We start from the raw sequence: 55,147 nt of genomic DNA on the forward strand, positions 1-55,147 counted from the left end.
TCCGTGTTCGCCGCGGCGGCGGTTGCGTGGCGCGGCTGCGCAGCCGGGCCACGAGCAGTTCGCCCTCGACGGCGCGCGCGGTCGCGTCGACGAGCAACTGGGCCTGTGGCGTCGCGGCATCCGCCCCGCCCGTCACGTCGATGACGCCCAGCAGGCGCCGCGTCTCGGGGTCGTGCACCGGGGCCGCCGTGCACGACCACGGCTGCACGAGCCGATTGAAATGCTCCGCACCGTGGATCTGCACCGACCGGTCGAGCGCGAGCGCCGTCCCGGGAGCCGACGTGCCGACGGCCGCCTCCGACCAGTTCGCGCCCGCGACGAAGCCCATGTCACCGGTGAGGGCGCGCACCTGCGAATCGCCCTCGACCCACAGCAACCGGCCCGCGGCATCGCCCACCGCGACGATGACCCCCGAATCCGGGTCGGGCAGCAGCAGGCCGCGCACCATGTCCATGACGCCCGACAGCGGGTGGGCCCGGCGGTATGCCTCGAGCTCGTCGTCGTCAAGATCGAGCGGCGGCAGGGCCTCTGCGCCCACGAGCCCCTCGAGCGAGCGGCGCCACGAATCGGCGACCAGCGGACGGATCTGCGCGATGCGAGGATCAGCCGCGTTGCCGCCGATCAGCTCTTCGTGGGCGCGCTCGATCAGCAGGCGCGAGTTCTCGGGTGAGACCTCACGCCGCGATGACCAGCGCCCCGCCATGCGACTCCGTTCAGCAGTGAGGAGTGCCGCCAGTCTAGGCGGCGGCATGCCGTCCCGCGAGGGCCGATCAGGCGCGGGCGGCCCACCACTCGCGCAGGCGAGCCTCCGCGGCCTCGGGACCGATGAGGCCCTCGTCGAGGCGGATGTCGAGCAGGTACCGGTATGCCTCGCCGACCTCGCGGCCGGGGCGGATGCCGAGGATCCGCTGAATCTGGTTGCCGTCGAGCTCGGGGCGCATCGCGTCGAGCTCTTCTTGTTCGGCGAGTTCGGCGATGCGCCGCTCGATGTCGTCGTAGGCACCGGCGAGCCGGTTCGCCTTGCGCTTGTTGCGCGTGGTCACATCGGCACGTGTGAGGATGTGCAGCCGCTCCAGTTCGGCGCCGGCGTCGCGCACGTACCGGCGGACCGCGGCATCCGTCCAGGCGCCCTCGGCGTACCCGAAGAAGCGCAGGTGCTGCTCGATGAGCTGCGTCACCGACGAGATCGTGTCGGAGTCGAACCGCAGCGCCTGCAGGCGCTTGCGCGCCAGACGCGCACCCTTCATGTCGTGGTGGTGAAAGCTGACCCCACCGCCCGGTTCGAGCTTTCGGGTCGCGGGCTTGCCGATGTCGTGCAGCAGGGCAGCCAGGCGCAGGGTCACGTCGGGCGCCGCACCGGGATGCCGGGAGTGCTCCAGGTCGATGGCTTGCCGCAACACGGTGAGGGAGTGCTCGTAGACGTCTTTGTGGTGGTGGTGCTCGTCGACTTCGAGGCGCAGCGCCGGCACTTCGGGCAGGAACTGCTCCATGAGCCCGGTGTCGACGAGGATGCGGATCCCGCGGGTCGGATCGTCGGTCTGCAGCAGTTTCACCAGCTCGCCCTGCACACGTTCGGGGCTGACGATCCGCAGGGTCTCACCAAGCCGTTCGATTGCCGCCACCGTCGCGGGCGCCGGGTCGAACCCGAGCTGCGAGGCGAAGCGGGCGGCGCGCAGCATGCGCAGCGGGTCGTCGCCGAAGCTCACCGCCGGGTCGCTCGGGGTGCGCAGCACGCCCGCGACGAGATCCTCGACACCGCCGGTCGGGTCGACGAGCGCGGGACCGGGAACCCGCAGCGCCATCGCGTTCACCGTGAAGTCGCGACGCGCCAGATCGCCCTCGAGCGTGTCACCGAACTCGACCGTGGGCTTGCGGGTGACCCCGTCATAGCTGTCTGCACGGTAGGTGGTGATCTCGACCTGTTCGCCGCGGATCTTCGCGCCGATCGTGCCGAACGCGCGACCGATGTCCCACGTGGCGGTCGCGATCGGCTCGACGATCCGCAGGATCTCGTCGGGGCGGGCGTCGGTCGTGAAGTCGAGGTCGTTCGTGCGGCGGCCGAGCAGCGCGTCACGCACGGGCCCGCCGACGATCGCCAGTTCGTGACCGGCCGCGGCGAACGCGTCGGCGAGGGTCGCGACCACAGGAGATGCGGCGAGCGCGCCGATCCGGGCCAGGCCCTCGGCCATATTGAGCATGGATTTCAGCCTACCGGCGGTGCGTCACCCTCCTTCGCGAGCTTGCCGGTCCGCTCGCGAGCTTGCCGGTCCGCTCGCGAGCTTGCCGGTTCGTTCGCGAACTCGCCGGCAAGCTCGGCAAGGAAGCGGCAAGCTCGCGGCGGAACTGGCAAGCTCGGCGCAAGTCGCGATGGGTCAGGGCAGTGCGAGGAACCCGGTGAAGATGAGTTCGCGCACGCGCGGCAGCAGATCGGCGCGCAGGGCCGCGGCATCCACGTCGAGCAGGTCGGCGATCGCATCGATGAGCACACCGACCGGCAGGTCGCCGTCGCACGCCCCGACGAGCGCCGCGAGCCCGGGGTCGACCTCGAGCGACCGCGCGAACCCGCCACCCTGCCGCAGCTCGATGACCCGGGGGTCCTCCTCGCCCGGTGCGTGGTGGCGCGCCTCGGTGACGTCGGGGGCGACCATCAGGGTCGATGCCGCCAGGGCCACGTCATCCATCGCGGTGAGCCGGTCCCACGCGGCGAGCGCTTCGGTCAGGTGCGGGCCGAGCGCGCCGGGCACGGGCTGCGCGATCCGCTCGTAGCGCGCGAGGGTGGGTGTGCCCGATGCCGGGCGGCGCAGCAGCAGGTACCCGAAGCCGATGCCGGTGACACCGCGGGCTGCGAAATCGTCGAGCCAGGCGTCGATGAGCCGGGCGTACTCGCCCGATCCGGGTGTGGTGCCGCCGTCGCGCACCCACAGTTCCGCGTAACTGAGCGGGTCGAGCAACTCGCGCTCGACGATCCAGGCTTCCAGCGGCACCGGTGCCCGCCCGACCCACTCGCGCACCCGTTCGAGGCCGTCGGCGTCGGCCCGGTACTCCCAGTTGCCGAGCAGTTGTGCGACCCCGCCGGGCGCGAGCACCGCTGCGACCCCGGTGACGAACGATTCGACGAGCGCGTCGCCCGCCATGCCGCCGTCACGGTACTCGTAGGCGGGCACGCCCGCGACACGCGGGGTGATGACGAACGGCGGGTTCGAGACGACGCGGTCGAACGTCTCGCCGACAACCGGTTCGAACAGGCTGCCGAATCGCGTCTGCACGCCGCCCTGCCCGTTCAGCAGCACGTTGAGTTCGGTGAACGCCAGCGCACGGCGCGAGATGTCGGTCGCCGTCACGTGCTCGGCGACACGGCGCGCGCGAAGGGCTTGGATGCCGCAGCCGCAGCCCACGTCGAGCACCCGATCGGCCGGAGCCGTCAGCTGCAATCCGGCGAGGGTCAGCGACGCCCCGCCGACACCCAGCACGTGGTCGACCGGCAGCGCACCGCCGCGGGCGGCTTCGTCGAGGTCGGACGCGATCCACCAGTGCCCGCTGCCTTGCTCGTCGTCGACGTCCTGCGGGCGCACGAGCGCCGTCGGCACGAGGTCGTCGCCGTCGATGCGCGCAAGCCCCAGATCGACCAGGCCGCGGGAGGTCAGCGTCGGCAAGGCGCGATCCGCGACCGTCACGGGCGTCGGCTGCCCGAGGAACAGCAGCCGCGCGAGCACGGCGAGCGCGTCGTCGCGCGCCGCCAGCGCCGTCAACGCCGGACCGATCAGCCCGCGCCCGATCGCGTCGTCGGGCACCGCACCCCACGCCGCCCGCACCGCCGCAGCCGTGTAGCCGGCCGCCGTGAGGTCGGCGCGCAACGCGGCGCACAGGGGCTCGGTGGGCGTCGGGTCGGCGTGCATGGTTCCATTCAACCCGCTCACCCCACGCGCGCGCGCAATCCGGCGTCGTGCGGCCGGTCACTCAGGTTCCGCAGTGCCCGTCGCCCTAGAATCGCGTTGTCGTGCGGTCCGGGATCGCACAGAAACCGCATCCCTATGACCTTGACTTCGCCGGTGACAGGCCCGCGCCCCGCGCCCCGCATGCGCAGACGCGTGTGGTCGGGTGTGCTTGCCGCGCTCCTCGTACTCGGCGCCGCCCCGGTCACCGCCGCCGCTGTGACCGGTCCGCCCGAAGCGCCGCCGATGACCTTCACGGCCGCGCCCGAAAGCGACGCGCTCTGGAACCCGGACGAGCCGCTGCAGGTCGCGGTGCAGGCGGCGAATCCGACCGATTCGACCGTCGCCGCCGGACAGGTGTCGGTGTCACTCGGCGACAGCGAGCTCAACGACGCGGATGCGGTTGCAGCGTGGATCGCCGAAGGCTCGGATGTCGGCGAGCTCTCCGAGGCGGCCCAGACGCTGCTGCCGTCGATCGCCGCGCACGGCGAACTCGATGTGACGGTCGACGTCGACGCCTCGACCACCGAGGACCGCGCACCCGGGGTATACCCGCTGCTGGTCACCTACGCATCGGCGCAGGGTGAACTCACCGCGCGCAGCGTCGTCGTCGTGCCCGATGCCGACGCGTCACCGCAGGTCGCGATCGTCGTGCCGATCACGGCCGGACCCCTCACGACCGGTCTCGCCACGGCCGAGGAGCTCGAAGCCCTCACGGCAGACGACGGGGCGCTGCGCGCGCGGCTCGACGCCGTCACCGGCACCGACGCGATCCTCGCCGTCGACCCCGCCGTCCCCGCCGCGATCCGCGCACTCGGTACCGCCGCGCCCGTATCGGTGACCGACTGGCTCGACGACCTGCTCGCCCTGCCGAACACGCGCTTCGCGCTGCAGTTCGGCGACGCCGACATCGCCACCCAGCTCTCGGCGAGCGCCGGAAGCCTGCTCACGGCGACGACCCTCAGCCCGTACCTCGACGCCGAGAACTTCACGGCGGCTGACGAAGAGACCCCGGCGACCGACGCGGCCGACGTCGACGACACCGAGACGGGCGCCCTCCCCGACGACGAAGCGCTGCTCGAGATCGGCCCGACCCGCGACGGTGTGTACTGGCCTGCAAGCGGCAGCGCCGGCAGCGAGACGATCACCGGCATCCGACGCGCCGACGACACCGCCGTGACGCTCGTGCCGTCCTCCGTCACAGGTGCCACGGGTGCGGTCTCGGGCCGCGGCGAAACCGACGACGGAGCCGCGCTCCTCGTGGCCGACAGTCGCACATCGACCGCGCTGTCGAACGCCGTCACGATCGCCGACAGCGTCGACCGCGCCGCCGCACTCGCCCAGGTCACCGCGTACACAACGCTCGCGACCGCGCAGCTCGACGACGCGCCACTGCTCGTCGTCGTCGACCGGGTGGCATCGGTTGACCGCAGTGCCCTGCAATCCGCGCTCTCGGCCGTCACCGGCGTGCCGGGCACCAGCACCGTCGATCTGAACGAGCTGCTGGCATCCACCCCCACCCGGGTGCAGCTCGACGAGATCGAACCCGACACCGGTCGAGCCGACGTGCTCAACCAGTTCCGCACCGACGAAAGCGAACTGACGAGCTTCGCGACCATCCTCGAAGACCCGCAGCTGATCACCGCCACCGAGCGCGCAGAGATCCTCCAGCTCATCGGCAACGGCTGGCGCGAGACCCCGGTGGCGTGGCGCGATGCCGTCACGGCCCACCGCACGCAGACGCGCACGACCCTCGACGCTGTCAGCATCGTGCCACCGGCCGGCATCACCCTGCTCGGATCCAGCGCGCCCCTGCAGTTCAGCATCCGCAACGACCTGGCGTGGCCGGTGTCGCTCATCCTCATCGCCTCGCCGAACGACCCGCGCCTGCGGGTGCAGAACATCACGACCGTCGAGGCGGGCCCGCTGCAGAACACCCGAGCCGACGTGCCCGTCGAAGCCCGCGTCGGCAGCGGTGAAGCCACGATCGACCTGCAGCTGCGCAGCCCCAGCATGGTCGCGATCGGCGACACCCTCACCGCCGACGTCTCGGTGCGCGCCGAATGGGAGACCGTCGGCATCGTCCTCATGGGCATCGTCGTAGGCGGCCTCATCGTGCTCGGCGCCGTACGCACCTGGCTGCGGCTGCGCGCCCGTGGCCGCCCCCGCGACGAAGACGTCGTCGCGCACGAGAAGGATGCCGACAATGGCTAGCATCGGCCGCGCCAGCGCAATCGTCGGAGCGGGCACGCTCGTCTCACGCGTCACCGGACTCATCCGCAACATCGTGCTCGCCGCGGCACTGCCGGTCATCGGCGGTGGGGCCGCCGATGCGTTCGCGATCGCCAATCAGTTGCCGAACAACATCTACGCGATCATCTCGTCGGGACTGCTGGCCGGCGTCATCGTTCCGCAGATCATCAAGGCGGCATCCCACCGGGACGGCGGCAGCGCGTTCGTCTCGAAGCTGCTCACCCTCGGGGTCACGGCGCTCACCGCCGTCACCCTCGTCGCCGTCGTCGCTGCGCCGGTACTCGTCTTGCTCTACGGCTCCCGGCTGTCGCCCGCCGCGATCCCCCTCACCATCGCCTTCGCGTACTGGTGTCTGCCGCAGCTGCTGTTCTACGGGCTCTACGCGCTCGTGGGTGAAGTGCTCAACGCGCGTCGCGTCTTCGGCCCGTTCGCGTGGTCGCCGATCGTCAACAACCTCGTCTCGATCGTCGGGTTCGCGGCCTTCATCTGGATCTTCGGTGTGCAACGGTCGGCGGTCGGCTGGACGCCGGAGATGATCGCCGTCCTCGCGGGCACCGCGACGGGCGGCATCGTCGCGCAAGCACTCGTGCTGCTGCTGTTCTGGCGCAAAGCCGGCCTGCACGTGCGACCCGACTTCCAGTGGCGCGGCATCGGCCTGCGTCACATCGCACGCTTGGCCGGCTGGACCTTCCTCATGGTCGTCGTCGGACAGCTCGCCGGCCTCGTGCAGACGAATCTTGTGGGCGCGGCATCCGAACAGGGCGCCTCCGTCGCCGCGCTGCAATACGCCTGGCTCGTGTTCATGCTGCCGTTCTCGGTCATCGTCCTCTCGATCGGCACCCCCTACTTCACCCAGCTCAGCGAACACGCGGCAGCAGGACGGACGGATGCCGTCCGCACCGACCTCGACACCTCCACCCGCACGATCGGTGTGCTCATGGTCGGCGCCCTCGCCGCCATCGTCGCCGCCATCGTGCCGATCTCGCGGTTCTTCACGCACACGCCTGAGCAATCGGTGCAGTTCTCGCTCGTGCTGGGCGCCTACCTCGTCGCACTGCTGCCCCTGTCGGTGCAGTTCGTGCTGCAACGCACCTTTTACGCGTACCACGACACCCGCACCCCGTTCGTGTTCACCGCGGTGCAGGCAGCGCTTGTGATTCTCGGCGCACTGGCCGCGTTCGCCCTGCTCGCGCCGGTGCACCTCGCCGCCGGCATCGCGCTCACGCAGTCGCTCGCCAACATCGTGCAACTCGTCCTGGCGGTCGTGCTGCTGCGTCGCAAGATCGGGCCCCTCGGCATGGGTGGCGCCACCGTCGCGTACCTGCGGTTCCTCGGCGCCGCCATCCCGGCGGGCGCTGCGGGCTGGGGCGTGTTCCTGCTGCTCGGCGGCGTCGGCGGCTGGGCGACATCCGGTCTCGCGCAGTCTTTCGTCGCGATCGTGGCGATCGGCATCGCCGCGCTCCTCGTCTACGCCCTCGCCCTCTGGGCCCTCCGGGCACCAGAACTGCGGGCCGCGGCATCCATCGCCCGCCGCTTCCTGCCCGGTCGCTGACGCATCGCCCGTGCCGCACCCCGCCGGTGGAATGCCGCGCGGTTACCATTGGTTGAGTTCTCCGGGGTGCGTGAGCGTCCCGCATCCCCCGTTCCAAGGAGGCGTCGCCGTGCGACAGGTCATCATCATCGGCTCCGGACCCGCGGGCTACACCGCAGCGATCTACGCAGCCCGTGCCAACCTCAACCCGCTCGTCATCGCGAGCTCGGTCGAGGCCGGCGGCGAACTGATGAACACCACCGAGGTCGAGAACTTCCCCGGCTTCCCCGAGGGCATCATGGGCCCCGACCTGATGGCCAAGATGCAGGAGCAGGCCGAGCGCTTCGGTGCCGAGGTCGTCTACGACGACGTCACCGAGCTCTCCGTCGACGGGCGCGTCAAGACCGTCACCCTCGGCTCCGGCAAGACGCACGAAGCGGATGCCGTGGTCTTCGCGACCGGCTCCGCGCCCCGCAAGATCGGCATCGACGGTGAGCAGCGCCTCTCAGGCCGCGGCGTCTCGTACTGCGCCACCTGCGACGGCTTCTTCTTCCGCGAGAAGGTCATCGCCGTCGTCGGCGGCGGCGACTCGGCCATGGAAGAGGCCACGTTCCTCACGAAGTTCGCATCCAAGGTCTACGTCATCCACCGCCGCGACGAACTGCGCGCCTCCAAGATCATGCAGGAGCGCGCCATCAAGAACGAGAAGATCGAGTTCATCTGGAACGCCGAGGTCGCCGACATCCTCGGCGACGACGCCGTGAGCGGCCTCGTCCTGCGCGACACGGTCGACGGGTCCACCCGCGAACTCCCCCTCGACGGCGTGTTCGTCGCGATCGGCAACGACCCGCGCACCCACCTCGTGCACGAGAAGCTCGAGCTGACCCCCGAAGGCACCGTGTGGGTCGACGGCCGCTCGTCGCGCACCTCGGTGCCCGGCATCTTCGCCGCCGGCGACGTCATCGACCCCACCTACCGCCAGGCCGTCACCGCGGCCGGCAGCGGCACGGTCGCAGCCCTCGACGTCGAGCACTACCTCGCCGCGCTCGGCGAAGCCGGCGAACCGGCCGTGGATGCCGCCGAGATCGACGGACTGCCCGAGGCCTCCATCGCCTGATCGCCTCGATCGGAGCGGTGGAACAATTCGCCGCATCCGCGCGTTCTCTTCACCGACACCGTCACGTCATCGCCACACAGAGGGAGACACCACATGACCGCCAAGGCCACGAGCGAAAGCAGCTGGCAGCAGGACGTCCTCGAGGCAGACGGCCCCGTCCTCGTGGACTTCTGGGCCGAATGGTGCGGACCGTGCCGCATGGTCGGACCGATCCTCGACGAGATCCAGTCGGAGCACGCCGAGAAGCTCACCGTGCTCAAGCTGAACGTCGACGAGAACCCCAACCTCGCGATGCAGTACCAGATCACGTCGATCCCGGCGATGAAGGTCTTCAACAAGGGTCAGGTCGAGACAACGATCATCGGCGCCAAGCCGAAGTTCGCACTCGAGCAGGACCTCGCCGCCTACATCGGCTGATCCCCCACACCTCGAAATCCCGGTCAGATTCTCGTTCTGACCGGGATTTTTCTTCGTCCGTTCACCGCGCCGTGCAGCTCAGCCCGGTGGTTGGGTGCCGCCGCGCAACCCTGTCCGGTGGTTGAGTGCCGCCGCGCAGCGGCGGTGTATCGAAACCCGAACCCGAACCCGTCAGGATGCCTGGGTGCGCACCGACGCGTCCCACACGCGGTGGGGTTCGCTGCCGAGAATGCGCCAGACCGCCTTGGTGAGCGCCGGGTGATCGAGTGCGATCTGCCGCAGTACGCGATAGTTGCGCGACGCGGTGGGTCGAACCCCGCCATCGCCGGCGATGTTCTCCGCGCGCAGCGTGAGCACGACCAGTTCATCGACGCTCGGCAGATCTTCCATGAAGTCCCACGGGTCTTCGCCGTGGCGAATCCGCTCTTCGATCAGCACCGAGAGTTCGTCAGCGGCCTCGGCGCGCAGCAGCTCGAGGCTCGCTCGCGGCGGGAGGTTGCGCTGATCTTCCACTCATCCAGGGTACGCGCCCCTGGCCGCACGGGGCTCAGGCGGCGCCGTACTCCGTCTCACCCATCTCACCGAGGATTCGGTTGAGATCCTGGATGGTTGCGAAATCGATGCTGATCTGGCCTTTCTTTGCCGAAAGCGAGATCTTCACCGAGGTGTTGAGGCGGTCGCCGAGGCGCTGCGCGACGTCGTCGAGGTGTGCACGACGAGCGCCGGCCTGCGGCGCGATGCGGCGGGTGCCGGCGGTTCCGATCTGCTTCGCCGCTGCTTCGGCGGCGCGAACCGAGAGGTCTTCGTTGACGATCTTGTCGGCCAGGCGGCCCATGGTCTCTTCATCGTCGAGCGACAGGATCGCTCGGGCGTGACCTGCACTCAGCACGCCGGCGGCGACCCGCTGCTGCACCGGGAGGGGGAGCTTGAGCAGGCGGATCGTATTGCTGATCTGCGGGCGCGAACGTCCGATGCGTCCAGCGAGTTGCTCCTGCGTGATGCCGAAGTCCTCGAGCAGCTGCTGATACGCCGAGGCCTCTTCGAGGGGGTTCAGCTGCGAGCGGTGCAGGTTCTCGAGCAGCGCGTCACGCAGCAGGTCCTCGTCCGCCGTGTCGCGCACGATCGCCGGGATCTTCTCGAGGCCCGCCTCGCGTGAAGCCCGCGTGCGACGCTCACCCATGATCAGTTCGTAGGTGCCCTCAGTTGTGGGGCGCACGACGACCGGCTGCAGCACGCCGAACTCGCGGATGCTGTGGACCAGTTCGGCGAGGTCATCGGGGTCGAACTCGGTGCGCGGCTGACGCGGGTTCGGCACGATCGCATGCGGGTCGATCTCGATGAGACGTGTTCCCGGGACGGCGACGAGTTCGGGTTCTGCGGCGGCACTGTCTGCCGAGCGAACCTCAGCGACATCCTCGGCCGTGATCGTTGCGGTGCCGCCAGGGAAGAAGACATCGACCGGGCGCGACTCGGCCGGCTCGCTCGTGGGGATGAGGGCGCCGATGCCGCGCCCCAGTCCGGTTCGCTTCGCCATCAGGATGCTCCTTCTTTCGTGCTGTGAGCCTGTGTCCGCTTGACCATCTCGACAGCCGCCTCGCGGTAGGCGACGGCGCCTGCGGATTGTCCGTCGTAGGCGATGACGGTCTGTCCGAAGCTCGGCGCCTCCGAGACGCGCACCGAACGCGGGATGACAGTGCGCAGGACTTCCTGCGGGAAGTGATTTCGCACCTCATCAGCCACTTGTTGGGCCAAACGGGTGCGTCCGTCGAACATCGTGAGCAGGATCGTCGAGAGGTGCAGCCGCGGATTCAGGTGCTTCTGGATCATCCGAACGCTGCCGAGCAGCTGACTGAGACCCTCGAGTGCGTAGTACTCGCACTGGATCGGGATCATGACCTCGCTGGCGGCGGTGAACGCGTTGATCGTGAGCAGACCGAGGGACGGCGGGCAGTCGATCAGCACGAAATCGACGGGCTCTTCGGATGCCTGGATGTACTCCTCGAGCGCCGTCCGCAGACGGTGTTCGCGAGCGACCTGCGAGACGAGTTCGATCTCGGCGCCGGCGAGGTGGATCGTGCTGGGCGCGCAAAACAGTCGAGGCGATTCGGGGCTCGTCTGCACGATGTCGGCCAGCGGGAACTCGTCGATGAGCACGTCGTAAACGCTGGGGATCTCGGCGGTGTGGGGCACGCCGAGCGCGGTCGATGCGTTCCCTTGCGGGTCGAGGTCGATGACAAGCACGCGGGCGCCCACCGACGCGAGTGCCGAAGCGATGTTGACGGTGGTGGTCGTCTTTCCGACGCCGCCCTTCTGGTTCGACACGGTGATGATCCGCGTCTTGCCATCGAACTCCAGCTCCACGTCGTCGAGCACCTTGCGGCGCGACGTCAGATCGGCGAGTTCACGGGCGATCGGGCTGTCATCGATGGAGAAGGGCGCGGATGTGGTCGCGTTCTCCGATTCCGGCACCTGATACTCCCGTCGTTGTCGAAAGGCCTCCTCTACTGTAATTGACCGCACCGACGTCCCCGGTGTCCCACCCCCGTTTCACGTGAAACACCCGCCGGTGATTGCCGGCGGGCGCGCCCCGACGTCCCCTTCCCCGGTGGTTGTGAGTGCCGCGTCGAAGACGCGCGTATCGAAACCACACCCCCAGACCCCGTTTCACGTGAAACATCTGCTCCGACGCACAACCGCACTCTCGGTGGTTGAGTGTCGCGTCGAAGACGCGGCGTATCGGAACCACCCCCACAACTCATGTGGGGGTGATGTTTCACGTGAAACATCTCGTTCTCGAGCGCGACCGCACCGGTTTAGATACATCGGGCTGAGCCCGGTCACTCAACCGCCGTCACCTTGACCGGTGATTGAGTGCCGACGCGCGGCGTCGGTGTATCGAAAGCAACCCCGCAGATCCCGTTTCACGTCAAACATGTGCTCCGCGTCGCAGACACGGTGTATCGAAACCGCGCCCGCAATGCATGTAGGGGTGGCGTTTCACGTGAAACATCCGCGCCACAGCCCGAACGAACAGCCTCCACGCATCCGCAGTGCGCTCCGCCATCCAATCACGGGGATCACACGCTCCCGGTGGCTGAGTGCCGCGTCGAAGACGCGGTGTATCGAAACCACTCCCAGAACGCTTACGGCGCAGTGCTTCACGTGAAACATCGCCTCCTGCACACCAGCGAATCGCGTCGCCTTATCCACAGATGCCTCAACGCCCGATCAGTCACCTGGATGCGTCCTGCAAGCTCAATTGATGGCACACATGTACATCCTGGAATGCTCGGATAGCTCGTTCTATGTCGGATCAACTCTCGACCTCGAACGGCGACTTGCTCAGCACAACGCCGGCGAGGGTGCGGCCTACACCCAGCGACGTCGCCCTGTCCGACTGGTCTACGCGGAGACGTTCGATCGCGTTGATGAAGCGCATCTGCGTGAGAAGCAAGTGCAGGGGTGGAGCCGGGCGAAACGGATCGCCTTGATCACAAGTCGTGCAGGCTCGCTGCCTCTGCTCAGTCGAAAGCGTTTCACGTGAAACGGCGGCGGACTGGTGAGAGCGTGGTTTCGATACACCGACGCTGCGCGTCGGCACTCAACCACCGGGAGCGCGGCGGCTGCGCGGATCCACGGCCCGATCGAGAGCTGTGGCACCATCCCGTGCTTGCCTGGCCTTGATGCGTCGCACCTTCAGTGCGTCACTCAACCACCGGGGCGCGCAGCCGTTGTCGGGTTCTCTCGTGCAGCGCTCGATGTTTCACGTGAAACGCCGCCTCAACGGCGCCTGTGGGTGTGGTTTCGATACACCGCGTCTGCGACGCGGCACTCAACCACCGGAAACCAGCGGGGGCGCGATGTTTCACGTGAAACGTCAGCGAACGGTCGCGCGGATCACTCTCGTGGGCTCAGAGATCACACCATCGCCGACCGGCTCGACGCGAACGTCGGACAGGCGATACTTACGAATCTGCTTCTCGGCGGCACCGATCTCATTTGCCGCATTGGCGCCCTTCAACAGGATCAGCTCGCCACCATCACGCACCAACGGTGCGGTCAGCGGAATGAGCGTGCGGAACGCGCTGACCGCACGAGCGGTGACGGCGTCGAGCACCGGTCCGCCGTCCCAGTCCTCGGCACGAGCACGAACGACCTCGACGTTGTCGAGTCCGAGCGCGGAGACCTGCTCGTGCAGCCAAGTGACGCGCCGGTCCATCGGTTCGATCAGTACCCACTGCACGTCTGGCCGCGCGATCGCGAGCACCAGGCCCGGAAGACCCGCACCCGATCCGACGTCACCGACTCGACCCGAGAACAACGGAGCGGCCACCGCACTGTTGAGGATATGACGGGTCCAGAGCCGGGGGAGTTCCAGTGGGCCGATCAGCCCGCGTTCCTCACCGTGCGCACCAAGCGCAGCCGTGAAGGCGCGTGCGAGTTCGACCCGATCACCGAAGATCTGCGCCGCGACTTCAGGTTCCGGTTCGATGACCGGTGTTTCACGTGAAACGTCAGCCACGACGGATGACCGTGTGACGGTCCGCGCCCTCGCCGTACGACTCGGAGATCAACCCGCGCTCGGCGACGATGTCGTGCACGAGCTTGCGCTCGTAGCTGGACATCGAGGGGAGCGATGCCTGCGAAGCACCGTCATCCAAACGGGCGGCAGCGCGGTCGACGAGCTTTTCGAGCTGCACGCGGCGGGCGTCGCGCGAGCCGGCGACATCCAGGATGAGGCGTGAGAAACGGCCGGTCTGCGTCTGCACCGCAATGCGGGTCAGCTCCTGCAGCGCCTGTACCGTCTCGGGTTCCGAAAGCAGCGCCAGCGAGCCCTCCTCATCGGCTTCGACCGACACGTACGCGCGGCCGTTGCGCACATCAAGGTCCAGGTCACCGCCGATATCTGCGATGTCGAGGAGCCCTTCGAGGTAGTCGGCAGCGATGTCGCCTTCTTGCTCGAGTTGCTCCACGGTGGCGTCAGCGCTCGAGGTGGGGCGCTCGGCGGCGACGGGATCGGGGGACTGCGTCATGATCGTCTCTGCACTCTCGGTGGAGGGGGTAGGGGATGCCGGGCGACGGTCAGTTGCCGTCGGTCCGTTCCGGGTTCTGCTTCTGCTGCTGTTGCTTCTTCGCGCGCTGCTTGCTCATCGGCTGCTGACGCTTGGGGGCTTCGGCCTTCGCCTTCTGCGCCTCTTCATACAGACGCTGCTGCTCGGCCTGGTACTTCTCCATCGGCACGACCTTGCCCTCGGCGTTCAGGGCCTTGCCCTTGCGTGCGAGACGCTCCTCACGCTCCTTCGCGGCCTCCGACCCGGGCGTGGGCAGATTGCGGATGACGATGAACTGCTGCGCCATGGTCCAGATGTTCGAGGTGAACCAGTAGATGACGACGCCGAGCGGGAAGAACACACCCGAGAAGATGAAGGCGAGCGGCAGCACATAGAGCATGACACGCTGCATCTGGTACGCCTGGCCGGTCTTGGCCTCGGGCGAGAGATTCTTCGAGATGATCTGCAGCTGGGTGATGAACTGCGAGACGATCATCAGCACGACGAGGATCACGAGGATGATGACGCTGACGGTCTGGCCGTTGTTGATGGCCTCGATCATGGTGACGTGCAGCGGTGCGACGTCGAAGAGCTGAGCGTCGTAGAACTGCTTGGTCAGCTCGGTGTTCAGCAGGCCGACGCCACCGACGCCCCATTCGGCGTGCTTCTTCACATCGCTGAGCGTGTAGAACATGCCGAGGAGGATCGGCATCTGCACGAGCAGGGGGAGACAGCTCGAAACCGGCGTCGTGCCGTGCTTCTTGTACAGCGCCATGGTTTCGCGGCTCATCGCCTCACGGGAGAGCTGATCGCGCTTCCCGCGGTACTTCTCCTGAACTTTTCGCAGTTCAGGGGCGATTTCCATCATCTTTCGCTGGCTCTTGATCTGTCGCACGAACAGCGGGATGAGCGCAGCGCGCACCACGATGACGAGACCGACGATCGAGAGCACCCAGGTCAGGCCCGACGCCTCGGGGAGCCCCACCGACGTGAGCAGCCAGTGCCAGAACGCGAGCAGCGCCTCGACGATCCACTTGAACGGCCACATGATGATGCTGAAGAAGTCCGTCCCGTCACCGGGGGCGGGCGTTGTGGGCGTCGGCACGACCGGGGTCGGGGTGGCGGCGAAGAGATCCAGCACGGGATCAGTCCTTTCTGGGGGGCACGACGAATCCGTGCGGAGTCAACTGATGACGAAAGTCGCGGTGTGCGGGGACGTCATCGATCCCGCCTGCGGCCCACGGGTGGCAGCGCGCGAGTCGGGCGGCGGTCAGCGCTGCGCCCTTGACGGCGCCGTGCTGCTGCACGGCCCCGACCGCATAGGCGGAACACGAGGGGTAGTACTTGCACACGTCGCCGTAGACGTGCGAGATGGTGGCGCGATATGCGTGGAGCACAGTGAGCACGGCATTGCGCGGCGCGAGGGGCAGCATCTGCCAGGGTCGCGCCCCGATCCAGCGGCCGTCACCGAGGGCATACGAAGGAAGGGTCGTCGCACTCACGCTGCAGCCCTCCGCTCGAGACACCGGACGACCTCGTCGCGCAATTGCGCGTAGTCGGCATCGGCGGCGCGGGGCAACGCGCGGATGACGACGTCAGCGCCCTCGCGGATCGCGGGCAGCGCCTCCGCGCAAACGGCCTTCAGCCGGCGGCGGACCGTATTACGCACGACAGCCCCGCCCACCTGCTTGCTGACAATGAAGCCGAAGCGGGCGGGACGGGGCTCGTCCGTACTGATGACGTAGGTCACGGTGTGCGTCGCGGCGCACTTGGCACCCCCGCGGACGGCGGCCTTGTACTCCGCCCCGCGGGTGATGCGGTTCCCGCGCGCCAGCACCGTGACGTGACGTCAGGCCGAGAGCTCGGTGCGCCCCTTGGCGCGGCGAGCCGAAAGGATCGCGCGGCCGGCACGCGTGCGCATGCGGGCGCGGAAGCCGTGCTTCTTGGCGCGACGGCGGTTGTTGGGCTGGAACGTACGCTTGCTCATGAGGATCACTCCGGATCGGCGGTCACCCGAGCGCTCTAGACCGGGGACACAGACATAGACAGGGACTGCCCATTCGGGCATAAGTCAACCGACTAAGGGTACGTCGAGTGGCGGTGACACGCAAACCGAACCCAGGGAACCGCCCATTATGCCCATGGTGCGCAGGGCCCATGGCGACGACACGCGGAGCGCACCTACAGTGGATTTTGCGCCGCGAACGTGGATGACTAGCGTGTCACGGATACTTATCCACAGGCTTGTCCGCGCAGATCAGCGGCGATCCGCGCATCCATCCACAATGTCACCCGGAGGGGCTATGTCTCAGCACGACGTTCCGGACGTTCCGGTCTGGACCGCAGTGCTCGACCGACTCCACGCAGACGACCGCGTCACCCCGCAGCTGCGCGGATTCTTGAATCTGGCCGTGGCGCAAGGCGTCATGAGCGGCACGCTCTACCTCGATGTGCCGAACGAGCTGACCGCGGCGCAGTTCAACACCCGGCTGCGCGCGCCGATCATGGAGGCGCTCTCTGTGGCGGATGCCGATCCTTCGGCGTCTGCGTTCCGTGTCGTCGTCAACCCCGAGCTCGCCGATGCGCATCTGACAGCTCCCGTTCCGGTGCAGACCCTGCCCGCGCCGGCGGCGCTGCGCCCAGTCGTCGAGGAGTACGCAGAACCGGCACCGACGGCATCCCGCAGCGACACCCGACTGAACCCGAAGTACACCTTCGACAACTTCGTCATCGGCCAGTCCAACCGTTTCGCGCATGCGGCCGCGGTCGCTGTGGCCGAAGCCCCGGCCAAGGCCTACAACCCGCTGTTCATCTACGGCGACTCGGGCCTCGGTAAGACCCACCTGCTGCACGCGATCGGCGACTACGCGATCAATCTGTACGCCGGCATCAAAGTGCGGTACGTCTCGAGCGAAGAGTTCACGAACGACTTCATCAACTCGATCGCCAACAACCGGGGCTCCGCGTTCCAGGCGCGGTACCGGGATGTCGACATCCTGCTCATCGACGACATCCAGTTCTTGCAGGGTCGCGCGGAGACGCAGGAGGCGTTCTTCCACACCTTCAACCAGTTGCATGACCACGACAAGCAGGTCGTGATCACGAGCGATGTTCCGCCGCGCCACCTCACCGGGTTCGAAGACCGCATGCGCAGTCGGTTCGAGTGGGGCCTCATCACCGATGTGCAGGCGCCCGACCTCGAGACGCGTATCGCGATCCTGCGCAAGAAGGCGCAGTCCGAGCGGCTGCAGGTGCCCGACGAAGTGCTCGAGTACATCGCGACGAAGGTGTCGTCGAACATCCGCGAGCTCGAGGGTGCGCTCATCCGTGTGTCGGCGTTCGCGAGTCTGAACCGGTCGACGCTGGACATCTCGATGGCGCAGACGGTGCTGCGCGACATCGTCGACACCGACGACACGAATGTCATCTCGCCGACCGACATCATCAGTGCGACGGCGCAGTACTTCCGTCTGTCGGTCGATGACCTGTACGGCTCGAGCCGGTCGCAGGCCGTCGCCACCGCGCGCCAGATCGCGATGTACCTGTGCCGCGAACGCACGAACCTGTCGCTGCCGAAGATCGGGCAGCTGTTCGGCAACCGCGACCACACGACCGTCATGTACGCGTATAAGAAGATCAGTGAGCTCATGAAGGAGCGTCGCTCGATCTACAACCAGGTCTCTGAGATCACGACGCAGCTCGGCCGCGCATCCCGCTGAGTGCGTTCCGGCCGATCTCGGCCGATATATCCCACCTCTGTGCTTGACAGTGTCAGCACCGAGGTCTCATCATGCGCGTTCTTCACAGTGTGGACAGCCTGTGGATAACTCGTCGTCGAGACGGGTCTCCTGTGAACGAACGGCGACATCCTGTGGATGAACCGGTGACTGCGCCGCGGCCCGGGATGACAGTGGACACAAGCCATCCGCAGCTCGCTCACAACTTACACACGTGTGGTTTCCGCTCGTCGACTGGGATCGCTGGAGTTATCCACACTTTCCACAGGTGTTAACACCATGACAGAGATCCATCTAGAGAAAAGCCGATTCGATCACCCTGTGGGGGACGGCCCGTGGAGAGCCTGCTCTTCCGGTGCACGGTGTGCAGGGCACTAGCATGGGAAGGCCCTACCCACGACCGGCTGGGTAATCGACAAGGGAGCAGCAGTGAAGTTCCACGTGAATCGCGACGTGTTCAGCGAAGCAGTCTCGTTCGTCGTGAAGCTCCTGCCGCAGCGCAATCCGCAGCCCATCCTCGCGGGCGTGCTCATCGAGGCATCCGACGAGGGGCTGTCGCTGTCGGCGTTCGACTACGAAGCATCAGCTCGCACGACGATCGAGGCGACCGTCGATGAGCCCGGCACGATCCTCGTCCACGGCCGACTGCTGTCTGAGATCGCGAGCCGACTGCCGAATGCGCCCATTCAGATCGAGCAGGAGGCCGACGGCGGCATTCTGCTGACGTGTGGTTCGGCCCGCTTCACCCTCGCGTCGATGCCGGTGCAGGAGTACCCGGCGATTCCCGAGGTCTCGGGCGACTCGGGACTCGTCCCCGCAGAGGATTTCGCGACCGCCATCGCGCAGGTCGCGTTCGCGGCGTCGCGTGACGATGTCACGCCCGTGCTCACGGGCGTGCAACTCGAGGTCGCCGGCACCGAGCTGAGCCTCGTCGCCACCGACCGGTACCGTGTCGCGTTTCGCGACGTGCCGTGGGATGGCGGCGGTGTCGCCACCGACGGCGAATCAACGACCGCACTGGTCCCTGCACGCACTCTCACCGAAGTCGGCAAGACGTTCGCCCACTCGGGTGACATCCAAGTCTCGTTCTCGGGGTCGGGTGACCGCGAGATCATCGCGTTCACCGCCGGCAACAAGACCGTCACGTCGCTGCTGATCAAGGGCAACTTCCCGCCGGTTCGTCGGCTGTTCCCCGCCGCGACCGACCACTACGCCGTCGTCAACACGGCAGACCTCACCGAGGCCGTGCGTCGTGTCGCCCTCGTGCTCGACCGCTCGGCGCCGCTGCGTTTCACGTTCAGCGAAGACGGGGTGTCGATGGATGCTTCGGGCACCGAGCAGGCTCGCGCCACCGAGTCGGTCGATGCGACCCTCACCGGCGAAGAGGTCACGCTCGGCCTGAACCCGCAGTACCTGCTCGAAGCGCTCAGCGCGGTGAAGAGCGAGTTCACCCGTGTCACGTTCACTTCGAGCGAGAACGCGAACAAGCTCAGCCCGATCCTCATCACGCCGCAGACCTCGGGTGGCCCCGAGAGCTTCAAGTACCTGCTGCAGCCGAACCTGCTGCTGCGCTGATCCGGCGCGCTCGCGCGTCGTTCAGCCCAGGCTGCCGACCACGCCGGCGGCCGTGAGCAGATCGGTCATCGCGAACGTGTCATCCGTGCCGTAGGTCGGCGTCCAGTCCGGATCCTGCGACAGGTACGACGAGGCATCCCCGTCGATGAGACCGTGGATGACCTCGCCGACGATGCGACCGCCCACGGGGCCGAGGTGCTTGCCATCAGCGAGGACGTCCGCCTCGCGCAGCACGTAGAACCACAGCGGTGTGCGCCGATCCAGTTCGAGATCGGCCAGTTCCGACAGGTCGGCCGCGGCGAGCTCGGGCAACTGCATCGCGCGGGCGACCCGTTGCCCCGACGGCACCTTGAGCGTCAGATTCCGCAACAGGTTGCGGGTCGCGAGCGACGCTCCAGCGCCGTCACCGAACCCGGGCAGGCGAAACAGACTCGTCGACAACGTCGCGTCGATGCGTTTGTTGTGCCGCATTCGGCCGTCGCCGAAGTCGAAGAAGGTCTGCCAGTCGATGTAGCGCCGCGCCGCCCGGCATCCGCCGCGCAGATCGTCGGGGTCGGTCGGGTCCATGGCTCGGTGATCGAAGATGAAGCCGATGAACTGGTGTGCCAAGTCGTCGGCATCGGTGCCGAAATTGGCCCGATACGACGGACGCACCTGCGAGTGGCCGAACCGGTAGGCGGCCACGGCGAATTCGACCGGGATGTAGGGATTGTTGCGCCAGTTGTAGTGCTTGCGCCCCTCGGTCATGAGCTCTTCGGTGAGGTCCGCGCCGATCGTGGCGGGGAGGAACTCGTGCAGCACGATCCACTGATAATGCCAGCGGACGACGCGCTGTGCCTCAGCGAACAGTTCGTCCGCGGTCAGTGACGGCATATCGGTACGAAGGTCGATGACCACCCGGTTGTGGAAGCGCAGGAACGCGAGGTGCAGCTGGCTCACGATGAGGTTCTCGTCGTTTCGAGGGTCGCCCAGCAGGGCGGTCGCCTGCGCGTTGCGTGGCAGATCGAAACGGTCGGCGCCGTCGATGCTGACGGAGCCGGAGCCGGTGATCTGCTCAACGAGCAGCGTTGTCGAACCGTGGTCGATCGTGCGGTCGTACAGATGTGGGCTCACACCGGGCCCGCCGCCGTACACGCTGTCGAGGTCGAGCGCCGGAATGCGGAAGTTGCGGATCGACTCCGGATCCTGCCGCCTGGCGAGGCTCGAGGTGGGATCGAACGTCATGTCGTGATCGAGGAACTGACCGAGAAAGGTCATGCCCGCCGGTTGTGTCGGGTTGTCGGGATTGCGTACCGCGCGCCCCGGATTGGTGATGAGCAGTGTCGCATCACCGAGGTTGTCGCGGGCATCCATGGGACCGCCGCGTTTGCCGAGTTCGGTGAGCGCCTCGCGCACCGACGGCGTGTCTGCGGCGAAGGCCGGCAGCGTCGGGAACAGGCGGCCGAATCGGCCCTGGTCGTAGAAGGTCGATTGCGGGGTGAGCAGGCCGAGGTCTGCTGTGCCGTGCGCCATGATGAGCTCCCGTCGGATGGTGTCGTTCTCCCTCCTGAAGAGCGCCGTCGATGCTCACTGATACGAGTGCGGGCTGCAGACCCCCGCATGTCGGTTCGAGTGCCTAGGCTGGTTCGGTGATCGTGGAGCAGCTCAGCCTCGTCGACTTCCGCAACTATGCGGCCGCCGATGTGTCGCTGGTTGCGGGCGCGAACGTCTTCGTCGGCCGCAACGGCCAGGGCAAGACGAACCTGGCCGAAGCGATCGGCTATTTCGCGACGCTCGGCTCGCACAGGGTGTCGCAGGACGCGCCGATGGTGCGCGATGGCGCGGATGCCGCGATCGTGCGCGCCCGGCTCGCCCACGGTGAACGCCGTGTGATGCTCGAAGCGCAGTTGAACCGGTCGGGATCCAACAAGGCGCGCGTCAACGGGTCTCCCGTGAAGACGACCGAACTGCCCCGGTATGCGGCGGTCGTCCTCTTCGCGCCGGAAGATCTGCAGATCGTCCGCGGTGATCCGTCGTCGCGGCGCAGGTTCGCCGACCAGCTGCTGATCCAGCGTGCACCACGCATGGCCGGCGTACTCGCCGACTACGACCGCGTGCTCAAGCAGCGCACCGCACTGTTGAAGTCCGCTCGAGCCCGCGGTGTGCGCGGTGAGGGGTTGTCGACCCTCGAGGTGTGGGACGACAAGCTCGTGCAGCTCGGCACCGAAGTCATCCGTGCCCGGCTTGCGCTCGCGGGTGACCTCGGCCGTCCCGTCGCCGAGGCGTACACCGCGATCGCGGGGGCGGATCACCAGCCGGAGTTGGAGTGGATGCTGTCGATCGGCGGCGCCGATCCTGAGGATGGTGGTTTCGATACACCGTCGCGTCGCGCCGGCACGCAACCACCGGAAGTCACACCGTCGCTTCGCGCCGGCACGCAACCACCGGAGTCCGCGACCGGTGTCGGTGACGTTCCGGATCGGGAGACGGTGGAGTCGCAGTTCCGTGCGGCGTTGGCCGACAAACGCGCATCCGAGCTCGATCGGGGGCTCACGCTCGTAGGGCCCCATCGCGACGACCTGCTGCTGCGGGTGCGCGGGCTGCCGGTGAAGGGTTACGCGTCGCACGGCGAATCGTGGTCGGTCGCGCTGTCGTTGCGCCTGGCATCTGCGCGACTCCTGCGCGAGCAGTCGATGCTCGGCGACCCGGTGCTCATCCTCGATGACGTGTTCGCCGAACTCGACGCCGACCGGCGCACCCGGTTGGCCGGCGTCGTCGCCGACTTCGAGCAGGTCATCGTCACCGCCGCTGTCGAGGCCGATGTGCCCGAGGGGCTGCGTGCGCGCACGGTACGGGTCGAGGCGGGCACGATCACGCAGCCGGATGCCGTGGAGGCGGAGGCATGAGCGATCCGACGCCCGACCCCGAGACGATCGCGACGTACCTGCGGTTGCGCGGTCTCGAGCCGTCGGCGCGTGCTCGCCGCAAACGTCGTCGACGTGGGGACGACGACGAGCACCAGCCGTTCACGAAGGGGCGCGACCCGCACGGCGTCGGCGACGTGCTCGCCGACCTCACGAAGCAGGCCGGTTGGGACCCGCAATTGGCTCGCGAAGACCTCGTGCTGCAGTGGGAGGACGTGGCCGGCGAAGAGACCGCGCGGCACGCGACACCCGTCGCGTTGAGTGACGGAACGCTGACGGTGCAGTGCGACTCGACGGCCTGGGCGAAGAACCTCCATCTCATGCGCGCACCCATCATCACCGAGCTCATGAAGCGGTTCCCGGACGCGGGTGTCCAGAACGTGCGTTTCATCGGACCGGACGTCCCCTCATGGAAATGGGGTCCCAGAGCCGTTCCAGGCCGGGGTCCGCGCGATACCTACGGGTAACCCACATCCCGAGGCCTCGGAAACACTTTCATCGCGCCACAGGGCCTTTCAGCGGCGCAGACCGGTCCTCAGCCACTAGACTGAGTGAAGTCCGTACAACAGAATCTGGAGCGGTCGAAGAGCTTATGACGCCTGAAACCCCTGACAGCGTTCCCGCTTCCGACAGCGACACCCCGAAGGCCGAGCCGCAGGACCGAAAGGTCCCCGCAGAATACGGTGCCGACGCCATCCAGGTGCTCGAGGGACTCGAGGCCGTTCGGAAGCGCCCCGGCATGTATATCGGCTCGACCGGTGAGCGTGGCCTGCACCACCTGGTCTACGAGATCGTCGACAACGCCGTCGATGAAGCGCTCGCCGGCTACAACGACGCGATCGAGGTCACGATTCTCGAAGACGGCGGCCTGCAGGTCGTCGACTACGGCCGCGGCATCCCGGTCGACCCGCATGCGTCCGACCCGACCAAGTCGACCGTCGAGGTCGTGCTCACGGTGCTGCACGCCGGTGGAAAGTTCGGCGGTGGCGGCTACGCCGTCTCGGGCGGTCTGCACGGTGTCGGATCGTCGGTCGTGAACGCGCTGTCGACGCGATTCGAGGTCGAGATCAAGCGACAGGGTCACGTGTGGCGGCAGTCGTTCAGTGACGGCGGCAAGCCGGAGGGTCCGCTGGCGAAGGGCGAGCCCAGTGACGAGACGGGCACGACGGTCACGTTCTGGCCGGATGCCGAGATCTTCGAGTCGATCGACTTCGACTACGACACCCTGCGCACCCGCTTCCAGCAACAGGCATTCTTGAACAAGGGGCTGCGGATCGCGCTGCGCGACCTGCGCCCGTCGTCGGTGTACGTCGTCGACCTCGAAGACGGCACGAGCGAGGATCGCGCGCCGCACGACGAGTTCCTGTACGAGCGCGGCCTCGTCGACTACGTCGAGTACCTCAACAAGGTACGCAAGGCCGAGGTCGTCAACGACGAGATCATCGAGGTCGAATCCGAAGACACCGTGCGCCACATCTCGCTCGAGATGGCGATGCAGTGGACGACGAGCTACACCGAGAACGTCTTCACCTTCGCGAACACGATCAACACGCACGAGGGCGGCACCCACGAAGAGGGCTTCCGCGCGGCGATGACGACGTACATCAACAAGTACGCGCGTGAGAAGGGCCTGCTCAAGGAGAAGGACGACAACCTCACCGGTGATGACATCCGCGAGGGTCTCACGGCCGTCATCTCGGTCAAGCTCAGCGAGCCGCAGTTCGAGGGTCAGACCAAGACGAAGCTCGGCAACACCGAGGCGAAGGCGTTCGTGCAGAAGGTCGTCGGCGACCAGCTCACCGACTGGCTCGACCGCAACCCGGCCCAGGCCAAGCGCGTCATCATGAAGGCGATCGACGCCGCGACCGCGCGCCTCGCCGCCCGCAAGGCGCGCGAGACCGCCCGGCGCAAGAGCGTGTTCGAGTCGGCATCCATGCCCGACAAGTTGAAGGACTGCACGAGCAAGGACCCGTCGATCAGCGAGATCTTCCTCGTCGAGGGCGACTCGGCCGGCGGCTCGGCCGTGAGCGGCCGCGACCCGGAGCGTCAGGCGATCCTGTCGCTGCGCGGCAAGATCCTCAACGTCGAGAAGGCGCGGCTCGACCGTGCGCTCGGCAACAACGAGATCCAAGCGATGATCTCGGCGTTCGGCACCGGCATCGGCGAGGACTTCGCCGTCGAGAAGGCGCGCTATCACAAGATCGTGCTGATGGCAGATGCCGATGTCGACGGTCAGCACATCACGACGCTGCTGCTGACGCTGCTGTTCCGCTACATGCGGGGGCTCATCGAGGCCGGCTATGTCTACCTCGCGCAGCCGCCGCTGTACCGGCTGAAGTGGTCGAACTCGCCGCACGAGTACGTCTACAGCGACCGCGAGCGCGACGCATTGCTCGCCGACGGCATCGCCGCAGGCAAGCGGATCCCGAAGGACAACGGCGTGCAGCGCTACAAGGGTCTCGGCGAGATGAACGCCAAGGAACTGTGGGAGACCACGATGGATCCGACGACCCGCACCCTGAAGCAGGTCACCGTCGACGACGCCGCCGCGGCCGATGAGATCTTCTCGGTGCTGATGGGCGACGACGTCGAGGCGCGGCGCGGATTCATCCAGCGCAACGCCAAGGACGTGCGGTTCCTGGATATCTGACCCTGATCTCGATACGCCGCGCCGAGCGCGGCACTCGATCACCGAAAGCACACAATGACTGACGAAGAACGCCCCGACCCGACTGCCGGGTACGCGCACGGCAACATCGACCAGGTCGACCTTCAGGTCGAGATGCAGCGCAGCTATCTCGACTACGCGATGAGCGTCATCGTCGGGCGCGCGCTGCCCGACGTGCGTGACGGCCTCAAGCCCGTGCACCGCCGTGTCATCTTCGGCATGTACGACGGCGGCTACCGTCCCGACAAGAGTTACTCGAAGTGCGCCCGCGTCGTCGGCGAGGTGATGGGTCAGTATCACCCGCACGGTGACAGCGCGATCTACGACGCACTCGTCCGCCTCGTGCAGCCGTGGTCGCTGCGCTACCCGCTGGCCGACGGCCAGGGCAACTTCGGTTCGCCCGGCAACATGGGTGCCGCAGCCCCGCGGTACACCGAGACGAAGATGGCCCAGCTCGCCCTCGAGATGGTCCGCGACATCGACGAGGAGACCGTCGACTTCGAGGACAACTACGACGGCCGCACGCAGGAGCCCACGGTCCTGCCGGCCCGCTTCCCGAATCTGCTCGTCAACGGTTCGGTGGGCATTGCGGTCGGTATGGCGACCAACATTCCGCCGCACAACCTGCGCGAGGTCGCCGCCGGCGCCCTGTGGTCGCTGGAGCATCCGACGGCCACCCGCGACGAGCTGCTCGAAGCGCTCATGGAGCGCATCCCCGGGCCCGACTTCCCCACCGGCGCCCAGATCCTCGGCACGAAGGGCATCCGCGAGGCGTACCGCACCGGGCGCGGCTCGATCACGATGCGCGCCGTCGTCAACGTCGAGGAGATCCAGGGTCGCAACTGCCTCGTCGTCACCGAGCTGCCGTACCAGGTCAACCCCGACAACGTCGCGGCGAAGATCCGCGACCTGGCACGCGACGGCAAGTTGACCGGCATCGCCGACATCCGCGACGAGACGAGTGACCGCACCGGCATGCGCCTGGTCATCGTGCTCAAGCGCGACGCGGTCGCGAAGGTCGTGCTGAACAACCTGTACAAGCACACGCAGCTGCAGGAGAACTTCGGCGCGAACATGCTTGCGATCGTCGACGGCGTGCCGCGCACGCTGCCGCTGGACGGGTTCATCTCGTACTGGGTCGCGCACCAGATCGAGGTCATCGTCCGCCGCACGCAGTACCGTCTGCGCAAGGCCGAAGAGCGCATGCACATTCTGCGCGGCTACTTGAAGGCGCTCGACGCGCTCGACGAGGTCATCGCGCTCATCCGCCGCTCGCCCACCGTCGACGAGGCGCGAGAGGGTCTGAAGCAGCTGCTCGAGATCGACGACATCCAGGCCGACGCGATCCTCGCGATGCAGCTGCGTCGCCTGGCCGCGATGGAACGCCAGAAGATCATCGACGAGGCCACCGAGCTCGAGGCGCAGATCGCCGACCTCAACGCGATCCTCGCCGACGAGGGACGCCAGCGCGAGATCATCCGCGAGGAGCTCACCGGCATCGTCGACAAGTTCGGCGACGAGCGCCGCACCCACATCCTGCACGGGTTCGACGGCGACATGTCGATGGAAGACCTCATCCCCGAAGAAGAGGTCGTCGTCACCGTCACCCGCGGGGGCTACATCAAGCGCACGCGTAGCGACAACTACCGGTCGCAGCACCGCGGCGGCAAGGGTGTGAAGGGCGCGCAGCTGCGGGCCGACGACATCGTCGAGCACTTCTTCGTGACGACGACGCACCACTGGCTGCTGTTCTTCACGACGAAGGGCCGCGTCTACCGCGCCAAGGGGTACGAGCTGCCCGAAGGCGGGCGGGATGCCAAGGGCCAGCACGTCGCGAACCTCCTCGCGCTGCAGCCCGGCGAAGACATCGCGCAGATCCTCGACATCCGCGACTACGCGGTCGCGACCTACCTCGTGCTCGCGACGCGCGACGGCAAGATCAAGAAGACGGCGCTCACCGACTACGACACCAACCGTCAGGGCGGCATCATCGCGATCCGCCTGCGCGGGCAGGACGATGAAGAAGGCGGCGACGAGCTGGTCTCGGCACTGCTGGTCGACGAGACCGACGACATCCTGCTCATCTCGCGCCACGGCATGTCGCTGCGCTTCACCGCCGACGACGCGTCACTGCGCCCGATGGGTCGTGCGACCGAGGGCGTGAAGGGCATGTCGTTCCGCGGCGAGGACGCGCTGCTGTCGGCATCCGTCGTCACCGATGAGGGCTACGTGTTCGTCGTCACCGAGGGCGGGTACGCCAAGCGCACCGCCGTCGACCAGTACCGCATCCAGGGCCGCGGCGGGCTCGGCATCAAGGTCGCCAAGCTCAACGATGACCGCGGCGTGCTCGCCGGTGGCCTGATCGTGGGTGAGAACGACGAGGTGCTCGTGGTGCTCGCCGGCGGCAAGGTCGTCCGCTCGGCCGTCACCGAAGTGCCGGCCAAGGGCCGTGACACGATGGGTGTCGTGTTCGCCCGACCCGACGCCGACGACCGCATCCTCGCCATCGCGCGCAACAGCGAACGCAACCTCGCCGAGCAGCTCGACGCGGAGAATGCCGGGCAGTCCACTGACAACGCTCAGGTGGCACCGGATAATGTATCCACGCCCGCCACCCCCGAAGAGAGTGAAACCGAGTCATGAGCACGGTAGCCGACAAGCTCGCCAAGAAGTCGTCGAGCAAGACCAGCGCGAAGCAGGTTCGCCTGCGCCTGGTGTACGTGGACTTCTGGTCTGCCGTGAAGCTCTCGTTCCTGACCGCGGTGGCGCTCGCGATCGTGACGGTCGTGTCGGTGTTCCTCATCTTCACGGTGCTGCAGACGACGAACCTGCTCGGCAAGCTCGATGAGATCGTGATGGCGTTCAGCAGCGGAACGTTCTCGCTGAACGAGTTCTTGAACCTGCCGCAGGTCATGGCGTTCGCCGCGATCGTCGCGATCTTGAACCTCATCGTGATCACGGTGCTCGGCGCCGTCATCGCCGGAATCTACAACATGATGGTCAAGGTGACCGGCGGGCTGCTGGTCGGCTTCACCTCGAACTGAGGCATTCAACGCAGGAGGAGTTCACCCGATCCCTGTCGTTCCGAGAAGCGTTCCCAGCAGCAGCGTGGCCGTGAGCGCCAGCGCGCCGCCGATGACGAGTCGCAGTGCCGCTCGGAGTTTTGGAGCGTCACCGAGATGCGCCGAGACCGCACCGGTGGCGGCAAGTGCCGCCAGCACGGCGACGAAGGTGACGGGAATGCGCCACGGCTCGGGTGGCAGCAGGATGGCCAGCAGCGGCAACAGCGCGCCGATCGTGAAGGAGACGGCTGAAGACAAGGCTGCCTGCCATGGGCTCACCAAGTCGTCCTGATCGATGCCGAGTTCCGCCTCGAGGTGGGCGGAGAGGGCATCGTGCGCCGTGAGCTCCTCGGCAACCGCGCGCGCGGTCCTCTCTGACAGCCCTCGCTCGCGGTACAACTCGGAGAGCTCCTCGAGTTCTGCTGCGGGCATGTCTCGCAGTTCGCGGCGTTCCTTCTCGATGAGCGCGCGCTCGGTGTCGCGCTGACTCGACACCGAGACGTATTCCCCCAGCGCCATCGAGACAGCACCTCCAACCAGGCCCGCCATTCCAGCGGTGAAGATCGCCGCGGTCGCACTGGTGGCGCCGGCGACGCCGACGACGAGTGCCGCAGTCGAGACGATCCCGTCGTTGGCTCCCAAGACCCCCGCGCGGAGCCAGTTGAGCCGTTGATTCACTCCCCGGTCATGCGGCTCGCGGTGCTGCGTCGGTTGGGTCATGATGTCAGTTTCCCGCGGCGGACGTGTGGATTCGCCAAAGTCGCCGTGTGTCGGGTAAAGTCTTGGAGGTTGACGGCGCTGGCGCCGATCCTTCACGGGGCTATAGCTCAGGCGGTTAGAGCGCTTCACTGATAATGAAGAGGTCCCAGGTTCAAGTCCTGGTAGCCCCACACCACCCTCACGGGGCCTTAGCTCAGTTGGTAGAGCGCCTGCTTTGCAAGCAGGATGTCAGGAGTTCGAATCTCCTAGGCTCCACAATCTCTTCTTCACCGGCCACAGCCGCACGCTGAGCGACTTCGCTAGGGTGGCGGGAATGGATATGCGAGTGGCCGCGTACGCGGTCGTCACCGACGATGACGGTCGTCTGCTGCTCGCCCACTGGAACGAAGGGCGCCGCGCGGCGTGGACGATGCCCGGTGGTGGGCTCGAGCACGGTGAAGACCCCGAGGCCGCGGTGCGACGAGAGGTGCGCGAAGAGACCGGCTACAAGGTGGCGGTCGACGAGCTGCTCGGCATCGATTCGTTCGTCATTCCGGCGAATCGGCGACTGCAACGCGATGTCGCCGTCCCGCTCCACGCGCTGCGCATCGTGTACCGCGCGCACATCGTGGGCGGAAAGCTGCGGTACGAGCAGAACGGGTCGACCGATCGCGCGGAGTGGTTCCACGTGGAACATGTGCAGCGGCTGTCGCGGGTCAAACTCGTCGACGTCGCCCTGCGCATGGCCGACCTCGGCTGATCAGCCGGTGGGCTGGGAGATCTCGGCGACCGTGGCGCCGTAGGCGGCGATCAGCTCGTCGGCATCCACGAAGAGACTGTAGCCGTGGGCGCCGGCACCCATCGCGATCCGGCGACCGACGATCGAGGTGTCGGCGAACACCGGCCAGTCGGTCGTGCTGCCGATGGGGACGATGGTGCCGCGCTCGTATCCGGTCGCGGCGAGGGCCAGCTCGGGCGCCGGAAGCTGCAGCTTGTTCACACCGACCACCGTGCGCAGCAGCGGCCACGAGATGGCGCGGTCACCGGGGATCAGCGCGAACAGGAACGTGTCATCACTGCGCTTGACCACGAGGGTCTTCACGATGTCTGCCGGTTGCAGACCGAGCAACGCCGCCGCCTCGGGGAGACTGTTCGCGGCCGGCCGCTCACGCAGCTCGATCGCCAGTCCCCGCGAAGCGGCGGCGTCACGGACCCGGTCGAGCGGGTCGGGGTTCATCACGCGTCGGGGGCGCGCAGCGGGTCGTCGGCGACCCAGAGCTCATCGTCGGCACGAAGCGTCTGCCAGGCGGCGTACAGCACGCCGACGGCGGCCGCGATGCCGAAGACGAGAGCCAATACGCCACCGGCGCTCATGCCCTGCTTCTTCACGGTCGGTGCCGGCGCCTTCGCTGCGAGCAGCTTCTGCGCCTTCTTGGCGTGCTTCTCGGCACGCTTGGCGAAGTCGTTCATGTCGACCTGCGCGAGGCCGCGACCCTTCGAGATGCGGTCGCGCGTGTCGTTCGCGGCGTCCCAGATCGACAGCGCCGAACCGATGACGGCACCGGCGGCCGGCACGACCCTCTGGTTGTAGACCCTCGTCGAGGTCGAAGCGGCCTTGTCGACGTAGGGCGCGGCGTACTTCTGGTAGCCGCCCTGCACGGCGGGCACGACGTGCTCGCGGTTGTAGTTGCCCAACTGACGGCCGGCCTCGCGGGCGACGTCACCGGCCTGGCCGAGCAGCACCTCCTGCGACTCCCACAGTTTGTTCGCCTGCTCCTGGAGCTTGCGGAGTTCCTTCTTGCGCTTGCGGCTGAGGCTCACGGTGACCCTCCCAGATCGGGGACGTTTTCCCCCATCTTGCCAGACAGGGCGGGCGGGGGAAGCGGCGGTGGGTGAGAGAATGGTGAGCATGCCGATTCACACCGCTGTCGCGACGCTCCACACCAACCACGGCGACATCGTCGTCAACCTCTTCGGAGACCAGGCACCCAAGACGGTGCAGAACTTCGTCGGACTCTCCGACGGTTCGGGCTCGTGGACCCACCCCGCCACCGGCCAGCCCGGTGAGGGCCCGCTGTACACCGACGTCATCTTCCACCGCATCATCCCCGGCTTCATGATCCAGGGCGGCGACCCCCTCGGTCAGGGCGTGGGCGGCCCGGGCTACACGTTCAACGACGAGATCAGCCCCGAACTGAACTTCAACCAGCCCTACATCCTCGCCATGGCCAACGCCGGCCTTCGCCGCAACGCGATCACCGGCCAGCCCGAGGGCACCAACGGCTCGCAGTTCTTCATCACGACCGACCCGACTCCGTGGCTGCAGGGCAAGCACACGATCTTCGGCGAGGTGGCAGACGACGCCTCGCGCGCTGTCGTCGACGCGATCAGCGCCGTGCCCACCGCTGCCGGTGACCGCCCGATCGAGCCGGTCGTGCTGACCTCGGTCGACATCGCCGCCGCCTGACCGGCGCACCAGATCACGTGAGCTCTGCCGACTTCGGGAGCAACCCGGACAACTTCTGCTACCGGCACCCGGAGCGGCAGAGCTTCGTGCTGTGTCAGCGGTGCCTGCGCACCATCTGCCCCGAGTGCCAGACCCAGATGCCCGTCGGGGTGATCTGCCCCGAGTGCCTGCGTGAGCAACAGGCGAACGTCGCACCCGTCACTCGGATGCCGAGGCGCTCGCCCGGGCGCAGTGCCGTGCGGGCGCTCGCGACCGACTCGCGACCCCTCATGACGTACGGGCTCGTGGCGCTGACCTCGCTCGTCTATCTGATCACCCTCATCCCCGGCTTCGGGGCGACCGTGGAATGGTGGCTCGCCTTCAACAGCGGGTTCCTGTTCCCCGATGTGGCCTTCCAGCCGTGGCGCCTGCTGACGGTGACGCTGGTGCACGCGAGCATCTGGCACGTCGCCCTGAACATGCTCGCGCTGTGGGCGCTCGGCCGCAGCCTCGAGCCGCTGCTCGGCCGACTCCGCTTTCTCGCGCTCTATCTGCTCAGTGCGCTCGGCGGGTCGGTGCTGGTGGCGCTCCTCGCGCCGGGCACCTGGGTCGTCGGCGCATCGGGCGCGGTCTGGGGCCTGCTGGGTGCGATGTTCGTGATCGGCCGGCACCTCGGCGCGAACGTCACCGCGATCGCGGTCCTGCTGGGCCTGAACCTGGTGATCACGTTCCTGCCCGGTTCGGGCATCTCGTGGCAGGCGCACATCGGCGGCGGCCTGGTCGGCGCGCTCGTGGGCTTCATCTTCGCGCGCACCCGTGCGCAGCGGCAGCAGCGCACGCAGCTGTGGTTGCTGATCGCGGTGGCTGTCGGCCTGTGCGCACTGCTCGTCATCCCCGTCGTCGTGTACCGCTGACGAAAGTTATCCACAGATTCATCCACAGATGGGGATGAATCACACCGGTGTAATTCACACCCCGTCCACATGTGGAAAAGGCCGAGATCCCGCAGGATCTCGGCCTTTCGTGTGTCTGCGGGCGGCTAGCGCCAGCGCGTGGTCATGAGGAATCCGATGAACGCGATGCCGAAGCCGATCGCGAGGTTCCAGCCGGCGATGCCGGGGATCGGGTACTGCTGGTTCGTCAGGTAGAAGACGATGACCCAGACGAGTCCGATGAGCATGAGTCCGAGCATGATCGGCTTGAACCACACCGGGTTGGGAGCCTGCTCGCTGTCGGTGCGCTCGACGATCGGTTCGTCGTCATTGCCAGAACGTGCCATGGGGAGATTCTAACGGTCTGCGCGCCCGAATCCCGTCGACATAGAATCCCCGTGTGGCACTCGCGGCGGATCGAAGGGGCGAGCGCGGCGGCAGTCGTCGCCGGGTCTCGATCATCGGCGTGCTGGGCGAACTCCTCATCACCGTCGGCGTCGTCGCCCTGTTGTTCGTCGCGTGGCAGTTGTGGATCGGCGACGCGATCGCCGGCGCCCGGGAGCACGCCGAAGCCGAGGCGCTCGCCCAGTCGTGGGCTGAGCCCAGCGCCCCGCCCATGATGGCTCCCGTCGACCCGGCCGAACCGGTCGTCATCCCCGTCATGGGCGACGCGTCGCACGGTGACCAGTTCGGCGTGATGTACGTGCCCCGGTTCGGGTCGGACTGGAAGTTCCGCATCGCCTCGGGCGTCACGCGTGACGACATCCTCGACGAGGGCATGATCGGCCACTACGCCGACACGGCGATGCCCGGGGCCGTCGGCAACACCGCGTATGCGGCACACCGGTGGACATCGGGTGCGCCCTTCGACCCGATCGACCGTCTCGTCGTCGGCGACGCGATCGTCATCGAGACCAAGGACGGTTGGTACACCTACCGCTTCCGCACCCTCGAGTATGTGCAGGACACCCAGACCGACGTCCTGCTGCCGGTGCCGCAGCGCGCCGGCGTCGAGGGCGAAGGGCGCTACCTCACCCTCACGAGCTGCGCGCCCAAGCTCAACATGCTCGAGCGGATCATCGCGTACGCGCTGTTCGACGAGTTCACCCCCCGCGCCGACGGTGCACCCGCCGTGCTGTCGGCGCCCGTCGAAGCCGCCCCCGCCGCAGAAGGAGCGCCCGCCTGATGTACGCCGCACTGTGGCATGTGCTCCCCGGACCCTGGTGGGTGCGGCTGGTCATCCTGCTCGCGCTGGTCGCGGCGGCCGTCTACGGACTGTTCGTGTGGGTGTTCCCGTGGGTGTCCGAGATCATCACCCCGCAGGATGCGACGATCGGCGGATGACCCCGGCATCCACGCGTGTGCTCGTCGTCGACAACCGCGACAGCTTCGTGCACACCCTCGCCGGCTACTTGGTCGAACTGGGCACCGCCGTCGACATGGTCGAGGCGGACGAGATCGATCCTGCCGGTGCGGCCGCGGCGATCTCGGGCTATGACGGCGTGCTCGTCTCACCCGGGCCCGGCACCCCGCAGGATGCCGGTGCGTCCATCGACGTCGTCCGTGCCGCGCTCGCCGCACGCACCCCGCTGCTCGGCGTCTGCCTCGGCCACCAGGCGCTCGCGGCCGCGCTCGGCGGCGACATCGTGCACGCGCCCGAACTCATGCACGGCATGACCAGTGAGGTGCACCACGACGGCGCCGGGCTGTTCGACGGCCTACCGGATCCGATGGTCGCGACCCGCTATCACTCGCTCACCGTCGACGCGGCCACCCTGCCGCCGGAGCTGACCGTCACGGCCCGCACCGGGTCGGGCACCGTGATGGCCCTCTCGCACCGTGACGCACCGGCGCACGGCGTGCAGTTCCACCCAGAGAGCGTGCTCACCGAGGGCGGGTACCGCCTGCTCGGCAATTGGCTCGAATCACTCGGATGCCGGGGTGCGGCCGATCGCGGCAGCGCCCTGCATCCGCACCGCTCGGAATGACTCAGCCGTCGGCGGCGCCCGTGCACACCGTGAGGGTCACGTCGGAGTGGATCGGCACCTCGCCGACCTTGTCCTGAGCGATCACGATCTCGGGGTCTGCGGCCGGGCAATCGGGGTCTTCTTCACGGACGACCGTCAACTGCAACCGGTCGGACTCGAGCTCTTCGATCGCCGACGCCAGCGTGCTCGTCTTGGTGAAGTCACGAACCGTCACGGTTCCCGTGGCGACCACCAGATCGACGCGTGTACCGAGGGGCAACTCAGACCCGTCTGTGACCGACGAGCCCCCGGCGCTGGCATCCATGACCATGTCGGCCGCGGTGTCGGGGTCGCTGCGTCGCCGTTCCGTCCCGAACTGCAACCCTGCCTTCTCGAGGGCTTCGACCGCCTCATCGCGGGTCATGGTCGACAGGTTCGGCACCGTCGCCATCTGCTGCCCCGTCGAGACGTACACGCGGATCTCTTGATCGGGCGTGACCGTGGTTCCCGCCTCGGGCTGGGTGCGGATGACGTTGCCCTCATTGATCTCAGCACTCGCCTCTTCGATCTTGCGGGCGACGAGGTCGAGCTCGGCGAGTCGGTCTTCAGCGCGCTCCCACGACGTGTCGACGAGGTCGGGTACCTCTCGCGCGTTCGGGTTGATGCCGTCGGTGGGCCGGATGGAGATCACCCAGATGAACACCGAGATCAGCAGCGCCGCCAGCACGACGACACCCGTCCAGATCCACGACACCGGGGGTCCCGACTGCGTGCGTCGCATCGTCGTGTCGGTCGAGAGCTGCCGCAGCGACCGCGCGGTCTCGGCCGCCTGCCGCGGGTCGGCGCCGTAGAGCTCGCTGGTGAGCGCACCGACCTGACGCTTGCTGGGCGCCTTGCCGTCGACGGCGGCATCGAGCGCCTCACGGAACGACGCGGCATCCTGGTAGCGCTGGAACGGATCCTTCGCGAGCGCGCGCAGCACGACGGCGTCGAGCCCGCGCGAGACGGTGTCGGTGACCTCCGACGGTGCCGTCGGCGCTTCGCTCACGTGCTGGTAGGCGACGGCGACCGGGCTGTCACCGCGGAACGGCGGCTGCCCCGTGAGCAACTCGAACAGCACGACGCCGGTCGAGTACAGGTCGGCGCGCGCATCGACCGGCTCACCCTTGGCCTGCTCGGGCGAGAAGTACGACGCCGTGCCGAGGATCGTCGTGGTCTCGGCGACCGTCGACGACGAGTCGGAGACGGCACGGGCGATGCCGAAGTCCATCACCTTGACCTGCCCGGCCTCGGTGATCATGACGTTGCCGGGCTTGATGTCGCGGTGCACGACGCCGGCGCGGTGCGAATACTCGAGCGCCTCGAGGATGCCGTCGGTGTAGCGCACGGCATCCGCTGTGGAGAGCGGGCCCGCGTCGACGATGTCTTTCAGGAGCCGCCCCTGGACGAGCTCCATCACGATGTACGGCACCGGATGCGTCGACCCGTCCGGGTCGGTCTCGGTGTCTTCACCCGCGTCGTAGACGCGGACGATCGTCGGATGCGACATGCGCGAGGCCGCCTGCGCCTCGAGGCGGAACCGCGTGCGGAAGGTGTCGTTCTCGGCGAGCTCGCGCTTGAGCAGCTTGATCGCGACCGGCCGCCCGAGGGTCAGGTCGTGGCCGCGGTGGACGCTGGCCATACCGCCCCGGCCGACGAGTTCGTCGACACGGTAGCGCCCGGACAGCACTCGTCGTTGTTCGGACACTTCACCCCCCTGGAGCAGACCTCGCAAGCCTATCCGACCCCATGCTGGGACGACCCTCGACGTCAGCCGTCGGCGCCCTCGTCGGGCTCTTCGGGATCGGGCGTCGCGGCAGCGATGATCGTCGCTTCGGTGGTGCCCGATGAGCCGGAGTCGCGCGTGCCGTTCTCACCCTCACAGGTCACGACCATCGACACACCCAGGCGTCCGCCCACATCACCGTTGACGGTGATCGGTGCGGGGCGCTGCTCGGCGTTGAAGCTCGCCGACGTGTCGTTGTTGACGGTGAAGATGCCGCCGCTGACGGTGAGCGTGTACGACTTCACGGCGCTGCCGGCCGGGCACGAGAACGTGTCCCACCCGGCATACACGGTCGTGCCCTGCTCCGCAGTGGTGATGGCGTTGCCGGACTCGTCCTGCAGGGTCGGGTTCGACGGCGTGTCGATCGGCGCGAGCTCGTCGTAGGCGGTCATCACGAACGCCGCGTCGAAGGCGACGTTGCCGGCCGGCGAGTACTCGTAGACGGTGCCCACGTCCTCGGCCGTCGGTGCAGCATCGCCGGTCTCGCAGCTCGCGTTCTCGAGCTCCGCCGCGCGGGCGATCTGCAGGGCCTCGTCGCACGTCTTGCCGAGGAGGTCGAGGTCATCGACGTTGACCGTCGTCGCTTCCGGCGTGTCGCTCGGCGTGGGCGATTCTGCGGGCGTCTGCGACGTCGGCGTGTCGGACGGCGTCGCTTCGGGGTCAGCCTGCCCCTGCAGCATCGTGAACACGGTGCCGCCGAGCACGAGCAGCAGCAGCACGATGAGGGCGACGAGCGGCCACGTCCACGGGCTGCGCTTGCGTGTCTTCGTCTCCGAGCCGGCAGCCGCGGCGCCCGCGGCACCGCCGGCACCTGCCGCGAGCGGCGAGGTGGTCGGAAGGATGCGCGTGGCCTCCTCGGTGCCGAGCGCGGGGCTCAGCAGCTGGGTGACCTCGTCGACGACCGCGCCGCCGGCGATCGCAGGGACCACCGCGGCAGCGGCCGCGATGTCGCCGCGGCGCAGGGCCGTGGCGGCACGGGCGACGGCGGATGCTGTGGCCGGGCGGTCGTCGGGCTTCTTGGCGATCATCGCCATGACGAGGTTGCGCACCGGTTCGGCGACCGTGTTCGGCAGCGGCGGCGGGGCGTCGTTGATCTGCGCCATCGCGATCGCGACCTGCGATTCGCCCGTGAAGGGGCGCTTGCCGGCGAGCGATTCGTACGCGACGATGCCGAGCGAGTAGATGTCGGTCGCGGGCGACGCGGCGTGGCCGGACGCCTGCTCGGGCGAGAGGTACTGCACGGTGCCCATGACCTGACCGGTGGCCGTCAGCGGCACCTGGTCGGCGATGCGCGCGATGCCGAAGTCGGTGATCTTCACGCGGCCGTCGGGCGTGATCAGTAGGTTGCCGGGCTTGATGTCGCGGTGCACGAGGCCCGCGGCGTGGGCCGCCTGCAACGCGGATGCGGTCTGCGCGACGATGTCGAGGGTCTTGTCGCTCGAGAGCGACCCCTCGCGCTCGAGGATGGTCGACAGCGCCTCGCCGGGCACGAGTTCCATGACGAGGAAGGCGGAGCCGTTCTCCTCGCCGTAGTCGAAGACGCTCGCGATGCCCTCGTGGTTGACGAGTGCGGCGTGACGGGCCTCGGCGCGGAAGCGCTCGAGGAATCCCGGGTCGCCCATGTACTCGTCTTTGAGGATCTTGATGGCGACGGTTCGACCGATGACGTGGTCGGTGGCCTCCCACACCTCGCCCATCCCGCCGATCGCGATCCGCGAGTCCAGCTCGTAACGTCCGCCGAAGCTCACACCTTGCGTCGGTCTCATCTGCTCAGCACCGCCTCAATGACTTTCTTCGCGATCGGGGCCGCGATCCCGTTGCTCGTTCCGGACTGTCCGAGACCGCCGCCGTTCTCGATCATGACGGCGACGGCGACCTCGGGGTCGTCTGCCGGCGCGAATCCGGTGAACCACAGCGTGTAGGGGTCCCCGGGACCGTGTTCGGAGGTGCCCGTCTTCCCCGCCACTTCGACGCCATCTATTGTTGCACCGCTCGCCGCGCCATCACTGACATTGGCGATCATCAGGTCGGTCATGGTCGCCGCGACATCGGACTCGAGCGCGCGCCCGAACTCGGTGTCGCCGAACTCCTGCTGCACCGTCAGGTCGGGTGCGACCACCGAGTCGACCAGGCGCGGGTTCATGACGACGCCGCCGTTGGCGATGCCCGCCGAGACCATCGCGATCTGCAGCGGCGTGGCGATGACGTCGCCCTGGCCGAACCCGCTGAGTGCGGTGCGGGCGTCGTCGAGGCCGGTCGGATAGACCGACGCGGTCGAGGTGAGCGGCATCTCGAACGAGCTGTTGAAGCCGTACTTCTCGGCCTCGGCCCGGATCACCTCGTCGCCGAGTTCGACGGCGAGCTGCGCCATCGGGATGTTGCAGCTCAGGCGCAGCGCCGTCGCGAGGGTGACCTCGTCGCCCGAGCCGCACGTACCGCCGTCGTGGTTGCGGATGACGCTCTCACTGCCGGGCAGCTGCCACGTCGCCGGGTTGTCGAAGGTCGACTCGGGCGTGTATTCGCCGGTCGACAGGGCGGCGGAGGTCACGACGAGCTTGAAGGTGGAGCCGGGCGGGTTGAGGTCGCCGGCGATCGCACGGTTGTAGAGCGGGTCGAGCGGGTCGTCGACGAGCGCGTCGAACGTCTCGTTGACGGATGCCGTGTCGTGGACGGCCAGCAGGTTCGTGTCGTAGCTGGGGCTGGTCACCATGGCGAGGATCTCGCCGGTCTTCGGGTCCATCGCAACGACCGCGCCCTCGTAGTCGCCGAGCGCCTCCCACGCGGCGCGCTGGATGGCGGGGTCGATCGTGATGAGCACGTTCGAGCCGCGCGGGTCCTGCCCCGACACGATGCGCTCCAGCCGGGCGAGGAACTGCGAGCTGCCGGTGCCCGACAGTTCACTGTTCATGGCCTGCTCGAGTCCCGTCGTCTGCCCCGACACCGGCAGGTATCCGGTCACCGGTGCCCACATCTCGGCGTCGGTGTAGGTGCGCTGCCACGAGTAGAGGTCGCTGCTGGGCGTCGACGACGCAATCACCTCGTCGCCCGCGACGATCGAGCCGCGCTGCACTTCGTACGACTCGTACAGCGTGCGGCGGTTCTCGGGATTGGCGTTGAGCTCTTCGGCGCCGATGACCTGGATGTAGCTCGTCGCACCGAACAGCCCGAGGAACATCACCAGCATCACGATGCTGAGGCGTCGCAATTCCTTGGTCATCAGCCGATCACCACCCGGGGGCGGGAGCGCACGGCATCCGAGATGCGCAGTAGCAGCGCCACGATGAGCCAGTTGGCAACGAGCGAGGAACCACCGGCCGCGAGGAACGGCGTCGTGAGGCCGGTCAGCGGAATGAGGCGGGTCACACCGCCGACCATGATGAACACCTGCAGGGCGAGCGTGAACGACAGGCCCGTCGCGAGGAGTTTGCCGAAGTCGTCCTGCCCGGCGATGCCGATGCGGATGCCGCGGCTCGTGAACACCATATAGAGCGCCAGCAGCGCGAACACCCCGACGAGACCGAGCTCTTCGGCGAGGCTCGGGAAGATGTAGTCGTTGTGCGCGAGCGGCGTCAGGTCGGGGTAGCCGCGGCCCCACCCGGTGCCGATGAGGCCGCCGTTGGCCATGCCGAACAGGCCGGTCACCAACTGGTAGCTGCCGCCGTACTGCTCGATGACCTCGGGGTCGAAGGCGTTCAGCCAGGCGGCGAAGCGACCCGTGACGTAGGGGAGCACGCGCGACGCGAGGATCGCGCCGCCGACGGCGAGAGCGACACCGATGAACACCCAGCTGGTCTTGCCGGTCGCGACGTAGAGCATCGCGACGAACATGCCGAACAGCAGGAGACCGGTGCCGAGGTCGCGCTGCATCACGATGATGAGCATCGACACGCCCCACACGATCAGCAGCGGGCCGAGTTCGCGCGGGCGCGGCCAGGTGAGGCCGAGGAAGCGATGACCGACCGAGGTCATCGCCTCACGGGTGCGCACGAGGTAGCCGGCGAAGAAGATGCCGAGGCAGATCTTGGCGAGCTCGCCGGGCTGGAACGAGAAGATGCCGCCGACCGACACCCACACCTGGGCGTTCTCTTCGACCGCGAGGAACGGCACGAACGGCAGCAGGAGCAGGAGGACGCCGGCGAGCCCGAACAGATACGTGTACCGGAACAGCACCCGGTAGTTGCGCAGCAGGATCACGATCGCGATCGCCCCGACGATTGCGATCGCCAGCCACACGAGCTGGCGCGTCGACAGTGCGCCCCACCCGGTGGAGGACTCGGCGATGTCGAGCCGGTAGATCATGGCGAGCCCGATGCCCGACAGCAGGGTCGCGATCGGGACGACGAACGGGTCGGCCTGCGGCGCCTTCAGTCGCAGCACGACGTGCAATGCGAGCACGAGCAGTGTCAGCCCGCCGCAGTAGTTGAGGAACGTCCAGTCGATCGCGTCGGTCGCGCCGAGTTGCACGAGGGCGACGGCGACCGCGTTGATCACGAAGACGAACAGCAGCAGGCCGAGTTCGCGGTTGCGCTGGGTCTGCGGCATCCGCAGTTTGCGCAGTGCCTTCAGAACCGTGGTGTCGGTCTCGACGGAGGCGGTCATTCTTCCTCCTCCGTCGGTCGCAGACGGTCGACGATCGCGATCGCGTCGGCCAATGAACGAGCCGAGACCGTCTCGTCGACGGCCTGGCGTTCGAGGATCGACAGATCGGACAGCAGGATGTCGGTGTCTTCGTACGGCGAGGAGAGCGTGATGGGACCGATGTTGGCCTGCACGCCGCGGTAGATGACGACACTGTCGTCGTCGGTGCCGACGAAGTAGCGGGTCTGCGTCCACTGGTAGCCGGCGAACACGCCCGCCGCGAGTGCGCCGAGAATGACGACGAAGCCGACGAACCACCAGATGCGGCGCCAGCGTGCACGGCGCCGGTCTTCTTCGATGAGCTCTTCGAGGAACTCGGCCGCCGGCTCGAAGTGGGTGGGTTCGTTCGCGGCCTGGCTCTTCAGGTGCAGCCAGCCGCCCCGGCCGGGGCGTGCGGCCGGCACCTCGATGCCGGTCGGGTTGGACGCCGAGCCGACGATCGTGGGCGTGCCCGCGAACATGGGGTGCTGCCCGCCGATGTCGACCATCACGATCGTGACGTTGTCGGGTGCACCGCCGTCCAGGGCCTGCTTGAGCAGCACGTCGGCGGTGCGGGCGGGTGCCATGTCCTGCGCGAGCGCCTTGGAGATGTGCGCGTCGTCGACGACACCCGACAGCCCATCGGAGCACAGCAGCCAGCGGTCACCGGGCTGGGTCGGCATGATGAACGTGTCGACCTCGGGGTCGGGCGACATGTCACCCAGCACGCGCATCAGCACCGAACGTCGCGGGTGGTAGCGGGCCTCTTCGGGCGTGATGCGCCCCGAGTCGACCAGGCGTTGCACGAACGTGTGGTCGGTGGTGATCTGGGTGAGCGCACCGTCGCGGAACAGGTACAGCCGCGAGTCGCCGATGTGGGCGATGACGGCGAGGTCGTCGACCATCATCAGCGCCGTCACCGTCGTGCCCATGCCGGCCAGTTCGGGCTTGCGGGTCACCGTCTCGATGAGTTCGGCGGCGGTGTCGGTGATCGTCTCTCGCAGGGCGCGTTCTGCCGCGGCGGTCGAGGGGAACGGCTCGTCGATGGTCTTCAGGCGATGCACCGCGAGGCTCGAGGCGACGTCGCCGCCGGCGTGGCCGCCCATGCCGTCGGCGACGACGAACAGCGACGAGCCGCAGTAGCCCGAGTCCTGGTTGTTGGAGCGCACCTTCCCGGTGTGGGAGATGGCCGTGCTCGATCCCTGGAAGACCATGCCGAGATCCGGTTACTTCCGCAGCTCGAAGGTCGTCGCGCCCACCTTGACCGTCGCCCCCACGATGATCGGAACCGGCGTCGAGACGCGCTGCCCGTCGTGCCAGGTGCCGTTGGTGGAGTCGAGGTCTTGGATCATCCACTGCTCGCCCCACAGCAGCAGGCGGGCGTGGTGGCTCGAGGTGTAGTCGTCGCGGATGACGAGGCCCGACTCGCTGGAGCGGCCGATCGTCAGCGGTTCACCGGTGAGGGGCAGTTCGAGTCCCGTCTTCGGTCCGCTCGTGATGACGATGCGCGACACGGCGTCGCGGGTCGCCTTCTCGGGGCCCGACGACCGCGGACGCGGTGGGGCCACCGGCGCGACGGCAGCCGTGGCATCCGAGGGTCCTGCCGTGGGCGGGGCTGCTGCGGCGGGCGCCGGTTCGGGCAGCTTTCGCACCTTCACACCGAACAGGTCGGCGCGCAGCGAGTAGACCACCGCGAACACGAAGAACCACAGCAGGACGAGGAAGCCGATCTGCAGCAGCAGGAGTGTCAGTTCGCTCACGGGCGCCCTCCCCGGTCGTAGGCGCGGGTCGCGTCGGCGGCCGAGGTGGACGGACGGGGCGGCGTGGCCTGTGCGACCACGCGGAACGTGATGTCGGTGCGTCCGATGCGGATGACCGAATCCGGCAGCAGCGGCCCTTCGCCCACCTTGCGGCCGTCGAGCTGGGTGCCGTTGGTCGATCCCAGGTCACGCACCATGGCGCGCTCGCCGTCCCACAGCACCTCGACGTGACGGCGGCTCGTGCCGGCATCCGAAATGGTGATGTCGGCGTCGCTGCCGCGCCCGATGACGGTGCGGCCCTTCGCGAGCGGATGCCGCTTGCCCTCGACCTCGACCACGCCGCGCCACGCGACATCACCGGCGGCGGTGCGCGATTCGACGCGCAACGTGCCGGTCGACAGCTGGTCATCGGAGGTGAGCGCGACCGTCACGGGGCCGGCGAAACTGAAGCCCTGATCCTTCGCGTGCTGCGCCAGGAGGCGGTGCAGTTCTTCGTCGAGCGTGGCGCCGAGCGCCAGCATCCGCTCTTCGTCGGATGGCGCAAGCCGCACGGTGAACGTATTGGGCGCGAGGATGCGGTCGCGGCTGACGACCGCGGCCTTCGCGTCGAGTTCGCTGCGCAGCGCCGAGGCGATCTCGACAGGCTGAACGCCGCTGCGGAAGGTCTTCGCGAACGCGCCATTGACGGCGCGTTCGAGTCCCTTCTCGAAGCTGTCAAGTAGTCCCACGGGGCTCCTCAGGCAGGCTGACCGGTACGGGACATGCTAGTTGCACTCACTGTGAACCTGCGGAATCGGCTGAGAAGCCGGTGATTCTGTGCACGCGTGAGCGCGTGATATCCTCGGGAAGTTGAGTCCTTGGAGACACGGGTTCGCGCGAGTGGCGGAATAGGCAGACGCGCTGGCTTCAGGTGCCAGTGCCCGAAAGGGCGTGGGGGTTCAACTCCCCCCTCGCGCACAGCGAAGAATCAGCCCCCGACCTGGGATTATCCGGGCGGGGGTTGATTCGTTTCCAGGCCGCGCTCCACCCCCGGAAGGTTCAGCCGTGTGGCGCTGCGGCTCGAACGCGATATTCACGCGGGGTCATCCCGGTCTCGATTCGGAACTGTCGGTTGAAGTTGGAGAGGTTCTCGTAGCCCACCTCGAAGCAGATATCACTCACGCGGGCGGTTGTCTCATCCAAGCGACGGCACGCTTCGATGACGCGAAGACGGCGAACCGTCTCCACGAACCCCCGCCCCGCAGTCCGCGTGAAGAATCGGGAAAGGGCTGACGGGCTCATCCCCACCAGCTCCGCTGCCGCAGTCAGCGACACCTGATCCGAGAGATTGGTCGTGATGTAGTCGAGGACCTCGTCCACCTTCCGCTGCGCGGCCGCATCGGAGCGCACCGTCGTTCGGCGGCGCCCGAGGTAGGACCGATCCCCTTCGGGTGCCCGGGCGAGGAGGGCGAGCAGGCTCAACACGTGCGCGAAGCGTTCGATGCCCCTGGTGGCCCCGACGGCATCCAGATGTGCGATGGCGCGGTCGCGCGTTCGACCCGTGTACGTCATCCCGCGCGCGGCGGCCACGAAGAGACTGACCGCTTCTTGCGCTTCCGGCGCGACTGCCGCGAGCGCCTGGATGCGGTCCGGGTGCAGTTGCAGCACCGTGTCGCGCGTCGCGATCACCTCGCCTTCCACCAGATCCGATATCCAGTTGTGCGGCACATGAGAGCCGACCAGGACGAAGTGGCCCGGATCGAAGCGGCCGACATAGTCGCCCACGAACGCGATGCCGCTGCTGGCGCGGATGTGATGCACCTCGACCTCAGGGTGGGTGTGCCACCTGGCCAATGGATGTGGAAAGTCGTGCTGGTGCCAGCGCACCATGCTGTCCACGTCCGGGATGACGACCTCGGGTGCGGGTGGTCGCCGTTGAAACGGTGATGCCGACGCACCCTCCTCCGATACCGGTGAATCCATGTGCACGAGCGTCCTCTTCGCGGAACCAGATGTCAATTTCGTATCAGAACACCCGGTTCCAGTGCTCTAGAGCGTGTCCAGCGTGCAACGGAATATGGATGACGCACGACCCGCTCGGCGCACTGACACTGCGCCCATCACAATGAGGTGACCACATGTCCTCACGATGGCCACTGAGCCTCACGCTCGGATACGCCGCAATCGCACTGTTCATGACCGGCGACGGGTTCGAGCTGACGTTCCTGTCCGTTCACCTCGTCGGGCTCGGCTACAGCCCGGTGGACGCCGCGCTCACCTTCAGCGTCTACGGATTCATCGCGGCCATTGCCGCGTGGAGCTCCGGCGTGATCTCGGAGATGTTCGGGGCCAGGCGCATCATGATCATCGGAGGGACGAGCTGGCTCGTGCTGCAGGCGGTGTTCCTCGGATTCGTCATCGACGCCGGCAGCCTGCCGCTCATCCTCCTCGTCTATGGCATTCGCGCCGCTGCGTACCCGCTGTTCATCTACTCGTTCGTCGTGCTCATCGCCCAGACGGTGGACAAGAGTCGCCTTGCGACCGCGATGGGTTGGTACTGGGCGGCCTACTCCCTCGGCATCGGCGTGCTCGGCACATACCTGCCCAGCTGGATCATTCCGGTCGTCGGTGAGCGAGCAACCCTCTGGATGGCGCTTCCCTGGGTGGCTGCGGGCGTGCTGTTCTGCCTCTGGAGCGACCGCTCGGGTCGGAGCGCAGGGGTGTCCGTCGCTGCTCCGGAGACGCTGAGCCGCGGTGACCGCTGGCGCGAACTCGCGCGCGGCGCGACGATCCTCGTCGAGAACCGCCAGATCCTCGTCATCGCGCTGGTCAGGGTCATCTGCAATCTGACGCTCTTCGGATTCCCCGTCGTGATGCCGCTCTACCTCACCACCGACAGCTACGACGCGGTCGGTTCCTTCTCCCTCGCCCAGTGGATGCAGCTGTGGGGTCTCATGTTCGCCGTCACCCTCGTCACCAACGTCGTGTGGGGACGCATCGGCGACAAAGCGGGGTGGATGCGGCAGATGCGCTGGTTCGGATGCATCGGCTGCGCGGTGGCGACACTCGCCTTCTACTATGTGCCGCAATGGTTCGGCCCCGACATGATCATGATGTCGGCGGCCGCCGTGCTCCTCGGCATCACCGTCTCCGCGTTCGTCCCGATGGGCGCCGTCTTCCCGTCCCTGGCACCTGAGCACACCGGAGCGGCCATCTCGGCGCACAACCTGGCGGCCGGTGTCTGCACATTCCTCGGGCCGGCCATCGCCGCGCTCTTGCTGCCGACTCTCGGCATCGGGGGCGTGTGCTGGGCCTTCGCCGTCCTCTACGTCATCGGCGCCGGCCTCACCTACTTCGTTCGACCCCCACAGCCCGGCTTCGACGAGCGGGGCCACCGCATCCCCGCTCGCACCGAAGTTCTCGCAGCCTGACCGCACCGACCTGAATCAGGAACCATCGCCATGTCTGACGCACTCACCCGCACCCCCGCATCCGATCTCCCCACGGGCACCTTCCGCCGCGCGGTGTCGATCCCGCTCGATGGCGTGCACCTCGAGGATGCCGCCACCCTCATCCCGAAGCCGGATGAAGTGCTGGTGCACTCCAGCGTCGTCGGCATCTGCGGGTCCGACACCCACGCGCTGGCAGGCGCTCACCCGTTCCTCACCAGCGCCTACGTTCCCGGCCACGAGGCCGTCGGCGTCGTCGCCGGGTGGGGGGAGAACGTCGACGGGTTCACCGTGGGTCAACGCGTCATCCTGAAGCCGAACGTCAGCTGCGGAAGCTGCGTGAACTGCCTCACGAATCGGTCGAACGCGTGTGAACAGCTGACGTGGATCGGCTGCGATCCCTCGCAGCAGTGGTCCGGCGCCATGGCGACCGAGTTCGTCGCACCCGCGCGCAATCTCTTCGCCGTCCCGGAAGGGGTCGATGACCGCACCGCTGTGCTCGTCGAGTGCCTCGCCACTCCGGTCCACGCAGCACGCATCGCCGGCGACCTGCGTGGCGCGCACGTGGTCGTCCTCGGAGCGGGCACCATCGGGGTGCTGTGCGTCGTCGCTGCACTGCACGCGGGCGCGGCATCCGTCGTCGTCACCGACATGGACACCGGCAAGCTCGAACGTGCGCGACGCGTCGGAGCACGCGGGGCCGTGCTCGCCTCAGCCCCCGACGTCAACGAGCAGGTTCTCAACGCATTGGGCAGTCCGACGGCGGACGTCGTGCTGGATTGCGTCGCGAACGAACGCTCCTTCGCGCAGTCCATCGCGCTCCTGCGTCGGGCGGGCACGCTGGTCGTGGTCGGCGTTCCTCCTCGCGACGCGTCCCTGCCGATGCCGCTCATCCAGGACTGGGAGATCCGCGTCCAAGGCTGCGCCGCGTACACCGAGGCGGACGTGCGCACCGCCATCGACATCGCAGCCGACGGTGGTCTGCCCACGGATGAGATCATCTCCCAGGTCTTCGGTCTCGAAGCCGTCGCGGATGCATTCGCCGCCGCGACGAACGACAGCTCCGGAAAGGTCCTCATCGTTCCATGAGCATCGTCGTCATCGGAGAAGCCCTCGTGGACATCGTCGAACAACCGGGGAGGAAGCCGTCCACGACCCCTGGCGGATCGCCCCTCAACGTTGCCGTCGGGCTCGGCCGACTCGGCCACGCCGTCGAGCTCCATGCGGGCGTCGCGGACGACCCGAACGGCGCCGTGATCCTCAACCACCTCGACGCGTCCGGAGTCAGCCTGCGCAATGACATGCCGCCGGTGCGGTCGGCGTCGGCGGTCGCGACCATCCAGGACGACGGGTCCGCGCGATACGAATTCGACGTCGACTGGCAGGTCGCGTCCGTCGAGGTGTCTCCGGCCACGAGATTCGTTCATACGGGCTCGCTCGGTGCGGCGCTTCCACCTGGCGATGCCACCGCTCTCGAAGCCATGCGTGCCTCCCGCGCCCATGCCATCACCACATTCGATCCGAATGTGCGGCCCGCGCTGATGCGTCCGCATGCGCAGCAGCTGCCGGTGACCGAGATGTTCTTCAGCGCGGCCGACGTCGTGAAACTCAGCGACGAGGACGCCGCCTGGCTCTACCCGGGCTGGGCCCTCGACCGCGTGGCTGACCGCCTCCTCGCGCTCGGGGCCGCGGTTGTGGCGGTCACCCGAGGAGCAGACGGTGCGCTGGTGTGCACCGGTGCGCATCGCATCGCGCTCGCCACACAGGTGCCGGGCGTCGTGGACACCATCGGTGCGGGTGATTCGTTCATGGCGGGAATGATCCACGCGCTGAGCGAGATCTTCGAGGACGTGGAGCTGCCGGTCGTCGACCGGGGCCAGATGCTCGACCTGCAGGCGCTTTCGCGGGTGGGATCGTTCGCGCAGTCCTGCGCTGCGGTGACCGTCTCGCGGCGTGGCGCAGACCTCCCCTGGGCAACGGAGCTGCTCGTCAGTCGTTGAGCTTGCCGGCCTCAGCCCCGCAGCGCCGGATCGAAGTACAGCTCCCAGTGCAGTTTGCAGCCGGGGTTGAAGGCGCCGTCGCACGCGGGGCACGCGCTCGCCGTTGCGTAGGCGTCGATCGTCAGCAGGTGTCCGCAGACGCCGCAGAGCACGGCGGGGTGACCACCGGCATCCGCGCCCCACGGCCGTGCCGCATGGTCGGCCGTCTCGTCGTGGCACCGGTGGCACGGGTAGAAGGCGCGACAGCAGGCGAACTCGATCGCGATGATGTCGAGCGGCGTCGCGTAGTGGATGCAGCGGGTCTGCGCGTCGACGACCGGGCCGCGCACGACCGGACGCATCATCGCACGCCCCGAGCGGTGAGTGCATCGCCCAGCTGGTCGGCGTGCGAGAGCGCGACCACCAGGAACGGCACTGCGAAGGTACGCAGATTCGGCCGCGCACCCCGCGCCCGCTGCGCCTCCTGCACGTCGCGGGCGGCGCGGGCGAGCGCCGGAATCGTGCTGAGCGTCACCATCAGCAGCAGCGCGATGCGTTCCGGATCGACGCCCACCTTCCGCAGCGGTGACAGGCCACGTTCGTAGACCGCGAGCAGGTCGCTCGCCCGTGTCGTCAGCACCAGCAGTCCGGCGAGGGCGAGGGATGCCGTGACCCTGGCAGTGTTCGCGACGGCCGGCTCGACGCCCGTGAAGATGAGCTGGCTGACGAGTGTGAACGCGATGATCCACCACATCGCCCGCACCTGTCGGCCGAGTTCGCGCATGCCGCAGAGCCCGTCGCGCAACTGCGCGAGGGCGTAGCCGGCCACCGTGACGCCCACGGCGACGCCGGCGGACCACCACTGCGACGGCAGCAGCAGGATGCCGATGGCGAGCAAAAGCAGCAGCACCGTCTTCACACCCGCAGACATGCGGTGCAGGCGCCCCTGACCTGGGCGGTACGCGGTCAGCACGCGAGTTCCCGCTCGTAGCGGGCGATGACGGCATCCGCGGGTCCCACCTCGACCACGCCGCCGTCCGCGAACAGGACCGCGGCGTCGCAGCCGGCCGCGAGGGCGAGGTCGTGGGTGACGAGCACGAGGCGGTGCCCGTCGGGGGCGAACAGGTGGTCGGCGACGGCGCGGGCGTTGCGCGCATCGAGGTACGCGGTCGGCTCGTCGGCGATCACCAGATCGGGGTCTCGCACGAACGCGCCGCACAGTGCGAGCAACTGCTTCTGACCGCTCGAGAGCTCGTGCGCCGACGCATCCGCGAGCTCGGCGAGCCCGAACCGGGCCAAGGCCTCCCCGGCACGCGCCGCCTGCTCCTGCTTCGACAGGCCCTCGCCACGCAGCGAGAACGCGACGTCTTCGACCACGGTCGGCATGATGATCTGCGTGTCGGGGTTGCTGAAGACCAGCGCGGTCCGCTTGCGCAGCGCGCCCGACCGGCCACGCGGCTCGACCCCGAGCACCCGCACGGTGCCGGTCGTGGGCCGCACGAGCCCGCCGACCACGCGCGCGAAGCTCGACTTGCCCGACCCGTTGTCGCCGATCACCGCGAGCGTGCGCACATCGACGTCGAGGGTCACGTCGCGCAGCACCGTCGTCTCGCCCACCGTGAGCCCGACCCGATCGAGGTGCAGCATCAGCGCACCACCTCGACGAGCGCGGCGACACCCATGCCGCCCCCGATGGATGCCGCGGCCACACCGAGCGTGCCGGGCACTGCCGGTGTGCACACCAGCCGGCTGAACAGGCGCACCACCGAGATCGCGCCGCTCGCGCCCCACGGGTGTCCGAGGGCGAGCGCGCCACCGTCGGCGCACACGCGCGGGTCGTCGTCGGCGAGGGCGAGCCGGTCGAGGACGGCGAGGGTTTGCGCCGCGAAGGCTTCGACGATCTCGAACGCGGCGATGTCGGCGACCGTGAGCCCGTGGCGGTCGAGCAGGGTGCGGACGGCGGCGGCGGCGCCGACACCGGGCAGCGCAGGGTCGCAGCCGACGATCGCACCGCCGCGGACGGCGAGGCCCGGCGCGGCACCGGCCGGCGCGACCACGACGGCAGCGGCCCCGTCGCTGATGCGGGTCGCCGTACCCGCCGTCACCGTGCCGCCCGCAAACAGTGGACGCAGCCGCGGCAGCAGCGGTGCGGCGTGACCGATCGAATCGTCGTGGTCGAGGCCCGCGATCGGCACGAGTTCTGCGTCGAAGCGACCGGCATCGCGGGCCGCAATCGCGCGCGCATGGCTGCGAGCGGCGTACGCGTCCTGCCGTTCGCGCGAGATGCCGTCGTGCCGGGCCAGGTCGTCGGCCGCGCGCGGCATGTCGGGATCGGCGAACCCGAGCGGTGCAAACGGCGCCCGGTCGTACGCGACACCGTCGAATGCGCGCACGGGAGCCGTCGAAGGGCTCTCGGCGCCGCCCGCGACCCGGACGCCGGGGTCGACGCGGGCTGCGGTCACGGCATCCAGCACCGCGGCCAGTCCGCTGCCGCACTGCCGGTCGACCGTGCCACCCGGCACGTCGTGTCCGAGGCCGGCCGCCAGCGCGGTGACCCGGCCGGGGTTGCCGCCGGGGCCCATGCAGTTGCCCCACACGACATCGACGACCGCAGGCGCCTGACCCGTGACCGCGGCGGCGTCGGCGAGCGCCGAAGTGATGGCGGCCGCGCCGAGCCGGTCGAGTGTGACGCCCGACAGTCCGCGGCCGCGCGTGCCGATGGGCGTGCGCCGCGCGGCGATGATCACCGGGTCAGCGGGCATGGCGCACCGCCGTTCCGTCGTCGACCGCACGGATCGCCGCCGCGCGCGCGGGCTTGCCCGACGCTGTGCGCGGCAGCGCACCCGAAAACCACAGGCGCGGACGGTGCGCAGGCGCGAGCAGCTGCGCCGCGGCGGCGGCCAGGTTCGCGACCGGCTCGCCGTCGAACTCGACGAACGCGGCCAGCAAGGCGCCGATCCGGGGATGGGGCCTCGCGAACACGATCGCATCACGCACACCAGGGATCGTACGCAAGGCCTCTTCGACCTCATCGGGCATGATCGTCGCCGATGCGCTCAAGATGGCGCCGTCGGTGCGGCCGTGCAGGTGCAGGCGCCCGTCGACGAGCTCGCCTCGGTCGCCGACCGTCGCCCACGCCCCGTCGCGCCGGAGCGGCCCCGCGGCACCGGCGTACCCGTCGGCGACGAACGGCGACCGCACCCACACCACCCCGTCGCGGATCTCGAGGTCGACACCCGGAAACGGCACGAGTCCGTCGCCGCGATCGACCGCGACGAACGACAGTTCTGCTGCCCCGTAGTACGCGACAAGGCGGATGCCGGCCGCTTCCGCCCGCTCCCTCAGCATGGCGTCGAGGCGGGACCCGCCGATGAGCGCCGTGCGCAGGCGCGGCGGTACGCCACGGTCGAGTACCTCACGCAGCGCGTTCGGGGTGCCGTGCAGGCAGGTGACCTCGGCATCCGGCTCACCGGCGAGCACCGGCCGCGGCCCGCCGCCGAGCGCGTGGGCGAGGGAGAAGAGCGTGAGCGATGCGGCGGGCGGGGCCGGCAGCAGCACGGCGTCGTCGGCACCGGCATCCAGCAGCTCGGCGACGGTGTCGAACGATTCCGCCCACGAGGCCTCGCTGCGCAGCACGATGCGCGGATGCGCACTGCTGCCCGACGTGAGCGCCGCCCACGCCGCCATGCTGCCCGCCGGCACCTGCGAGACCGCGGCGACGGCGTTTCGCCACTGGTCCTCGGGCCACCGTGGATCGCCCACCAGCGGCGCATCGCCCGCGGCACGGATGCCGGCGATGCGCTCGACGAGGCGGTCGGTGTCGCCGCGGACGGGGACGATCACACGCGGACCGGGTCGCGCTCTTCGGTCTCGGCGGCGTCGGCGATCGTCTCGCGTCGGAACGCGCGCGGGTACGCGCGGACGAGCGTCAGCACGACGACCGACGCGATGACCGCCTTGATGAGGTCGCCGGGCAGAAAGACGAGGCTCGACAGCGCGGTCTCGCCGAGCGGCAGGCGCATGACGAGGCTCTGCACCGGAATGCCGAAGAGGTAGATGACGAGGATGCCGCCGGTGAGCACGCCCACGACGGTGCGGACGGGCGTGGGGATGCGGCCGCGGTGGCGCACGATCAGGCCGATGACGATGACACCGGCGAGCCAACCAGCGAGGTAGCCGGCGGTCGGGCCGACGAAGACGCCGATGCCGCCCCGTCCCCCGGCCAGCAGCGGCAGACCCGCCGCCACGAGCGCCAGCACGACGGCGACCGATGCTGCGCCGAGCCACGGCCCGAGGATCGCCCCGGCGAGCATCACGCCGAGTGTCTGCGCGGTGATGGGCACTGCCCCGAAGACCGTGAAGGCTCCGAGCAGGCCGAGCACGGCGATGAGGGCGGCGAACACGGCGACACGGGCGATGGCGGTCGCATCGAGCCCGCGGGTGGAGGTGGTGGGCATGGCGGCACTCCTACAGTGATGGCTGGTGGCGAGAGATGACTTGAACGGTGTTCACCTAAACGGCGTTCAATAGACTAGCGGCATGACGCGAGAAGCTGGCACCCGCGGCCACACCCGAGACGACGTCGCTCGGGCGGCGATGCGCATTCTCGATGCATACGGGCTGCCCGACTTCACGATGCGACGACTCGCGACCGAACTCGGCGTGCAGGCCGGCGCCCTGTACTGGCACTTTCCCAACAAGCAGAGCCTGCTGGCCGAACTGTCCGACCGCATCGTCGCGCAGACGGCGCCCGTCCCCGCCGAGCAGTCGTGGCCGGCGCGGCTTCGCGGGGAGGCGAGTGCACTGCGCTCGGCCCTGCTCGCACACCGCGACGGCGCCGAAGTCGTCTCGAGCTCGATGGCGCTGGGCCTCGGATCATCGACCGCGCACGACCGGTTCGTCGAGGTGATCGCAGCCGGTTCCCCGGCATCCGAGGCCGTGCGACCGGCCGCAACCGCGATGCTGCTGTTCGTGCTCGGGCACGTGCAGTACGAGCAACAGCTGCTCGCCTACGACCGCATCGGCCTGAGCGCAACGAGTGGCACGGATGCCGGTGCCCGCGACCTGCACGCAGACTTCGACTTCGGCATCGGACTGCTCGTCGACGGGCTGCAGGCCCGCGCCGCCTGAGCGTACTTCCCTCGGCCGTCACGGAGCGGCTTCGACGGGTGAGACCGCTGACGACCACACCCACGTGCGGAACTCCTTCGCGCCGACCCGGAACCGGATCGCCACCGCCCGGGCGGTCCACATGCATGCTTCGGCGTCGACTTCGATCGGCACGCCGCCGAACCGCACCCACGCGCGCACCGGCGCCGGCTGCGGATCGGTCGTCACCGCAAGGCGATCCAGCTGCAGTTCGGCCGCGAGCAGCGTCTCGAGCGGACCCGACGCGGCCGTGCGCTCGAGGATGCGGTCATCCATGCGTCCGTTGAGTTGGCGCGCATACCGGCGGTTGGTGCCCACGGGTCCGGGTGTCTCCTCTCCCCGGCCGAAGCGATCATGCCAGGGACGGCCGACACCGGAGCTCAGACGAGCGCGTGCAGGTAGCGCAGAGTCGCTTCGGCGGTGTCGCCGTCGCGCGCGGCGATCGCCTCGCGCAGGCGCACATACCCCTCCGTGCGCAGCAGCGGGTCGCGCATGAACGGGTCCCAGCCGTGCAGGTTGCGGGCGATCGCGTGCTGCGCTTCGCGGATGACGCCGAGGAACAGGCGGTTGTGCGTGGCCCGCGTGATCTCCATGAACATCAACGTCGAGGTCTCGAACAACACGACTCCGTCGCCGGTCTTCGACGCTTCGATCACCCGGTCGCAGGCTTCGAGGATGCCGGCCACTTCGGCATCCGTCCCGTGTGCCAGTGCGAGGCGCAGCGCATTGCCCATGAAGTACGCCGTGAACTCGGCCGTGTGTTGGCGCAGTTCGTCGTCGGGCGTCGACACTCGCGTGTAGCGGCCGACCGCGATCTCGACCAGTCCGATGCGCTCGAGCCGCTGCAGCGCCTCGCGCACCGGTGTGCGCGAAACGCCGAGCTCTGCGGCCAGATCGACGTCGCGCATGCGCTGCCCTGCGGCCAAGCGCCCCGTCAGGATTGCGGTGGCGATGCTCTCGTAGACCTGGTCGCCGAGGATGCCGCCGCGCGACAGGTCGAGCGGCTCGAGGGCGGCTGTCATAGAGGACGATTCTATGTCGCCGAGAGGCCGCTGGGAGTGATCCATTCGATACCGTCACCGGACTGATATATCGCTAGAGTGAGGCTGTCACGCTTCGCGTGGCTTATCCGGGGGGATCCGTCGACGCCCGGGCTGTTACGCGCTCTGCGTCAGGCCCGGGCGTCGAATGGGGGCGTCCTCCCCGTGCAACGTTTGTGTCACCATCGGTCGGCGCACGCGACACCCGCGCGCGCCTGCCGTAGCGTGATCCCCGTCGGCGCATCGGCGCCGGCTTCGCAATACAGGTAAGGCAGTCATGGCAACCAGCGGTACCGTCAAGTGGTTCAACTCGGAGAAGGGTTTCGGGTTCATCGCCCCGGATGAGGGCGGCGCCGACGTCTTCGCCCACTACTCGGCAATCGATTCGACCGGCTACCGGTCGCTCGAAGAGAACCAGCGCGTCGAGTTCGAGATCGTCCAGGGCCCGAAGGGCCTGCAGGCGGAGAACATTCGTCCCGTCTGACCCGTCGGGTCACCGCCGCCCGGGTCGGTCGCGATCGTAATCGGCCAGGGCGGCGGCATCCTCGGCGTGCCGTGCGGCACGCCGAGCGGCGTCGAGCGCCTCGACGGGATCCTGCGTGCCGCGAGCGGCCGCGAGTTCCCGTTGCGCCGACGTCAATCTGACGCGTGCATCCGCGCCCGCGCGTGACGCCCTCGGCTCCGCGTGCGCGATCGCGGCCCGCGCCGTCGCCAGCGCGCCGGGCAGTGCCGAGCGCGCGCCCCGCAGTCGCTGCTGTGCCGTGCGCGCATCGCCGAGGGCCAGGTCGAGCCGGTCGCGCAGCCGCGCCAGTTCATCCACCGTCGCCGTTGGTCGGCGTGGCGCCGAGGCCTCCAATGCCGCCAGGCGCTCCGAGATCGTGCGAAGCTCGCCGCCCAGCCGCTCCGCGTCGGCGGGTTCGAGGCCCTCACGGATCGTGAGCGCCTGACGCACCGCGACACGCGCCGCTTCGAGCTCTTCACCGACCGCAGCGCCCGCATCTGTCACGAGGCGATACGTCTCGTCGAGCCGACGCGCAGCCTCGCGAGCGCGGCGCACCTC

At 68.2% G+C, this 55,147-nt stretch carries 57 protein-coding genes and 3 tRNA genes (2 of these 60 running past the window's edge); 26 read left to right on the top strand and 34 right to left on the bottom strand.

The annotated features are described in order from the left end of the window. The 3 genes from AC3ENX_RS10970 to AC3ENX_RS10980 form a co-directional block, all read right to left on the bottom strand. Positions 1-703: the 5' portion of a GAF domain-containing protein gene (locus AC3ENX_RS10970; RefSeq protein ID WP_434811916.1), read on the bottom strand. It extends 608 nt beyond the left edge of the window; the window shows 703 of its 1,311 coding nt (coding positions 1-703); the start codon lies at positions 701-703; its stop codon lies off the left edge, out of view. A 67-nt stretch (positions 704-770) separates the two neighbouring features. Further along, entirely contained in the window at positions 771-2,198 is a 1,428-nt protein-coding gene (locus tag AC3ENX_RS10975; RefSeq protein ID WP_434811917.1) for a CCA tRNA nucleotidyltransferase, read from the bottom strand. Positions 2,199-2,372: 174 nt separating this feature from the next. After that, a complete protein-coding gene (locus tag AC3ENX_RS10980; RefSeq protein ID WP_434811918.1) occupies positions 2,373-3,896 on the bottom strand; it encodes a DUF7059 domain-containing protein in 1,524 nt (507 codons plus the stop codon). 153 nt (positions 3,897-4,049) lie between these two features. Here AC3ENX_RS10980 and AC3ENX_RS10985 point away from each other — a divergent pair, with 153 nt between their 5' ends. The 4 genes from AC3ENX_RS10985 (at position 4,050) to trxA (ending at position 9,250) form a co-directional block, all read left to right on the top strand. Beyond that, positions 4,050-6,146 (top strand): DUF6049 family protein, encoded by a 2,097-nt coding sequence (locus tag AC3ENX_RS10985; protein ID WP_434811919.1) that lies wholly within the window; start codon positions 4,050-4,052, stop codon positions 6,144-6,146. After that, positions 6,139-7,737: a murein biosynthesis integral membrane protein MurJ gene (gene murJ, locus AC3ENX_RS10990; protein WP_434811920.1), complete on the top strand. Its 1,599-nt coding sequence runs from the start codon at positions 6,139-6,141 to the stop codon at positions 7,735-7,737. Before AC3ENX_RS10985 ends, murJ begins: the two co-directional genes overlap by 8 nt. 109 nt (positions 7,738-7,846) lie before the next feature. Beyond that, positions 7,847-8,833, top strand: a complete 987-nt coding sequence (gene trxB / locus AC3ENX_RS10995) for a thioredoxin-disulfide reductase (RefSeq protein ID WP_434811921.1) — start codon at positions 7,847-7,849, stop codon at positions 8,831-8,833. A gap of 93 nt (positions 8,834-8,926) precedes the next feature. Further along, the gene (gene trxA, locus AC3ENX_RS11000; RefSeq protein WP_434811922.1) at positions 8,927-9,250 is read left to right on the top strand and encodes a thioredoxin; all 324 of its coding nucleotides are present in this window, start codon (positions 8,927-8,929) and stop codon (positions 9,248-9,250) included. Positions 9,251-9,421: 171 nt separating this feature from the next. On the opposite strand, the gene AC3ENX_RS11005 is transcribed toward trxA, so the two are convergent. Genes AC3ENX_RS11005 through AC3ENX_RS11015 form a run of 3 tightly spaced genes read right to left on the bottom strand, consistent with a single transcriptional unit; the run spans position 9,422 to position 11,719 of the window. After that, complete coding sequence (locus tag AC3ENX_RS11005; RefSeq protein WP_434811923.1) at positions 9,422-9,763, bottom strand: tryptophan synthase subunit alpha; 342 nt, start codon at positions 9,761-9,763, stop codon at positions 9,422-9,424. 34 nt (positions 9,764-9,797) lie between these two features. Next, positions 9,798-10,784: a ParB/RepB/Spo0J family partition protein gene (locus AC3ENX_RS11010; protein ID WP_434811924.1), complete on the bottom strand. Its 987-nt coding sequence runs from the start codon at positions 10,782-10,784 to the stop codon at positions 9,798-9,800. After that, positions 10,784-11,719, bottom strand: coding sequence for a ParA family protein (locus AC3ENX_RS11015; protein WP_434811925.1), 936 nt, complete (start codon positions 11,717-11,719; stop codon positions 10,784-10,786). Before AC3ENX_RS11015 ends, AC3ENX_RS11010 begins: the two co-directional genes overlap by 1 nt. Before the next feature lie 793 nt (positions 11,720-12,512). Here AC3ENX_RS11015 and AC3ENX_RS11020 point away from each other — a divergent pair. Further along, a complete protein-coding gene (locus AC3ENX_RS11020; RefSeq protein ID WP_434811926.1) occupies positions 12,513-12,794 on the top strand; it encodes a GIY-YIG nuclease family protein in 282 nt (93 codons plus the stop codon). A 333-nt stretch (positions 12,795-13,127) separates the two neighbouring features. Here AC3ENX_RS11020 and rsmG read toward each other — a convergent pair whose 3' ends face one another. From rsmG to rpmH, 6 genes are all read right to left on the bottom strand, one after another. Next, complete coding sequence (gene rsmG, locus AC3ENX_RS11025; protein ID WP_434811927.1) at positions 13,128-13,772, bottom strand: 16S rRNA (guanine(527)-N(7))-methyltransferase RsmG; 645 nt, start codon at positions 13,770-13,772, stop codon at positions 13,128-13,130. Further along, positions 13,765-14,283 (bottom strand): Jag family protein, encoded by a 519-nt coding sequence (locus tag AC3ENX_RS11030; RefSeq protein WP_434811928.1) that lies wholly within the window; start codon positions 14,281-14,283, stop codon positions 13,765-13,767. The genes rsmG and AC3ENX_RS11030 overlap by 8 nt, the downstream gene beginning before the upstream one ends. A 49-nt stretch (positions 14,284-14,332) precedes the next feature. Further along, positions 14,333-15,439, bottom strand: coding sequence for a membrane protein insertase YidC (gene yidC / locus AC3ENX_RS11035; protein ID WP_434812011.1), 1,107 nt, complete (start codon positions 15,437-15,439; stop codon positions 14,333-14,335). A 7-nt stretch (positions 15,440-15,446) separates the two neighbouring features. Further along, complete coding sequence (gene yidD, locus AC3ENX_RS11040) at positions 15,447-15,734, bottom strand: membrane protein insertion efficiency factor YidD (RefSeq protein ID WP_434812012.1); 288 nt, start codon at positions 15,732-15,734, stop codon at positions 15,447-15,449. 65 nt (positions 15,735-15,799) lie between these two features. After that, positions 15,800-16,138: a ribonuclease P protein component gene (gene rnpA, locus AC3ENX_RS11045; RefSeq protein ID WP_434811929.1), complete on the bottom strand. Its 339-nt coding sequence runs from the start codon at positions 16,136-16,138 to the stop codon at positions 15,800-15,802. Between the two features lie 12 nt (positions 16,139-16,150). Beyond that, the gene (gene rpmH, locus AC3ENX_RS11050) at positions 16,151-16,288 is read right to left on the bottom strand and encodes a 50S ribosomal protein L34 (RefSeq protein WP_022879826.1); all 138 of its coding nucleotides are present in this window, start codon (positions 16,286-16,288) and stop codon (positions 16,151-16,153) included. 316 nt (positions 16,289-16,604) lie between these two features. Here rpmH and dnaA point away from each other — a divergent pair, with 316 nt between their 5' ends. Beyond that, the gene (gene dnaA / locus AC3ENX_RS11055) at positions 16,605-18,020 is read left to right on the top strand and encodes a chromosomal replication initiator protein DnaA (protein WP_434811930.1); all 1,416 of its coding nucleotides are present in this window, start codon (positions 16,605-16,607) and stop codon (positions 18,018-18,020) included. A gap of 447 nt (positions 18,021-18,467) precedes the next feature. Next, positions 18,468-19,613, top strand: coding sequence for a DNA polymerase III subunit beta (gene dnaN / locus AC3ENX_RS11060; protein WP_434811931.1), 1,146 nt, complete (start codon positions 18,468-18,470; stop codon positions 19,611-19,613). A 21-nt stretch (positions 19,614-19,634) separates the two neighbouring features. Here the strand turns inward: dnaN and AC3ENX_RS11065 are convergent, their stop codons facing one another. After that, the gene (locus AC3ENX_RS11065; protein ID WP_434811932.1) at positions 19,635-21,125 is read right to left on the bottom strand and encodes a peroxidase family protein; all 1,491 of its coding nucleotides are present in this window, start codon (positions 21,123-21,125) and stop codon (positions 19,635-19,637) included. 116 nt (positions 21,126-21,241) lie between these two features. Here AC3ENX_RS11065 and recF point away from each other — a divergent pair, with 116 nt between their 5' ends. From recF to AC3ENX_RS11090, 5 genes are all read left to right on the top strand, one after another. Then, the gene (gene recF, locus AC3ENX_RS11070) at positions 21,242-22,498 is read left to right on the top strand and encodes a DNA replication/repair protein RecF (RefSeq protein WP_434811933.1); all 1,257 of its coding nucleotides are present in this window, start codon (positions 21,242-21,244) and stop codon (positions 22,496-22,498) included. Next, positions 22,495-22,983 carry a DciA family protein gene (locus AC3ENX_RS11075; RefSeq protein ID WP_434811934.1) on the top strand — a complete coding sequence of 163 codons (489 nt, stop codon included), beginning with the start codon at positions 22,495-22,497 and terminating at the stop codon, positions 22,981-22,983. The genes recF and AC3ENX_RS11075 overlap by 4 nt, the downstream gene beginning before the upstream one ends. A 125-nt stretch (positions 22,984-23,108) precedes the next feature. Next, positions 23,109-25,166 (top strand): DNA topoisomerase (ATP-hydrolyzing) subunit B, encoded by a 2,058-nt coding sequence (gene gyrB / locus AC3ENX_RS11080; protein ID WP_434811935.1) that lies wholly within the window; start codon positions 23,109-23,111, stop codon positions 25,164-25,166. A 54-nt stretch (positions 25,167-25,220) separates the two neighbouring features. Then, on the top strand, positions 25,221-27,827 hold the full coding sequence (gyrA, locus tag AC3ENX_RS11085) for a DNA gyrase subunit A (protein ID WP_434811936.1): 2,607 nt from the start codon (positions 25,221-25,223) through the stop codon (positions 27,825-27,827). Next, positions 27,824-28,228 (top strand): DUF3566 domain-containing protein, encoded by a 405-nt coding sequence (locus AC3ENX_RS11090; protein ID WP_434811937.1) that lies wholly within the window; start codon positions 27,824-27,826, stop codon positions 28,226-28,228. The genes gyrA and AC3ENX_RS11090 overlap by 4 nt, the downstream gene beginning before the upstream one ends. A 21-nt stretch (positions 28,229-28,249) precedes the next feature. Here AC3ENX_RS11090 and AC3ENX_RS11095 read toward each other — a convergent pair whose 3' ends face one another. Beyond that, positions 28,250-28,966, bottom strand: coding sequence for a VIT1/CCC1 transporter family protein (locus AC3ENX_RS11095; RefSeq protein WP_434811938.1), 717 nt, complete (start codon positions 28,964-28,966; stop codon positions 28,250-28,252). A gap of 96 nt (positions 28,967-29,062) precedes the next feature. Between AC3ENX_RS11095 and AC3ENX_RS11100 the strand changes: the two genes are divergently transcribed. From AC3ENX_RS11100 to AC3ENX_RS11110, 3 genes are all read left to right on the top strand, one after another. Continuing rightward, positions 29,063-29,136, top strand: a tRNA-Ile gene (locus AC3ENX_RS11100). A gap of 12 nt (positions 29,137-29,148) precedes the next feature. Beyond that, positions 29,149-29,221, top strand: a tRNA-Ala gene (locus AC3ENX_RS11105). 58 nt (positions 29,222-29,279) lie between these two features. Continuing rightward, a complete protein-coding gene (locus AC3ENX_RS11110) occupies positions 29,280-29,705 on the top strand; it encodes an NUDIX hydrolase (protein ID WP_434811939.1) in 426 nt (141 codons plus the stop codon). Here the strand turns inward: AC3ENX_RS11110 and AC3ENX_RS11115 are convergent, their stop codons facing one another. Continuing rightward, positions 29,706-30,182 (bottom strand): aminoacyl-tRNA deacylase, encoded by a 477-nt coding sequence (locus AC3ENX_RS11115; protein WP_434811940.1) that lies wholly within the window; start codon positions 30,180-30,182, stop codon positions 29,706-29,708. Continuing rightward, a complete protein-coding gene (locus tag AC3ENX_RS11120; protein WP_434811941.1) occupies positions 30,182-30,766 on the bottom strand; it encodes a DNA helicase in 585 nt (194 codons plus the stop codon). The genes AC3ENX_RS11115 and AC3ENX_RS11120 overlap by 1 nt, the downstream gene beginning before the upstream one ends. An 88-nt stretch (positions 30,767-30,854) precedes the next feature. Between AC3ENX_RS11120 and AC3ENX_RS11125 the strand changes: the two genes are divergently transcribed. Both AC3ENX_RS11125 and AC3ENX_RS11130 read left to right on the top strand, forming a co-directional pair. Next, the gene (locus tag AC3ENX_RS11125) at positions 30,855-31,412 is read left to right on the top strand and encodes a peptidylprolyl isomerase (protein ID WP_434811942.1); all 558 of its coding nucleotides are present in this window, start codon (positions 30,855-30,857) and stop codon (positions 31,410-31,412) included. Positions 31,413-31,429: 17 nt separating this feature from the next. After that, entirely contained in the window at positions 31,430-32,305 is an 876-nt protein-coding gene (locus AC3ENX_RS11130) for a rhomboid family intramembrane serine protease (protein WP_434811943.1), read from the top strand. Between the two features lie 125 nt (positions 32,306-32,430). Here AC3ENX_RS11130 and AC3ENX_RS11135 read toward each other — a convergent pair whose 3' ends face one another. Further along, positions 32,431-32,670 (bottom strand): cell division protein CrgA, encoded by a 240-nt coding sequence (locus AC3ENX_RS11135; RefSeq protein WP_434811944.1) that lies wholly within the window; start codon positions 32,668-32,670, stop codon positions 32,431-32,433. Between the two features lie 53 nt (positions 32,671-32,723). Here AC3ENX_RS11135 and AC3ENX_RS11140 point away from each other — a divergent pair, with 53 nt between their 5' ends. Genes AC3ENX_RS11140 through AC3ENX_RS11150 form a run of 3 tightly spaced genes read left to right on the top strand, consistent with a single transcriptional unit; the run spans position 32,724 to position 34,311 of the window. After that, positions 32,724-33,509, top strand: a complete 786-nt coding sequence (locus AC3ENX_RS11140; protein ID WP_434811945.1) for a class E sortase — start codon at positions 32,724-32,726, stop codon at positions 33,507-33,509. After that, positions 33,509-33,667, top strand: coding sequence for a hypothetical protein (locus AC3ENX_RS11145; RefSeq protein WP_434811946.1), 159 nt, complete (start codon positions 33,509-33,511; stop codon positions 33,665-33,667). Before AC3ENX_RS11140 ends, AC3ENX_RS11145 begins: the two co-directional genes overlap by 1 nt. Next, a complete protein-coding gene (locus AC3ENX_RS11150) occupies positions 33,664-34,311 on the top strand; it encodes an anthranilate synthase component II (protein ID WP_434811947.1) in 648 nt (215 codons plus the stop codon). The genes AC3ENX_RS11145 and AC3ENX_RS11150 overlap by 4 nt, the downstream gene beginning before the upstream one ends. Before the next feature lies 1 nt (position 34,312). Here AC3ENX_RS11150 and pknB read toward each other — a convergent pair whose 3' ends face one another. The 7 genes from pknB to AC3ENX_RS11185 form a co-directional block, all read right to left on the bottom strand. Continuing rightward, positions 34,313-36,037, bottom strand: a complete 1,725-nt coding sequence (gene pknB, locus AC3ENX_RS11155; protein WP_434811948.1) for a Stk1 family PASTA domain-containing Ser/Thr kinase — start codon at positions 36,035-36,037, stop codon at positions 34,313-34,315. Positions 36,038-36,099: 62 nt separating this feature from the next. Continuing rightward, positions 36,100-37,881, bottom strand: a complete 1,782-nt coding sequence (locus AC3ENX_RS11160; protein WP_434811949.1) for a serine/threonine-protein kinase — start codon at positions 37,879-37,881, stop codon at positions 36,100-36,102. Further along, positions 37,878-39,332 (bottom strand): peptidoglycan D,D-transpeptidase FtsI family protein, encoded by a 1,455-nt coding sequence (locus AC3ENX_RS11165; RefSeq protein WP_434811950.1) that lies wholly within the window; start codon positions 39,330-39,332, stop codon positions 37,878-37,880. Before AC3ENX_RS11165 ends, AC3ENX_RS11160 begins: the two co-directional genes overlap by 4 nt. Further along, positions 39,332-40,714: an FtsW/RodA/SpoVE family cell cycle protein gene (locus AC3ENX_RS11170; RefSeq protein ID WP_434811951.1), complete on the bottom strand. Its 1,383-nt coding sequence runs from the start codon at positions 40,712-40,714 to the stop codon at positions 39,332-39,334. Before AC3ENX_RS11170 ends, AC3ENX_RS11165 begins: the two co-directional genes overlap by 1 nt. Further along, positions 40,711-41,946: a Stp1/IreP family PP2C-type Ser/Thr phosphatase gene (locus AC3ENX_RS11175; RefSeq protein ID WP_434811952.1), complete on the bottom strand. Its 1,236-nt coding sequence runs from the start codon at positions 41,944-41,946 to the stop codon at positions 40,711-40,713. Before AC3ENX_RS11175 ends, AC3ENX_RS11170 begins: the two co-directional genes overlap by 4 nt. Positions 41,947-41,958: 12 nt before the next feature. Next, positions 41,959-42,492 carry an FHA domain-containing protein FhaB/FipA gene (locus AC3ENX_RS11180; RefSeq protein WP_434811953.1) on the bottom strand — a complete coding sequence of 178 codons (534 nt, stop codon included), beginning with the start codon at positions 42,490-42,492 and terminating at the stop codon, positions 41,959-41,961. Next, positions 42,489-43,220 carry an FHA domain-containing protein gene (locus tag AC3ENX_RS11185; protein ID WP_434811954.1) on the bottom strand — a complete coding sequence of 244 codons (732 nt, stop codon included), beginning with the start codon at positions 43,218-43,220 and terminating at the stop codon, positions 42,489-42,491. The genes AC3ENX_RS11180 and AC3ENX_RS11185 overlap by 4 nt, the downstream gene beginning before the upstream one ends. A gap of 145 nt (positions 43,221-43,365) precedes the next feature. Here AC3ENX_RS11185 and AC3ENX_RS11190 point away from each other — a divergent pair. Beyond that, positions 43,366-43,449, top strand: a tRNA-Leu gene (locus AC3ENX_RS11190). An 81-nt stretch (positions 43,450-43,530) separates the two neighbouring features. Here the strand turns inward: AC3ENX_RS11190 and AC3ENX_RS11195 are convergent. Then, on the bottom strand, positions 43,531-44,454 hold the full coding sequence (locus AC3ENX_RS11195; RefSeq protein ID WP_434811955.1) for an AraC family transcriptional regulator: 924 nt from the start codon (positions 44,452-44,454) through the stop codon (positions 43,531-43,533). Positions 44,455-44,609: 155 nt separating this feature from the next. On the opposite strand from AC3ENX_RS11195, the gene AC3ENX_RS11200 reads away from it, so the two are divergent. Genes AC3ENX_RS11200 through AC3ENX_RS11210 form a run of 3 tightly spaced genes read left to right on the top strand, consistent with a single transcriptional unit; the run spans position 44,610 to position 47,920 of the window. Then, a complete protein-coding gene (locus AC3ENX_RS11200; RefSeq protein ID WP_434811956.1) occupies positions 44,610-45,902 on the top strand; it encodes an MFS transporter in 1,293 nt (430 codons plus the stop codon). Positions 45,903-45,932: 30 nt separating this feature from the next. Further along, positions 45,933-47,009 carry a zinc-dependent alcohol dehydrogenase gene (locus AC3ENX_RS11205; RefSeq protein ID WP_434811957.1) on the top strand — a complete coding sequence of 359 codons (1,077 nt, stop codon included), beginning with the start codon at positions 45,933-45,935 and terminating at the stop codon, positions 47,007-47,009. Then, complete coding sequence (locus AC3ENX_RS11210; RefSeq protein WP_434811958.1) at positions 47,006-47,920, top strand: carbohydrate kinase family protein; 915 nt, start codon at positions 47,006-47,008, stop codon at positions 47,918-47,920. The genes AC3ENX_RS11205 and AC3ENX_RS11210 overlap by 4 nt, the downstream gene beginning before the upstream one ends. Positions 47,921-47,931: 11 nt before the next feature. On the opposite strand, the gene AC3ENX_RS11215 is transcribed toward AC3ENX_RS11210, so the two are convergent. Genes AC3ENX_RS11215 through AC3ENX_RS11240 form a run of 6 tightly spaced genes read right to left on the bottom strand, consistent with a single transcriptional unit; the run spans position 47,932 to position 52,356 of the window. Further along, positions 47,932-48,264 (bottom strand): CHY zinc finger protein, encoded by a 333-nt coding sequence (locus tag AC3ENX_RS11215; protein ID WP_434811959.1) that lies wholly within the window; start codon positions 48,262-48,264, stop codon positions 47,932-47,934. Then, a complete protein-coding gene (locus tag AC3ENX_RS11220) occupies positions 48,261-48,872 on the bottom strand; it encodes an energy-coupling factor transporter transmembrane component T family protein (RefSeq protein ID WP_434811960.1) in 612 nt (203 codons plus the stop codon). Before AC3ENX_RS11220 ends, AC3ENX_RS11215 begins: the two co-directional genes overlap by 4 nt. Continuing rightward, on the bottom strand, positions 48,866-49,546 hold the full coding sequence (locus AC3ENX_RS11225) for an energy-coupling factor ABC transporter ATP-binding protein (protein WP_434811961.1): 681 nt from the start codon (positions 49,544-49,546) through the stop codon (positions 48,866-48,868). The genes AC3ENX_RS11220 and AC3ENX_RS11225 overlap by 7 nt, the downstream gene beginning before the upstream one ends. Then, positions 49,546-50,661 (bottom strand): thiolase family protein, encoded by a 1,116-nt coding sequence (locus AC3ENX_RS11230; RefSeq protein WP_434811962.1) that lies wholly within the window; start codon positions 50,659-50,661, stop codon positions 49,546-49,548. The genes AC3ENX_RS11225 and AC3ENX_RS11230 overlap by 1 nt, the downstream gene beginning before the upstream one ends. After that, on the bottom strand, positions 50,651-51,742 hold the full coding sequence (locus AC3ENX_RS11235; protein ID WP_434811963.1) for an AMP-binding protein: 1,092 nt from the start codon (positions 51,740-51,742) through the stop codon (positions 50,651-50,653). The genes AC3ENX_RS11230 and AC3ENX_RS11235 overlap by 11 nt, the downstream gene beginning before the upstream one ends. Continuing rightward, entirely contained in the window at positions 51,739-52,356 is a 618-nt protein-coding gene (locus AC3ENX_RS11240) for a biotin transporter BioY (protein WP_434811964.1), read from the bottom strand. Before AC3ENX_RS11240 ends, AC3ENX_RS11235 begins: the two co-directional genes overlap by 4 nt. An 82-nt stretch (positions 52,357-52,438) precedes the next feature. On the opposite strand from AC3ENX_RS11240, the gene AC3ENX_RS11245 reads away from it, so the two are divergent. Continuing rightward, positions 52,439-53,029 carry a TetR family transcriptional regulator gene (locus tag AC3ENX_RS11245; protein WP_434811965.1) on the top strand — a complete coding sequence of 197 codons (591 nt, stop codon included), beginning with the start codon at positions 52,439-52,441 and terminating at the stop codon, positions 53,027-53,029. An 18-nt stretch (positions 53,030-53,047) separates the two neighbouring features. On the opposite strand, the gene AC3ENX_RS11250 is transcribed toward AC3ENX_RS11245, so the two are convergent. Together AC3ENX_RS11250 and AC3ENX_RS11255 are read right to left on the bottom strand one after the other, a co-directional pair. Continuing rightward, on the bottom strand, positions 53,048-53,365 hold the full coding sequence (locus tag AC3ENX_RS11250; protein WP_434811966.1) for a hypothetical protein: 318 nt from the start codon (positions 53,363-53,365) through the stop codon (positions 53,048-53,050). A gap of 62 nt (positions 53,366-53,427) precedes the next feature. Next, positions 53,428-54,069, bottom strand: a complete 642-nt coding sequence (locus tag AC3ENX_RS11255; RefSeq protein WP_434811967.1) for a GntR family transcriptional regulator — start codon at positions 54,067-54,069, stop codon at positions 53,428-53,430. Positions 54,070-54,364: 295 nt separating this feature from the next. Here AC3ENX_RS11255 and AC3ENX_RS11260 point away from each other — a divergent pair, with 295 nt between their 5' ends. After that, positions 54,365-54,571, top strand: coding sequence for a cold-shock protein (locus AC3ENX_RS11260; RefSeq protein ID WP_434811968.1), 207 nt, complete (start codon positions 54,365-54,367; stop codon positions 54,569-54,571). Positions 54,572-54,580: 9 nt separating this feature from the next. Here AC3ENX_RS11260 and AC3ENX_RS11265 read toward each other — a convergent pair whose 3' ends face one another. Next, positions 54,581-55,147, bottom strand: the 3' end of a protein-coding gene (locus AC3ENX_RS11265; protein WP_434811969.1) for a hypothetical protein. 690 nt of this gene lie beyond the right edge of the window; the window shows 567 of its 1,257 coding nt (coding positions 691-1,257); the start codon falls outside the window, past its right edge — the gene reads right to left on this strand; its stop codon occupies positions 54,581-54,583.

The sequence above is a fragment of the Microbacterium sp. bgisy189 genome (genome assembly GCF_057707225.1).

What these genes read in the sequence shown, in the direction of transcription:
- AC3ENX_RS10975 (WP_434811917.1), bottom strand. Translation starts at nt 2,198, where the DNA reads ATGCTCAATATGGCCGAGGGCCTGGCCCGGATCGGCGCGCTCGCCGCA.
- AC3ENX_RS10980 (WP_434811918.1), bottom strand. Translation starts at nt 3,896, where the DNA reads ATGCACGCCGACCCGACGCCCACCGAGCCCCTGTGCGCCGCGTTGCGC.
- murJ (WP_434811920.1), top strand. Translation starts at nt 6,139, where the DNA reads ATGGCTAGCATCGGCCGCGCCAGCGCAATCGTCGGAGCGGGCACGCTC.
- trxA (WP_434811922.1), top strand. Translation starts at nt 8,927, where the DNA reads ATGACCGCCAAGGCCACGAGCGAAAGCAGCTGGCAGCAGGACGTCCTC.
- AC3ENX_RS11010 (WP_434811924.1), bottom strand. Translation starts at nt 10,784, where the DNA reads ATGGCGAAGCGAACCGGACTGGGGCGCGGCATCGGCGCCCTCATCCCC.
- AC3ENX_RS11020 (WP_434811926.1), top strand. Translation starts at nt 12,513, where the DNA reads ATGGCACACATGTACATCCTGGAATGCTCGGATAGCTCGTTCTATGTC.
- AC3ENX_RS11030 (WP_434811928.1), bottom strand. Translation starts at nt 14,283, where the DNA reads ATGACGCAGTCCCCCGATCCCGTCGCCGCCGAGCGCCCCACCTCGAGC.
- yidD (WP_434812012.1), bottom strand. Translation starts at nt 15,734, where the DNA reads ATGCTGCCCCTCGCGCCGCGCAATGCCGTGCTCACTGTGCTCCACGCA.
- rpmH (WP_022879826.1), bottom strand. Translation starts at nt 16,288, where the DNA reads ATGAGCAAGCGTACGTTCCAGCCCAACAACCGCCGTCGCGCCAAGAAG.
- dnaA (WP_434811930.1), top strand. Translation starts at nt 16,605, where the DNA reads ATGTCTCAGCACGACGTTCCGGACGTTCCGGTCTGGACCGCAGTGCTC.
- AC3ENX_RS11065 (WP_434811932.1), bottom strand. Translation starts at nt 21,125, where the DNA reads ATGGCGCACGGCACAGCAGACCTCGGCCTGCTCACCCCGCAATCGACC.
- AC3ENX_RS11075 (WP_434811934.1), top strand. Translation starts at nt 22,495, where the DNA reads ATGAGCGATCCGACGCCCGACCCCGAGACGATCGCGACGTACCTGCGG.
- gyrB (WP_434811935.1), top strand. Translation starts at nt 23,109, where the DNA reads ATGACGCCTGAAACCCCTGACAGCGTTCCCGCTTCCGACAGCGACACC.
- gyrA (WP_434811936.1), top strand. Translation starts at nt 25,221, where the DNA reads ATGACTGACGAAGAACGCCCCGACCCGACTGCCGGGTACGCGCACGGC.
- AC3ENX_RS11090 (WP_434811937.1), top strand. Translation starts at nt 27,824, where the DNA reads ATGAGCACGGTAGCCGACAAGCTCGCCAAGAAGTCGTCGAGCAAGACC.
- AC3ENX_RS11095 (WP_434811938.1), bottom strand. Translation starts at nt 28,966, where the DNA reads ATGACCCAACCGACGCAGCACCGCGAGCCGCATGACCGGGGAGTGAAT.
- AC3ENX_RS11110 (WP_434811939.1), top strand. Translation starts at nt 29,280, where the DNA reads ATGGATATGCGAGTGGCCGCGTACGCGGTCGTCACCGACGATGACGGT.
- AC3ENX_RS11115 (WP_434811940.1), bottom strand. Translation starts at nt 30,182, where the DNA reads ATGAACCCCGACCCGCTCGACCGGGTCCGTGACGCCGCCGCTTCGCGG.
- AC3ENX_RS11125 (WP_434811942.1), top strand. Translation starts at nt 30,855, where the DNA reads ATGCCGATTCACACCGCTGTCGCGACGCTCCACACCAACCACGGCGAC.
- AC3ENX_RS11135 (WP_434811944.1), bottom strand. Translation starts at nt 32,670, where the DNA reads ATGGCACGTTCTGGCAATGACGACGAACCGATCGTCGAGCGCACCGAC.
- AC3ENX_RS11145 (WP_434811946.1), top strand. Translation starts at nt 33,509, where the DNA reads ATGTACGCCGCACTGTGGCATGTGCTCCCCGGACCCTGGTGGGTGCGG.
- AC3ENX_RS11150 (WP_434811947.1), top strand. Translation starts at nt 33,664, where the DNA reads ATGACCCCGGCATCCACGCGTGTGCTCGTCGTCGACAACCGCGACAGC.
- AC3ENX_RS11160 (WP_434811949.1), bottom strand. Translation starts at nt 37,881, where the DNA reads ATGAGACCGACGCAAGGTGTGAGCTTCGGCGGACGTTACGAGCTGGAC.
- AC3ENX_RS11165 (WP_434811950.1), bottom strand. Translation starts at nt 39,332, where the DNA reads ATGACCAAGGAATTGCGACGCCTCAGCATCGTGATGCTGGTGATGTTC.
- AC3ENX_RS11170 (WP_434811951.1), bottom strand. Translation starts at nt 40,714, where the DNA reads ATGACCGCCTCCGTCGAGACCGACACCACGGTTCTGAAGGCACTGCGC.
- AC3ENX_RS11175 (WP_434811952.1), bottom strand. Translation starts at nt 41,946, where the DNA reads ATGGTCTTCCAGGGATCGAGCACGGCCATCTCCCACACCGGGAAGGTG.
- AC3ENX_RS11195 (WP_434811955.1), bottom strand. Translation starts at nt 44,454, where the DNA reads ATGGATTCACCGGTATCGGAGGAGGGTGCGTCGGCATCACCGTTTCAA.
- AC3ENX_RS11200 (WP_434811956.1), top strand. Translation starts at nt 44,610, where the DNA reads ATGTCCTCACGATGGCCACTGAGCCTCACGCTCGGATACGCCGCAATC.
- AC3ENX_RS11205 (WP_434811957.1), top strand. Translation starts at nt 45,933, where the DNA reads ATGTCTGACGCACTCACCCGCACCCCCGCATCCGATCTCCCCACGGGC.
- AC3ENX_RS11210 (WP_434811958.1), top strand. Translation starts at nt 47,006, where the DNA reads ATGAGCATCGTCGTCATCGGAGAAGCCCTCGTGGACATCGTCGAACAA.
- AC3ENX_RS11215 (WP_434811959.1), bottom strand. Translation starts at nt 48,264, where the DNA reads ATGATGCGTCCGGTCGTGCGCGGCCCGGTCGTCGACGCGCAGACCCGC.
- AC3ENX_RS11225 (WP_434811961.1), bottom strand. Translation starts at nt 49,546, where the DNA reads ATGCTGCACCTCGATCGGGTCGGGCTCACGGTGGGCGAGACGACGGTG.
- AC3ENX_RS11230 (WP_434811962.1), bottom strand. Translation starts at nt 50,661, where the DNA reads ATGCCCGCTGACCCGGTGATCATCGCCGCGCGGCGCACGCCCATCGGC.
- AC3ENX_RS11240 (WP_434811964.1), bottom strand. Translation starts at nt 52,356, where the DNA reads ATGCCCACCACCTCCACCCGCGGGCTCGATGCGACCGCCATCGCCCGT.
- AC3ENX_RS11245 (WP_434811965.1), top strand. Translation starts at nt 52,439, where the DNA reads ATGACGCGAGAAGCTGGCACCCGCGGCCACACCCGAGACGACGTCGCT.
- AC3ENX_RS11255 (WP_434811967.1), bottom strand. Translation starts at nt 54,069, where the DNA reads ATGACAGCCGCCCTCGAGCCGCTCGACCTGTCGCGCGGCGGCATCCTC.
- AC3ENX_RS11260 (WP_434811968.1), top strand. Translation starts at nt 54,365, where the DNA reads ATGGCAACCAGCGGTACCGTCAAGTGGTTCAACTCGGAGAAGGGTTTC.